Here is a 46006-nt window from a genome sequence, read left to right on the forward strand (position 1 = left end):
GTCGAGCGCGTGCTCGGCGTCGATGAAGGCCGCGATCCCGCCGGCCGCCTGCGCATTGGCGACCGCGTGCAGGGCGACGGTCGTCTTACCCGAGGACTCCGGGCCATAGATCTCGACCACCCGCCCGCGCGGGAGGCCGCCGATGCCGAGCGCGGCGTCGAGGGCGATCGATCCCGTCGGGATGACCTGTATCGGAGCGCGGGTCTCGTCGCCGAGCCGCATCACCGAGCCCCGGCCGAACTGCTTGTCGATCTGGGCGAGCGCGACGTCAAGGGCCTTCTCGCGGTCCAGTCCTGCCATGAGGTCCACCTCTTCGTCGGCGGCCCGCGCTGGGCGGCACCGCGCCGTTTCTGTCATCGGTGACGCTAGAGCCGGCCTCCGACAAAAGGCGCCGGCCGAGCCAACCTGTGGATCACCGTGGTGTCTGGGGACAGCCTAGGCGAACAGGTGTTCGATCGCGGCGGCCGACACGCCGGGTGGCGCGATCCATGCCGGAGCGGATCCGACGACCGCCCGGGGAGAGCGAGCGACTACCGCTCCCGCGCCGGCAGGCCGAACTCGTCGCACACGGCGCGCCAGACCGCCTTGGTGTCGACCCCGGCCTCGAGCGCCTCCGTCGCGGTGCGCCCGCCCAGGCCGGCCATCACATGGTCGCGGGCCAGCGAGTCGGCGTAACTCTCGCCGAAGTGGCTGCGCATCCGCGCCCAGAAGTCGGTCAGCCGCACCGGGCCAGCGTAGTCGGCGCCCGGTGGGTGGGGCGAGGGCAGCAGCACGGCTGCCGGCTGTCGATGCCGGTCCATTCGTCCGCGCGGAAGGCGATACCCCGAAACCGATTTTAATCCCTATCTAACTGGTAGACTTTGAGGATGAACATGGGGGGACAACACGATTCCGGCCGTCCACGGACGGTCGCGATCGTCGGCGGCGGCGCCAGCGGAGCGCTCACGGCCGTCGCGCTGACCCGCCTCGCCGATCGATCGGACCGGGCCATCCGGGTCCAGCTCTTCGATCCGACCACTAGACCAGGCCGGGGGCTCGCCTACGGAACGACCGACCTGCGGCATCTGCTCAACGTCCGGGCCGGCCGGATGAGCGCCTTCCCCGACGAGCCCGACGACTTCGTCCGGTGGGCCGAGTCCGCCGGCATCGACGTACACCACGACACCTTCCTGCCGCGGCGCTACTACGGCGACTACCTCGCCGGACTCGTGGACGACGCCGTGCGCACCGGCGTCTTAGAGGTCCGCCGGGGATGGGTACGGGCAGTCCGGCGGACCGAACACGGCTTCGACCTGCAGACCACCGACGGCGCCGCCCGGGCCGACGCCGTCGTCCTCGCCTACGGCAACCTGCCGCCGGCCACTCCGGGCTCGACCGCCACGCGATGCGACCTGGTCAACGCCTGGGAGAGCGACGCGCTCGAGCGACTTCCCGACGACGGTCCGCTGCTGCTCGTCGGCACCGGGCTGACGGCGGTCGACGCAGCGCTGACCGTGCTCGGCGACCACCCGCAGCGACGGGCGATCGCGGTGAGCCGGCACGGTCTCCTGCCGCGTAGTCACCAGTCGGGACCCGAAGGGGTCTGGTCCACCCCGATCCCCGCGGCCGGCGAGCCGCTCACCGTCGCCGGCCTCCGGGCGCTGCTCCACCGGGAGGTCGCCGCGGCGGCACGGGCCGGCGTGGACTGGCGGGCGGTCATGAACGGCCTCCGCCCGGTGACGCAGGGCATCTGGATCCGCCTGTCGGAGGACGAGCGCCGGATCTTCCTCGCGACCGCGGCCCGCGAGTGGGAGGTCCATCGGCACCGGACGGCGCCGGCAGTCACGGAAGCGCTGGACCGCCTGATGGCCGACGGCCGACTGACCATCCGCCGCGCGGCGCTGGTCGGGGCCAAACCCGATCCCCCGGGCTACCGGGCGTTGCTCGAAGCACCGGACGGGACACGGGACGAGCTCCGAGTGGCGGCGATCCTCAACTGCACCGGTCCGCGCACCGACGTCACCGGCTCCGACGACCCGCTACTGGCCTCGATGCTCGCCGACGGCCTGATCCGGCCCGATCCGCTCCATCTCGGACTCGACACCGACGACCTCGGCGCGCTCGTCGACCGCGACGGAGACAGCGACCCGCGTCTGATCACCGTCGGGCCGCCTCGCCGGGGCGGGCTCTGGGAGTGCAACGCCGTGCCGGAGATCCGCGACCTGGCGGCACAGGCGGCCCGTCATCTGCTCGCCGAGCTCGATGTCGAACCGGAGGCGCTGGCGGACGACCGTGCGGTCGCCGGAGCGGCCCGGCACTGACGGTCGACGCCGAGGTCGCCGTCGACCGGATTGAGCACCCGCGAACCTGTCGTACCCTCGGTGCAGGATGCGATGGTGAGCACAATCGACGACTTCTCGCCGGCCACCCGGGCCTGGTTCGACGGGGCTTTCGCCGCCCCCACCGCCGCTCAGCAGGGTGCTTGGGACGCGATCGGGCGCGGCAGTAACACCCTGGTGGTCGCGCCGACGGGATCGGGCAAGACGCTGGCCGCGTTTCTCGCCGCCCTCGACCGGCTTGCCACCTCACCCAAACCCGACGATCCACGCCGTCGCTGCCGGGTGCTCTACGTCAGCCCGCTGAAGGCGCTCGCCGTCGACATCGAGCGCAACCTGCGTTCTCCGCTGACCGGGATCCGGCAGGCGGCTGCGCGGCTCGGCCTCCCCGAGCCCGACATCGAGGTCGCCCTCCGCTCCGGTGACACGCCGCCCGAGGAGCGCCGTGCCTTCGCCCGGCGTCCGCCGGACATCCTCATCACCACGCCGGAATCGCTCTTCCTGCTGCTCACGAGCGCCGCCCGCGAGGCGCTGCACGGCATCGACACGGTGATCGTCGACGAGGTCCACGCCGTCTGCGCCAGCAAGCGCGGCGCTCATCTGGCCGTCTCGCTCGACCGTCTCGACCTGCTCCTCGACACGCCGGCCCAGCGGATCGGCCTGTCGGCCACGGTCCGGCCGGTCGACGAGGTGAGCCGGTTCCTCGCCGGCGGACGCCCGGTCACGGTCGTGGCGCCACCGGCGCAGAAGTCGGTGCAGTTGGAGGTCGTGGTCCCCGTCGAGGACATGTCCACCCTGGGCGAGCCGACCGGCGACCTGTCCGGGTCCGCGACCGGCGCCGAGCAGCGCTCGTCGATCTGGCCGGCGGTCGACGAGCGGATCCTCGATCTGATCGAGGCCCACCGCAGCACCATCGTGTTCGCGAATTCGCGCCGGCTGGCCGAGCGACTCACCTCACGCCTCAACGAGCTCGCCTATGAGCGGCAGTACGGCGAGGAGCTCGACTCCGGCTCGGGCCGGCTCCCGGCCGAGATGATGGCCCAGGCCGGCTCCGGGCCCGGCGCCCCGCCGGTGGTGGCCAGGGCGCACCACGGTTCGGTGTCGCGTGAACAGCGGGCCGTGGTGGAGGAGGAACTGAAGGCCGGGCGGCTGCCCGCGGTCGTCGCGACCAGCAGTCTGGAGCTCGGCATCGACATGGGCGCGGTCGACCTCGTGGTGCAGGTCGAGGCGCCCCCGTCGGTGGCCTCCGGCCTGCAACGGGTCGGGCGGGCCGGGCACCAGGTCGGTGCGGTCAGCCGCGGCGTCGTCTTCCCCAAGTACCGCGGTGATCTGCTCGCGGCGACGGTCGTCGCCGATCGCATGCAGGCCGGCGCGATCGAAGCGATCCGCTTCCCCCGCAATCCTCTCGACGTACTCGCCCAGCAGATCGTCGCGATGGTCGCGATGGACGACTGGACGGTCGACGAGCTCGCCGCGATGGTCGCCCGGTCGGCCCCGTTCGCCGGGCTGCCGGCCAGCGCGCTCGAGTCGGTCCTCGACATGCTCTCCGGCCGCTACCCGTCCGACGAATTCGCCGAGCTGCGGCCGCGGATCACCTGGGACCGGGTCACCGGCGCTCTCACTGCGCGACCCGGCGCCCAGCGGCTGGCCGTCACCAGCGGCGGCACCATCCCCGACCGCGGGCTGTTCGGGGTGTTCCTGGTCGGGACGGAGGGCGAGCCGGGCCGTCGGGTCGGTGAGCTCGACGAGGAGATGGTCTACGAGTCCCGGGTGGGCGACGTCTTCCTGCTCGGGACGTCGTCATGGCGGATCGAGGACATCACCCACGATCGGGTGCTGGTCACCCCCGCCCCGGGCCAGGCGGGCAAGATGCCCTTCTGGAAGGGCGACGCGATCGGCCGTCCGCTCGAGCTCGGTCGGGCCGTCGGCGCGTTCCTGCGGACGACGGCCGGCGCGGACCGCGCCGTCGCCGAGCGCCGGCTGCGCGAGGGCGGGCTGGATCCGTGGGCGGCGACCAATCTGCTCGACTACCTCGCCGCGCAGCGCGAGGCGACCGGGCAGCTTCCCGACGACCGCACGATCGTGGTCGAGCGGTTCCGCGACGAGCTGGGCGACTGGCGCCTCGTCGTCCACTCCCCGTTCGGCGCACAGGTCAACGCACCCTGGGCGCAGGCGATCGGTGCCCGGCTGCGGGAGCGCTACGGCGTCGACGTGACGTCGATGCACGCCGACGACGGCATCGTGCTCCAGCTGCCGGAGAACGACGCCGAGCCGCCGACGGCGGAGCTGGCGGTCTTCGAGCCGGAGGAGATCGAGTCGCTGGTCACCGCGGAGGTGGGCGGGTCGGCGTTGTTCGCCTCCCGGTTCCGGGAGTGCGCGGGCCGCGCCCTGCTTCTACCCAAGCGGGACCCACGACGGCGTACTCCGCTCTGGCAACAGCGCCGGCGGGCGGCCCAGTTGCTGCAGGTCGCGAGCGACTACGGCTCGTTCCCCGTCGTGCTCGAGACCATGCGCGAGTGCCTGCAGGACGTCTTCGACGTGCCCGGGCTGGTCGAACTGATGGGTGACCTGCGATCGCGCCGGGTGCGCCTCGTCGAGGTCGAGACCCGGCAGGCATCGCCGTTCGCGCAGTCGCTGCTCTTCGGCTACGTCGGGATGTTCATCTACGAAGGCGACGCGCCGCTGGCCGAGCGACGGGCCCAGGCCCTGTCGCTGGACAACGCGCTGCTCGCCGAGCTGCTCGGCCAGGCCGAGCTGCGCGAATTGCTCGATCCCGACGCCCTCGCCGAGGTCGAGGCCGAGCTGCAGCGGCTCGCCGACTCCCGCAAGGCCTACGACGTCGAGTCGACGGCCGATCTGCTCCGCCTCGTCGGCGACCTCACCACCGCCGAAGCCGTCGCCCGCGGAGCGCAGCCCCGGTGGCTGGCCGAGCTCGAGGAGTCGCGGCGGGCACTGCGGATCCGGATCGCCGGCGAGGAGCGGTGGATCGGGATCGAGGACGCCGGACGGGTCCGCGACGCGCTCGGCGCGCCGCTGCCGGTCGGGGTTCCGGAGACCTTCACCGAGCCGGTACGCGACCCGCTGGGCGATCTCGTCGGGCGTTTCGCCCGCACCCACGGGCCGTTCCACGTCAGCGACTGCGCGACCCGCCTCGGTATGGGCACCGCCGTGATCACCGAGGTGCTGCACCGGCTGGCCGGCGCCGGCCGGGTGGTCAGCGGCGAGTTCCGGCCCGGCGGCACCGGTCAGGAATGGTGCGACGCCGAGGTGCTGCGCACCTTGCGGCGGCGGTCGCTGGCCCGGCTGCGGGGTGAGGTCGAGCCGGTGCCGGCCGAAGCCCTGGCCCGGTTCCTGCCCGCCTGGCAGCGGGTCGGCGTCTCCTCGGCGCGCGGTCAGGAGGCCCTCACCCACGCCCTCGACCAACTCGCCGGCGTCGCCGTACCGGCGTCCGCGCTCGAGACACTGGTACTGCCCGCGCGGGTCGCCGGATACACCCCGGCGATGCTCGACGAGCTGACCGCCGCCGGTGAGGTGCGCTGGTCCGGCGCGGGTGCGCTGCCCGGCGGCGACGGCTGGATCGCCCTGGCCCCCACCGAGATCGCTGATCTCGTGCTCCCGCCGATCGACACGACACTGACGCTGACCCCGTTGCACGACGCGGTAATCGAGGCGTTGTCCGGCGACGCGGCGTTGTTCTTCCGGGCACTCGCCGATCGGGTGTTCGCCGACGGGCAGCTCGGACCCGCTGACGACGCCGCACTCGTCGCCGCGGTATGGGACCTGGTGTGGGCCGGCCGCCTGACCAACGACACCCTCGCGCCGTTGCGGACGCTGCTCGGTGCCGGAAAGGTCGCCCATCCCCGGCGACCCGCGGCGCCCCGGTCCCGATACGGCCGGGTCGGCCGCGCACCGATGCCCAGCCGGACCGGCCCCCCGACGGTCGCCGGGCGATGGTCCCGGCTCCCGGACCGGGTGGTCGATCCGACGCCGCGCGCGCACGCCCTCGTCGAGACCCTGCTCGAACGCCACGGTGTGGTGACGCGCGGTGCGGTGGCGGCCGAACACGTGGCGGGTGGTTTCGCGGCCGCCTATCGCGTGCTCCGCGCCTTCGAGGAGGCGGGCCGGGTGCGTCGTGGCTATTTCGTCGCGGGACTCGGCGCGGCCCAGTTCGCCTCCACCGGCGCGGTCGACCGGCTCCGCACCTTCGCGAGCGAGCGATCCGACACGCAACGCGCCCAGGTGCTTGCCGCGACCGACCCGGCCAACGCCTACGGCGCAGCGCTTTCCTGGCCGGAGCGACCGGAACAGTCCGGCCACCGCCCGGGCCGCAAGGCCGGTGCGCTGGTCGTCCTCGTCGACGGGCAACTCGTGCTCTACGTCGAACGCGGCGGGCGCTCACTGCTGTCCTGGTCCGACGACCCGGCCCTGCTGCAACCTGCGGCCGACGCCCTGGCCCTCGCCGTCCGCGACGGCGGACTCGGCCGGATGGCCGTCGAGCGGGCCGACGGCGTCGGCGTCCACGACTCCCCGCTCGCCCAGGCACTCGCCGCGGCGGGGTTCCGACCCACCCCACGCGGGCTGCGGTTGCGCTCCGGATAGGTTCGACCCTCAGCCGATCCGAGGGGAGCAGCGTGCATATCGTCCGGTTTGCGCAGCATGACAGCAACGGGAGTGCGGTCGGCGTCCTCACCGACGGCAAGGTCACCGGCTTCGCCGGCGTCGCGACGCTCGCCGAGCTCCTGCAGCTCCCGGCCGGGGCGCTGCGCGAGCGGTGCCTGGACCCCGGCGGGCCGACGTACCCGGTCGGCGACGTGCGCCTGCTCCCGCCCGCGGACGGTCGCACCGAGGTGTGGGCGGCCGGCGTCACCTACCAGCAGTCCCGCGCCGCCCGGGTCGAAGAGAGCGAGCGGTCGGCCACGGTCTACGAGCAGGTCTACGACGCCGACCGTCCCGAACTGTTCTTCAAGTCCGTCGCCTGGCGGGTGGTCGGCGACGGCGAACCGATCGCCGTCCGCGACGACTCGAAGGTCGATGTCCCGGAGCCCGAGCTCGCCGTCGTGGTCAACGCCGCCGGGGAGATCGTCGGTTACACCGTCTGCGACGACGTCAGCTCCCGGACCCTGGAGGGCGAGAACCCGCTCTACCTCCCCCAGGCCAAGATCTATCTCGGTGGCTGCTCCGTGGGCCCGGGTATCCGCCCGGCCTGGGAGGTCACCGACCCCTACGACCTCACGATCCGGCTCACCATCCGCCGCGGCGGCGCCGTGCACTGGTCCGGCGAGGCCAGCACGAGCCAGCTCCGCCGACGGCTCGACGAGCTGGTCGACTACCTGACCCGCGCCGACGCCTTCCCCGACGGCGTGATCCTCTCGACCGGCACCTGCCTGGTGCCCGGGACGCCGTTCACCCTCACCGCGGGCGACGAGGTGCAGATCGAGATCGACGAGGTGGGTAGCCTCACGAACCCCGTCGTCCGGGGCCGGACCGACATGCAGTGGCTGGTCGCCGGGTATGACGACACCCGTCAACGACCCCGAACCACCCAGGAGGTGACCCGATGACCGCCGGAGTGGACACCGTGGTGAGCATCGACCCGCGTACGGGCGACGCCGTCGAGAAGGTGACCGAGCAGACATCCCCCGCCGACCTCGATGCCGCCTGCGAGGCGGCGCGGGCGGCGTATCCGGGCCTGGAGGCGATGGGTCGCGACGGCCGCGCGCGGCTGCTCCGGGCGATGGCCGACGGGCTGGAAGGCGACCGGGAGGCGATCGTTGCGCTGGCCGATCGCGAGAGCGCACTCGGCCCGACCCGCCTGGGCGGCGAGCTGACCCGGACCTGCTATCAGCTCCGGCTGTTCGCCGAGGCGCTCGAGGACGGCGGCTACGTCGAAGCGACCATCGACCACCCCGGCGACACCGCCATGGGCCCGCGCCCCGACCTGCGCCGCATGCTGACCCCGATGGGTCCGGTCGCGGTGTTCGCGGTGAGCAACTTCCCGCTCGCCTTCTCCGTACCCGGTGGCGACACCGCCTCGGCACTGGCCGCCGGGTGCCCCGTCGTGGTCAAGGCGCACCCCGCCCATCCGGCGACGTCGGCGCGCTGCGCCGAGCGGATGGTCGCGGCCGCGCGCGACTGCGGGGCGCCGGAGGGCACCATCGCCGTCGTCTACGGCCAGGACGCCGGCACCCGGCTGGTGACCCACCCGGCGATCCGGGCCGTCGGCTTCACCGGCTCGCTGCGCGGCGGACGGGCGCTCTTCGACCTCGCCAACTCCCGGCCCGACCCGATCCCCTTCTACGGCGAGTTGGGCAGCCTCAACCCGATGGTGGTGACCCCGGCCGCGGCGGCGGAGCGGGCGGAGAAGATCGCCGAGGGCTTCCTCACGTCGTTCACGATGGGCGTGGGCCAGTTCTGCACCAAGCCCGGCCTGCTGTTCGTCCCGGCCGGCGCCGACGGTGACCTGCTGCGCGCGAAGCTGGCCGACGGAGCCGCGCAGGCCCCGTCCGGCTGGATGCTCAGCGAGGGGATCCGCGACGCGTTCGAGGCCGGCACCGCCCGGCTGCGGACCCAGTCCGGCGTCGATGACCTCGCGTCCTCGACCGCGGACCTCGCAGCGGGCTACTCAGCCCGGCCGCAGCTGTTCGCCGTCGCCGCGGCGGACCTCACCGGGCCACTGCTCGAGGAGTGCTTCGGCCCCGCCGCCGTCGTGGCCACCTACCGCGACGAGCGGGACCTCATCGCGGCGCTCGCCCGGGTGGAGGGTTCGCTGACCGCGACCGTGCACACCGGCGACGGCGAGTCGGAGCTGCCCCGTCGCCTCACCGACGTTCTCGGGCACAAGGCCGGCCGGGTCATCTTCAACGGGTTCCCCACCGGGGTGGCCGTCGCCTGGGCGATGAACCACGGCGGCCCCTATCCCGCGTCGACCGCGGAGGCCCACACGTCGGTCGGCATCACCGCCATCCGGCGCTTCCTGCGGCCGGTCTGCTTCCAGGACTCACCGGACGCCCTGCTCCCCGCGGAGCTGCGGGACGACAACCCCGGTGGCATTCCCCAGCGGGTCGACGGCAGGCTGATCGCCCCGGCCTGACAGCGAACCTCAGCCACGGTCGGTGCGGGCGGCGAGCCGGCGATGCACGTCGTCGGCCGCCCGCGCCGGGCCCAGCCGCCGGGTGGCGAGCCAGGCGGCCCCCGCGGCACCGTCGCGTCCGTCGCCGACCTCGAGTCCGAAGCGTTCGGTCAGTCCCCGTCGGACGGCGTCCCGCACCGGCCCGGGCGTCACCAGCACGCTGCCGGCGACCACGGCCGACCGCGCCCACGGTGCGTCGCGGAGCAGCACTCCGGCCTCGTCGAGCAGCGCCTCGGCCGCCCGCCGGGCGAGCGCCGCGGCCACGGGATCACCGTCGACCGCGGCCCGCGACACCAGCGGAGCGAGCTCGGACAGGGCGATCGGCGGACGGCGGTACGCCGCAGCCACGAGGTCGCGCACCGTGCGGTCCGACCCGGGCAGCTCGCCGGCCGGGCGGGTCGGCAGGGCGACTCCCAGTTGCGCGGCGACCAGCGGGGTCAGGGTCGTCGCGCTGCCGCGGCCCTCGAGGTCGGACAGCACGGCACGCAGCGCCCGCAGTCCCAGCCACGAGCCCGAACCGACGTCGCCGATGAGCCAGCCCAGGGCGTCGAGGTAGCGGGACATCGCGCCGGCCCGGATTTCTGCCACGACGGCGCCGGTCCCGGCCAGGACGACAAGCCCGTCCGGATCGGCGGTGCCCGCGGCGAACGCCACCTCGACGTCGGAGACCAGCAGGCGCGGACAGTGCAGCCCCAACCGCGTCCAGACGGCATCCAGCGCCTCGCCGAGACCTTCGCCGCCGTGGGTGTTGCCCCCGGCGATCCCCAACGCCACCAGCGCGACGCGGCTCACGTCCACAGTGGACAGTGCGCCTTCGAGTGCCCGGGCGACCTCGGTCATCGCCGCGTCCAGCCCGCGGGAGATCGGATTGGCGCCGCCGGCCGTGCCGGTGCCCCGCCGGTCGCCGGTCAGATCGGCGACCAGCGCGCGGACGCTGGTCGCGCCGGCATCCACCCCGGCCACCAGACGGTCGTCGCGGTCCACCGGCGCAGCGTATCCGGCAACCGTGCGGTCACCGGCAGGTGATGAGATGGGCCCCGCACGCGTCGCCGAGGTGAGGACACGACACGCATGAGCATCGATCAGGCCGGCTGCGCCGCCGCGATCCAGGACGTCATCGACCAGGTGCTCCACACGCAGCGGGACAACATCAGCGCCGCGGCCGGGCTCGTCGCCGACTCCCTCGCCGCCGGTGGAGTCGTCCAGGCTTTCGGCACCGGCCACTCGCAGGGCCTGTCGATGGAGATCGCCGGACGAGCCGGCGGTTTCGTGCCGACCAACATGCTCGCCATCCGCGACATCGTGATCTACGGCGGCGTGAAACCGGCGGACGTGGACCGCCTGGTCGAACGCGACCCGGCCGTCGCCCACCAGATCTACGACCTCGCGACGATCACCCCGGAGGACATCTTCGTCATCGGCTCCAACTCCGGCGGCAACGGCTCGGTCGTCGAGATGGCGCAGCTCGTCCGGGAGCGCGGCCATCGCCTCATCGCGATCACGTCACTCGCGCACTCGACCCGCATCGAATCCCGGCACCCGTCGGGCAAGCGGCTCTTCGAGTTGGCCGACGTCGTGATCGACAACTGCGCGCCGTACGGCGACAGCCTGATGTCGCTCGCGGGTGGTGGTTCGGTCTGCGCCGTCTCGTCGATCACGTCGGCGCTGGCCGCGCAGCTGATGGTGGCCGAGGTCGTCGCCCGGCAGCTCGCGGCCGGACTCACGCCGCCGGTGTATCTGTCCGCCAACGTGCCGGGCGGGGACGAGCACAACGACGAGCTCGAGGCGCGCTACGCCGGGCGGATCCGGCGCGGTATCAGCTGAGTACGGGGCCGGGCGCACAATCGCACCGTGCCCGAGGGTGACACGGTGTGGCTCGCCGCCAAGCGCATGAACACTGCCTTGGCCGGTCGTCAGCTGACCGCTGCCGAGCTGCGAGTGCCCGCCTACGCGACCGTCGATCTGGTCGGGCGGCGCGTGGTCGAGGTGATCCCGCGCGGCAAGCACATGCTGACCCGCCTCGACGACGGCCGGACGCTGCACACCCACCTGCGCCTGGACGGTGCCTGGCAGCTCGTGCGGGCCGGCGCCCGGTGGCGGGGCGGGGCGGCGCATCAAGTCCGCGTCGTGCTGGCCAACGCCGACTGGCAGGCTGTCGGTTTCCGGATCCACGATATCGCCGTCGTACCCACCGCCGACGAACACCGGCTGGTCGGCCACCTCGGCCCTGACCTGCTCGGTCCGGACTGGGATGCGCCGGAGGCGACCCGCCGGATCGCCGGGCAACCCGATCGGGCGATCGCCGAGGCGCTGCTCGACCAACGCAACCTCGCCGGCATCGGAAACCTCTACAAGTCCGAGACGCTCTTCCTGCGCGGCATTTCTCCGTGGGCGCCGGTGTCCACAGTGGACGATCTGACCGGCGTCGTCATGCTCGCCCAACGCCTCATCGCCGCCAATCGGGAGCACCCCGAGCAGGCGACCACCGGCGACCTGCACCGCGGGCGGCAGCACTGGGTCTACCGGCGCGGTCGCGAGCCGTGCCGCCGCTGCGGTACGCCGATCCGGGGGGCGATGCAGGCCGAACGGATCACCTTCTGGTGTCCGGCGTGCCAGCCCGCCCCAGCGCAGGCGGCCGCTGCCCGGTCGTAGAGTCACCGGCCATGAGCAACCCACAGCAATACGTCGACGGCAGTCGGTCTCCTGATGTGCAGCGCATCCTGGTCGTCACCGCCCACCCCGACGACCTCGACTTCGGCGCGGCCGGCACGATCGCGACCTGGACCAAGTCCGGGATCGAGGTCGCCTACTGCATCGCGACCCGCGGTGACTCCGGCCAGTCCGGGACCCTCCCCCGCGACGAGGTCGCCGCGTCCCGCGAGGCCGAGCAGCGCGCCGCGGCGGCGGCGGTCGGGGTGAGTGACGTGACGTTCCTCGGCTACCCCGACAGCCGGGTGCTTGTGACCCTCGACCTGCGCCGCGACATCGCCCGGCAGATCCGCCGGGTGCGGCCCCAGCGCGTCCTGACCATGACCCCGGAGCGGACGTGGGACCGCGTCGTGCACAACCACCCGGACCACATGGCGGTCGGCGAGGCCACGTTGTGCGCCGTCTACCCCGACGCGGCCAACCCGTACATCCATCCCGAGCTCTTCGCCGACGAGGGCCTCGAGGCATGGCGGGCGAACGACGTGTGGATGATCGCCGCGCCGCAGCCCACGACGTACGTCGACGTCACCGACACCTTCGACATGAAGGTCGCCGCGTTGCGGGCGCACGCCAGCCAGACGTCGCACATGTCCGGCCTCACCGACCGGCTCCGCGCGGAGCTGGCCGAGAACGCCGCAACGGTCGGCCTGCCCGAAGGCCGGCTCGCGGAGGTCTTCCGCGCCTTCCACACCGCCCGGGCCTGAGCCGCAGTGGCGGGTGGGGGCGACGCGTCGGGGTCACCCACGACGCCGATCTGGCTGCTGGACGTCGACGGCGTACTCAACGCCGTGACGCTCGACGTCGACCGGTCGGCGTGGCCGGACTGGACGACGGGGACCGCGCAGACCAGCGGACGGAGCTACCGGATCACCTTCTCGCCCGACGTGATGGCCGGGATCCGTGACCTGCACGACCGCGGTCTGGTCGAGATCCGCTGGCTCACCACGTGGTCCCGCGACGCCAACGCGGATCTGCGGCGGCTGCTCGGGTTACCCGAATTCCCGGTGGTCGGCAGCCCCGGTGGCTCGGCGGTGTGGTGGAAGCTTCCGCTCGCCCAGGAGGTCGCCCGCGAGGGCCGTCCGCTCATCTGGACCGACGACGAACTCGGCTACTCCCCCGACGCGCTGGACTGGCTCAACGGGCTCGACCAGCCCGCGCTGGCGATCGCGCCGGAGCCGACGGTCGGCCTGCGCCGGGAGCACCTGGACCGGATTCTCGCGTTTGCGACCGAGCAGGCCAGCCTCAGCGACCGCTGACCTCGCGGAGGCCGCGGGCAAGTCCGGCGAGTGCGTCGGTGGTCTCCGACAGCCGTTGTGCGGTCAGCGAGTCCGACCGGTCGTCGATGCTCGCCGAGACGACACCGGCCGCCGCAGTGACAAGCCTGTCGTAGGCGTCGACACCGTCTTCGAGTGACACGCACAGGATGCCGAGCGCCTCGTCGAGGTCGCCGACCGCCTGCGGCGGCGCGTCCCGCCGCGCGGCCTCGAGAACGACCACGCGCTCGCCGCGCGCCCGCAGCGCCGTCGCAGCCGCAGCGGCTTCGCCTGCGGCGTCGCGCCCGGACGGGCCGAGCAACACGAACAGGTTCGCGAGGGTGCGCTCCCGCGCCGAGAGCCGTTCCATCGGCACCCGGGCGGCCGACCCGTGCGGCGGAGGGGGCGGTGGCGGGGCCGGCAGCGGAGTGCGCTCGAGCACCCAGACCCGGCGTACGGCCGGGACGACGGAGTAGATCGCGAAGGCGCCGACGACGGCCAGGAACGCTCCGCCGACCACGTCGCCCTGGATGATGGCCCAGCCGGCCACGATCGAGATGCCGATGGCGAACGCCGTCCGCAGACCGAGCCCCCAGCGGGCCCGCCGACGGCGGCGGAGCAACCGGGCGACCGGGTCACGCCATGCCGCGGCGGCCTGTCGGGCGGTGTCCGCCATCTGCCCGGCACGCCGGGCCGCGGCGGCCGCGCGCGCCGCGCGGGCGGTCAGATCGGCGGCCATCGGTGACCCGGGGCTCCTAGCTCGGCTCGGAGGTCTGCTGCTGGGGTGTGTTCTGCGGCTCCGCGGTGTCGCCACCGGATGGCGCAGCCTCCACCGCCGGGGTCTCGGCGGTCGGACCGATCTCGCCCATGCTCGCGCGGATCTGATCCAGCCGCGCCGATCCGGCCATGTCGATGGTCGACTTCTCGACCTCGAGCATCCGCCCCTGCACGCTGTTGTTGGCCAGCTCGGACTGGCCGAGAGCGGTCGCATAGCGCCGCTCGATCTTCTCCTGCACCTCGGCCAGGGACGGCACGTTGCCCGGAGCGGCGAGCTCGGACATCGACTGCAGCGAGCTGGACACCTGCTCCTGCATCTTGGCCTGCTCGAGCTGGCTGAGCAGCTTGGTGCGCTCGGCGAGCTTCTGCTGCAGCATCATCGCGTTGGACTCGACGGCCTTCTTCGCCTGCGCGGCGGCCTGCAGCGACTGATCGTGCAGACCCTTGAGGTCCTCGACGGACTGCTCGGTGGAGACCAGCTGGTTGGCGAAGGCCTGCGCCGTCTGCGTGTATTCGGCCGCCTTCGTCGCGTCGCCCTTCTTCGTCGACTGGTCGGCGAGCACGAGGGCCTGCCGCGCCGAACCCTGCAGCCGCTCGATGTCGCCGAGCTGACGCGAGAGCTTCATCTCGAGCTGGCGCTGGTTGCCGATGACCTGCGCAGCCTGCTGGCACAGCGACTGGTGCTGACGCTGGGCATCCTCGATCGCCTGCTGGATCTGGATCTTCGGATCGGCCTTTTCGTCCACCTTCGCACCGAACCAGGACATGAAGTACTTCCATGACTTCACGAAGGGGTTGGCCATGATCGAGCATCCTCCTGTCAGCAGCGCACTCCCACGGTACGCCGACGTCCATCGTGGCAGGTTGCCACGCGTCGGTGCGACCCAACTGACCAGGACCGCCCCCCATCCGCGGCAGAACCGCGAATTGTTGACCAGACTAGGCGCCACCACGACGATCAGATCCCCGGCCTCGTTGCCGGCCTCGATCGGCGCACGCTCAAAACGCACTCGTAGTGCGTTTTGATCCGCGACACGCCGTGCCAGGCGCCCAAAACGCACTAGGAGTGCGTTTTGGTCGGCGGCGTCGACGGGTGCCGAGCGTGGAGCGAGCGGGAGGATCAGGCGGCGGCGGTGACCCGACGGTCCTGGGAGTCGTGCATCGGGCCGATGATGACCTTGTCCAGCCGGTCCATCGTGTCGGTACGGGGCAGAGCGGCTCCGACGGAGGCGTGCACCCGCTCCGCGGCCTGACCGGTGCTGGCCGGGATCTCGGCTCCGCGCATGGTCTCGCTGACCTCGCCGAGTACGTCGGCGAGTTGGACTTCGAGGGCCTCGCAGATCGAGGCGAGCAACTCGGAGGAGGCTTCCTTCTGGCCGCGTTCGACCTCGGACAGATACCCCAGGCTCACCCGGGCGGCGGAGGACACCTCTCGCAACGTGCGTTGCTGGCGCAGCCGCTGGCCGCGCAGTGTGTCGCCGAGAACTCGACGGAGCAGAGCCATCCGCTGCACCCCTCTCTCTCTTTGCGCTGTCTTTGTCACGGTACCCCTGGGTCTCGCGGCCTACCCGACCCGAATGGGCGTGTCAGCCGTGAGCGTAACGCCCGCGTCACTGCGCCGATTCCACCCGACCGACCCCCAGAGCGCCGGCCAGGACCTCGAGGGCGCCCAGGACGGCCTGGCGCCGGATCTCGGCCCGGTCACCGGCCAGGTGCAGCGCGCGCACCGCCCCCGACCCGGCTCCGGCCGGCTGGTCCGGGCCGGCGATTCCGACGAAGACCGTCCCCACGGCGACGCCGTCCTGCTCGTCGGGCCCGGCCACGCCGGTGACGGCGAGCCCCCAGGTCGCACCCAGCCGCGTCCGGGTCCCGGCGGCGAGGGCGGCGGCGACGTCCGGGCTGACGGGCCCCTGCGCGTCGAGCAACGGGCCGGGTACGCCGGCCAGCGACGCCTTGAGGTCGGTGGCGTAGACCACCAGGCCGCCGCGGAAGGTGCTGCTGGCGCCCGGGGTGTCGGTGAGCGCGGCCGAGAGCAGGCCGGCGGTGAGCGACTCGGCGACGGCCACGGTCTGGTCGCGGGCCCGCAGGACGACGTGCACCTGATCGGCCAGGGTCACGAGTGCTGTTCCCGGCCCGCCGCGGGCGAGCGGCCGGATCCCGTCGACAGCCGCGAGCGGCGACGCATGCTCACCGCCCGGGCCACGTAGTCCGCGCCCGTCACCAGGGTGAGGGCGACCGCGACCGCCATCACGATCACGGCCACCATGTGGGCCGGCCCGGACAGCGGGAGCACGTAGAGACCGATCGCCACCGCCTGCACGAAGGTCTTCAGCTTGCCGCCCCTGCTGGCCGGCATCACGCCGTGCCGGATCACCCAGAACCGCAGCATGGTGACGCCGACCTCGCGGACGACGACGACCACCGTGACCCACCAGGCCAGCAGCCCCAGCGTGGACAGGCCGACCAGCGCCGTACCGATGAGGGCCTTGTCGGCGATCGGGTCGGCCAGCTTGCCGAACTCGGTGACCAGGCCCCGGCGGCGCGCCAGGTCGCCGTCGATGCGGTCGGTCAGCGACGCGACCGCGAAGATGGCGCAGGCCACGATCCGCCAGCCGGTGTTGGTGCCGCCGTCGTGCACGAGGGCGAGCGCGAAGACCGGTACCAGCAGCAGTCGAAGCACGGTGAGACCGTTGGCGATGTTGAGCAGCCGGGCCGTCTGGGGCGCGGTCGCGGCGGGGTCGGGAACGAGGTTGCTCACCCCGACGCCCGCAGTGCGTCCGCCGCCACCACCTCCATGGGGTCGGCCACCAGGTCGACACCGTCGGCAGCGACGACGCGAGCGCGGACCATGTCGCCCGGCCGCAGGCCGGAGCCTCCGGCCAGGACCGTCACCCCGTCCACCTCGGGCCCCTGATGGGCGGCCCGGCCTTCGATGACGTCCCCGTCGCTCGCCTCGTCGATCCCGTCATCGTCCACCCGCTCCACCAGCACGTCGACGATCGAGCCGATCCGCTCCTCGGCGCGCTGGGCGCAGAGCTCGTCGACGAGTTCGCTGACCTGCTCGACCCGCGCCGCGATGACCTCGGCGGGGAGCTTCCCGTCGTAGCCGGCCGCTTCGGTGTTGTCCTCGTCGGAGTAGCCGAAGACCCCGACGGCGTCCAGCCGGGCGCCGGTGAGGAACCGCTGCAGTTCGTCGACGTCGGCGTCGGTCTCCCCGGGGAACCCGACGATCACGTTGGTCCGGATACCGGCGTCCGGGGTGATGGAGCGGATCTGGTCGATCAGGCCGAGGAACGCCTCCCGGCCGCCGAACCTGCGCATCCGGCGCAGCACGGGCTCACTGGCGTGCTGGAACGAGAGGTCGAAGTACGGCGCGACCCCGGGTGTCGCGGCGAGCACGGCGACCAGCGTCGGGCGCATCTCGGCGGGCTGCAGGTAGGACACCCGGACCCGGTCCAGGCCGTCGACCATGGCGAGCTCGGGGAGCAGCGACTCGAGCAGCCGCATGTCGCCGAGGTCCTTGCCGTAGGACGTGGAGTTCTCGCTGACCAGGAACACCTCGCGTACGCCGTCCCCGGCCAGCCACCGGGCTTCGTCGAGCACGTCGGTGGGGCGGCGGGAGACGAACGCGCCACGGAACCGCGGGATCGCGCAGAACGCGCACCGGCGGTCGCATCCGCTGGCCAGCTTCAGCGGAGCCATCACCGCGTGGTCCAGCCGGCGGCGCAGCACCGGGGGGCCGGAGGGCGGCGCCACCCCGGCCGGCAGGTCGAGCGGCGCGCCGTGACCGGGGACGGCGCGGTCGCTGGCGGCACGATCGACCGGGCTGATCGGGAGCAGCGAGCGCCGGTCGCGCGGGACGTGGGGGGTGATGGTCTGCCCGGCGACCACCTCGTCGAGCCGGGCGCCGATCTGCGGGTAGTGGTCGAAGCCGAGTACCGCGTCGGCCTCAGGCAGGTCCTTCGCGAGCTCCGCGCCGTAGCGCTCGGCCAGGCAGCCGACGGCGACGACCTTGGCCCCGGACTCGGCCGCCTCGAGCACGGTGTCGATCGAGTCCTTCTTCGCCGCGTCGACGAAGCCGCAGGTGTTGATCATTACGGCGTCCGGGGCGTCGGCACCGGGCTCCTCGCCGGTGAGCACCTCCCAGCCGTCGGCGGCGAGCCGACCGGCCAGCTCCTCGGAGTCGACGTCGTTACGAGCGCAGCCCAGCGTGATCAGGGCGACGCGGCGGGAGGGGGTCGACGTACGGGGCACCCCCCGAGACTACCGGCGCCCGCCACCTGCTCATCGCCACCGACGCCCGGGGCGGCCGGGACGGCTAGCCAGCCTGGTTGCTGCTGTCGGAGAACTGGACCGTGCAGACGCTCTGCGTGCACGGCCGGCCGACCTGTTTGCCGTTGACGGTGACGTTGACCGCAGGCGGATTGCCGAACCGCACGGTGAGCTTCTCGGGATCGCTGAACTTCATCTGCGCGCCGCTGTCCAGCACGCCCTCGTAGACGGAGGTGCCATCGCTCGAGGTGACCTGGAGCCAACTGCGGTCACCGGTGATCTGCACCTTCAGCGCGACACCCGAGGGAGGTGGCGCCGGGGGCTTGGTGTGGGTCGGCCGGGCGGTCGGGTGGTGGCTCGTGGGGTGCGGGGACGGGGTGTGCGACGCCGCGCCGCCGGCAGCGCCCTGCGACGCGGAGTTCGGCCCGGACCGGGTCATCAGCCAGCCGCCGACCACAACCGCGGCGAGTACGACGACGACGGCTGCTGCGGCCGCCGCCCACCGTGGCGTGAATCGGGCCGAGAAGCGGGGTGTGAACCGGCGCGGCGGGGCCGCGGGAGGTTCCGGGGAAACGCCGGAGGCGTCGATCGACACCTCTGCAGCGTCCGGCGGCTCGTCGCTGCGCTCGTCGAAGGCGGTCAGCACCGCCTGCTCGTCGGCCCCGACAACCCGGGCGATGGTGCGCAGGTGGCCGCGGGCGTAGAACGTGCCGCCACAGCCGGAGAAGTCGTCCCGCTCGATCGCGCGAATCAGCCCTACCCGGATCCGGGTGGCCGCGGCGACGTCCTCGACCGACATTCCGCGGGCTTCGCGGGCGGCCGCAACGACCGAGCCCAACGGCGAGCCCTCGCCTGACCGGCCGTCGATCGCTCTGGCATCCGGCTGATCGGATGGTGCCCCCCGGGGGTCCGGGCGGCCTGCGTCGTCACTCACGGCACCCCCCCTCCCGGACGGCTGACTGCCTTGCCCCCGCGGTGCTGTGCTCTCGAGTTCAGAGTCTAGGCGCCTGCCGTATGGATCGATAGACAACCATCAGGTACCGAACCCGGTTGCGTCCCGTTTATCCTTCGCCGCGGAGCGTAACGAGAAGACCGTCCAACTCGTCGGATTTCACCAAAACATCGCGGGCCTTTGAGCCTTCGGAGGGCCCGACGACGCCTCGAGTTTCCATCAGGTCCATCAGCCGGCCAGCCTTGGCGAACCCGACCCGGAGCTTGCGCTGCAGCATCGAGGTCGATCCGAACTGAGTGTTCACGACAAGTTCCACCGCCTGACACAGAAGATCGAGGTCGTCCCCGATGTCCTCGTCGATCTCCTTGCTGCTGGTGACCGGCGCAGTGACGTCCTCGCGGTAGGACGGGGTGGCCTGGGCGGTGCAGTGCGCGACGATCGCCGCGACCTCGGACTCGGGGACGTAGGCGCCCTGGATGCGCTGGGCCTTGCTCGCCCCCATCGGCAGGAACAGCGCGTCACCCTGGCCGATCAGTTTCTCCGCGCCGGGCTGGTCGAGGATGACCCGCGAGTCGGCCAGGCTCGCGGTGGAGAAGGCCAGCCGGCTAGGCACGTTGGCCTTGATCAGGCCGGTCACCACGTCCACCGACGGACGCTGGGTGGCCAGCACGAGGTGGATTCCGGCGGCCCGCGCCAACTGGGTGATCCGGACGACGGCGTCCTCGACGTCGCGCGGGGCCACCATCATCAGGTCGGCGAGTTCGTCGACGATGACGATGAGATACGGGTACGGCGTATAGACCCGCTCGCTGCCGGGCGGCGCCGTGATCTGCCCGGACCGCACCTTGCGGTTGAAGTCGTCGATGTGCCGGACGCCCGAGGCGGCCAGGTCCTCGTAGCGCAGGTCCATCTCCCGGACCACCCATTGCAGGGCGTCGGCGGCCTTCTTCGGGTTGGTGATGATCGGGGTGACCAGGTGCGGGATCCCCTGGTAGCCGGTCAGCTCGACCCGCTTCGGGTCGATCAGCACCATCCGGACCTCGTCGGGGGTCGCCCGGCTGAGGATCGAGGCGATCAGCGAGTTGATGCAGCTGGACTTTCCGGCACCGGTCGCCCCGGCGATGAGGATGTGCGGCATCGTCGTCAGCTTGGTGACGACGTAACCGCCCTCGATGTCCTTGCCGAGCGCCACCAGGGTCGGGTTGTGGTCGCTGGTCGCCGCGTGCGAACGCAGGACGTCGCCGAGCATCACCCACTCGCGGTCGGCGTTGGGGATCTCCACCCCGACCGCGCTCTTGCCCGGGATCGGGCTGATGATGCGGATGTCGCCGCTGCGGACGGCGTAGGCGATGTTGCGGGACAGCGCCGTGATCCGCTCCACCTTGACCCGCGGACCCAGCTCGATCTCGTACCGCGTCACGGTCGGCCCGCGGCTGAAGCCGGTGACCGCGGCGTCGACCTCGAACTCCTCGAAGACCTGGGCGAGAGCGGCGATCACCTGGTCGTTGGCCCTGCTGCGCGCCTTGGCCGGAGCACCGGCCGACAGCAGCTGGGGCGGCGGCAGGATGTAGTCGCCTTCCGTCGCGGTCAGCGCGAGCTGCTCGGCGCGGGTGGGCGCCGGGGCGGGCGTGGGCTTGCGGGGTTTCGGCCCGGCCGACCCGGCCGCCGGGTCGCCGGCGTGGGCCGGCATCGGCTCGGTCGCCGCCGGGTCGCCCGCGTCGGTCTCGGCGGTCATCGATCCCTGCCGGCGCCGGGAGGGCCGCCGGAGCCGCACCGGCCCGGGCTGTTCGCCGGCCGGCTCCTCGTCCGGCTCCGGGCTCCCCTGCCGGTGACGGAGGCGGTCGGCGAGTGCCTTCAGGCGGGCCGGGACCTGGTTGACCGGGGTCCCGGTCAGCACCAGCAGTCCGAAGAGCCCGAGCAGGCCGAGCAGCAGCGCCGCGACGTAGACCGTGAGCCCGCTCTCCAGCGGACCGGCGGCCAGCGCACCCACGGCTCCCCCGGCCAGCCTCCGGCCGGGCCAGGTGTACGGCGACCCGTGCGCGACGTGACACAGGCCGGTGACCGACAGGGTGAGGGCGACCCAGCCGACGAGCATCCGACCGCGGATCTCCGGCCGCGGAGCCTGCCGCATCAGCCGGACGGCGGCGACGACCAGCACCACCGGCAGCGCGGCCGCCGGCGCACCGAGAACGGTATGGGCCGCGTCGGCGATCCAGCGGCCGGCCGGACCGGCGCCGTGCCACCACACACCGATCGACAGCACCACCGCGAAACCGATGAGCCCCAGGCCGGCGCCGTCGCGCCGGTGCGCCTGGTCGAGATCGCGGGCGGTCGCGGCGTGCCGGCCGATCGCGCGGACGGTGCCCCCGACGCCACGGGCGGTCAACGTCCAGATGCCGACCACCATCCGCCACAGCGCGGTGCCGAACCGCTGACCCACTCCGGGTCGCCGGGCCGGCCGACGCCGCCGGGCGGGCGGCCGGGCACCGCCGCGCGGACGCGGCCGGGTGCTCGTGCGGGCCGGCATGCTTTCACCGTACCTCCGCAGGCCACGCCAGCCTCACGAGTCACAGCCGCGACACGCAGCGGCCCGGGCATCGTCAGGCAGGATCCTCAGACAGGATCCTCAGACAGGATCCTCAGACAGGGATCACCGTCGGCACGATCATCGGGCGGCGCCGGTAGTTGTCGGAGACCCAGCGGCCGACCACCCGGCGTACCCGCTGGGCAAGCAGGTGTGTGTCGGTCACGCCGTCGACGGCGGCCCGGTCGAGTTCGGCTTCGATCAGCGGCAGGACCGCCTGGATGGCGTCCGGCGCGTCGCTGAACCCGGACGCGGAGACGTGCGGGGTGCCGCTGACCTTCCCGGTGACCGAGTCCACGACGATCGTGATGGCGATGAAGCCCTCCTCGCCGAGGATCCGACGGTCCTTGAGGGTCTCCTCGCCGACGTCGCCGACCTCGAGGCCGTCGACATAGACGTAGCCGCAGTCCACGATCCCGCTGATCCGGGCGGCCCCGTCGACGAGGTCGACCACCATCCCGTCGTCGGCGAGCATGATCCGCTCGGTCGGTACGCCGGTGGCGTGCGCCAGGCGCGCATGCGCCCGAAGGTGCCGCCACTCGCCGTGGATCGGCATCACGTTGCTCGGCCGGGTCGCGTTGAGGACGTAGAGGAGCTCGCCGGCGGGTGCGTGTCCGGAGACATGCACCATCGCGACCTCCTTGTGTACGACGGTCGCGCCCCAGCGGGACAGGCCGTTGATCACGCTGTAGACCGCGGTCTCGTTACCCGGCACGAGGCTCGAGGCGAGGATCACGGTGTCGCCGGGGTCGACCCGGATCTGGCGGTGCTCGCGGTTGGCCATCCGCGCCAGCGCGGACAGCGGCTCGCCCTGCGAACCGGTGGAGACCAGCACGATGCGCTCGGGCGGGAGCTCGGCCGCCTCGTCCATGGTCACGACCAGGCCGGGCGGGATGACGAGCAGCCCGAGGTCGCGGGCCACCCCCATGTTGCGCACCATCGACCGGCCGACGAAGGCCACCTTCCGGCCGTGCGCGGCCGCCGTATCGAGTACCTGCTGCACGCGGTGCACGTGCGAGGAGAAGCAGGCCACGATCACCTTGCTCGGGGCGGCCCGGATGACCGTGTCGAGCACCGGCCCGATCTGGCGCTCGGGGGTGACGAAGCCCGGCACCTCGGCGTTGGTGGAGTCCGACATCAGCAGGTCGACGCCCTCCGCGCCGAGCCGGGCGAAGCCGCCGAGGTCGGTCAGCCGGCCGTCGAGCGGGAGCTGGTCCATCTTGAAGTCGCCGGTGTGCAGCACGACGCCCGCGCCGGTGCGGATCGCCACCGCGAGCGCATCCGGGATGGAGTGGTTGACCGAGAAGAACTCGCACTCGAACGGCCCGAGCCGTTCCCGGCCCCCCTCGCTGACCGCGAGCGTGTAGGGGGTGATGCGGTGCTCCCGCAGCTTGGCCTCGAGCAGCGCCAGGGTGAACGTCGACCCGACGATCGGCAGGTCGGGACGCTCCCGGAGCAGGTAGGGCACCGCGCCGATGTGGTCTTCGTGGCCGTGCGTGAGCACCACCGCGACGACGTCGTCGTAGCGGTCCTGCAGATAGCTGAAGTCGGGCAGGACGAGGTCGACGCCGGGCTGGTTCTCCTCCGGGAAGAGCACGCCGCAGTCGACGACCAGCAGCTTGCCGTCGTACTCGAAGACGGTCATGTTGCGGCCGACCTCGCCGAGACCGCCCAGCGCCACGATCCGCAGGCCGCCGGGCGCAAGCGCGGGGGGCGGCCCGAGTTCGCGGTGAGCATGGGTCATGAGACGGCCTTTCGGGTGTGGAGCGGGCTCACGCGGCCGGCAGTTCGACGCCGGCGGCGACCAGATCGAGGCGCAACTGGGTGACTTCGGCCTCGGTGGCATCGACCAGCGGCGGCCGGACCGGACCCGCGGGCAGGCCCACGAGCCGCAGCGCCGCCTTGGTCAGGATGACCCCCTGGGTGCGGAAGAACCCGGTGAACGCCGGGAGCAGCGACCGGTGGATGGCCAGCGCCCGCGCCACGTCGCCATTCTCGTAGGCGAGCACCATCTCCGTGGTCCGCACCCCGACCAGGTGGGTCGGGACGCCGACCACCCCGACCGCGCCGATCGACAGCAGCGGCAGGGTGACCTTGTCGTCGCCGGAATAGTAGGCCAGGTCGGTGCCGGCCAGTACCTGGGCGCTCGCGTCGAGGTCGCCCTTGGCGTCCTTGACCGCGACGATGCGCGGGTGCTCGCCGAGGCGCTGCAGCGTCTCGGTGTTGATGGGTACGCCGGTCCGTCCGGGGATGTCGTAGAGCATGCAGGACAGGTCGGTGGCATCGGCCACGGTCTGAAAGTGCGCGAGCAGACCTGCCTGCGGGGGCTTGGAGTAGTACGGCGCGACGACCAGGGCGCCGTGCGCGCCGGCCTTCTCCGCGGCTCGGGCCAGGTGCACCGTGTGGGCGGTGTCGTTGGTGCCCACCCCGGCGATCACCGTGGCGCGCGCTCCGACGGCGTCGAGCACGGCCCGCAGCAGGCGGTCCTTCTCCTCATCGCTCGTGGTGGGCGACTCGCCGGTCGTGCCGCTGATGACGAGACCGTCATTGCCCCCTTCGTCCACCAGATGCGACGCGAGGCGCTGCGCGCCGTCGATATCGACGGAGCCGTCGTCGGCGAACGGCGTGACCATCGCGGTGAGCACACGGCCGAACGGCCGTCGAGGGTCGACTGACATGGGTTCACGCTACCGTCCGCCGACCTGAATGCGACGCGTCACCGGCCGGTCCGCGCGGCGCACATGACGAAGCCCCGCGACGCGCTAGTCGGGGGTCCAGAGCGTCGCGGGGCTTCGATCTAACATATCGACCTCAGCGCCCCTGGTGTTACGCCAATGGCCGAGATTTCTTGACTCGTGACGCGCGTCACGTAAACAACGCATGCGAGGTTGCCTTTGCGGGGTTGCCTCTGCGGGGTTGCCTCTGCGGGATTGTCAGCCTTCGCTGACGAACTGACTCGATGCGACATCGCTGCCGTCGGCGAGCTGGAAGATCTCGAAGTCGGCGAAGACGTTGGGTGCCACGCGTTGCAGTTCGCGCAGGCAGGCGACGGCGCAGTCACGGATCTCGACGTCGGCGTGCTCCGACGCGCGCATCGCGATGAAGTGCCGCCACGCGCGGTAGTTGCCGGTGACGACGATCCGCGTCTCGGTCGCATTCGGCAGGACCGAGCGGGCCGCCTGGCGCGCCTGCTTGCGACGCTGCGTCGCGTTGTCGATTCCGGCGAACTTCTTCTGCAGTCCCTCGAGCAGATCGGTGTACGCCGCGAGCGAGGCCTCGGTCGCGGCGAGGAACCGGGCGTGCAGCTCCGGGTCGGCGGCGATCACGTCCGGCTCGACCATCTCCGCGTCGCGTTCGGGGACGTAGCGCTGGGAGAGCTGGCTGTAGGAGAAGTGGCGGTGGCGGATCAGCTCGTGGGTGAGCGAGCGGGACACCCCGGTGAGATACATCGTGACCGTGCCGTGCTCGAGAACCGACAGGTGGCCGACCTCGAGGATGTGCCGCAGATAGCCGGCGTTGGTCGCGGTCGCCGGGTTGGGCTTCTTCCACGACTGGTAGCAGGCCCGGCCGGCGAACTCGGCGAGCGCCTGACCGCCGTCGGCGTCGGTCTCCCAGGGGATGTCCGGCGGCGGCTGGAACGCGGTGTAGGCGATCACGGCAACGCTCAGGGGGGCGATCTCAGGCACGGGGCGACTCCTTTTCAGCGACCGGATCGACTCTATCCGGGTGTCCCGACCGGGCGCGGACAGCGCGCCGGGAGGGCCGGATCCAGCCTGACGCTTGACTGACGGCACCGATGACGTCATAGTGACGTCATGGAGTTGTCAAGCTATGTCGCCGCCCTTCGCGCCGATCTGGCCGCCGCCGCCGCGGCGGGCGGGGAGGCGAGCCGGCAGGCCGCTGACCTGCTGGCCACGGCCCTCGAGCCCGCCGTCCGGCTGGTGCTGATGGATGCGATCGCCGACGCCGCGGCGGAGGTCACGACCGCGCTCGACGACGTCACTGTCGACGTCAGGCTGCGCGGGCGCGAGCCCGAACTCGTCGTTGCGGTCGCCGATCGACCGCCGTCCGAACCCCCTCCTTCGCCCGATGCGGAGGAAGGGACCGCCCGGGTGACCCTGCGGCTGCCCGAGACGGTCAAGACCAATGTCGAGGCGGCCGCTGCGTCGCACGGGATCTCGGTGAACACCTGGGTGCTGCGCGCCGTCACCCGCGAACTCGACCCACCCACCACCCGCCGTGCCGGCCGCCGGACTCTCACCGGCTACGCCCGCGGCTGACCGAAAGAGGACATCGATGCCCGAACGTCGCTTCGCCACGCCCAAACCCATCCAGCTGAGCGTCAACAACGGCGCGGGGACGATTGAGATCGTCGCCACCGACACCGCCGAGTCCACCGTCGTGGTCCAAGGACGAGACGGTGACGGTGCTCAGGCCGCCGAGGAGACCGAGATCAGCTTCTCCGAGCAGACCTCGCGGCTGACCGTGCAGCCTCCGGACAAGCGGTTCGGCAACACGCCGCCGCTCGACATCCGCATCGTCCTGCCCGCGGGTTCGACGGCGAAGGCCAACTCCGGGTCGGCCGACATCTCCGTCCAGGGCCGGCTCGCCGGGATCGCGATGAACACCGGGAGCGGCAACCTCGAGGCCGGCCAGGTCGACGGCGACGCCGAACTCAAGGCCGGCAGCGGCGACATCCGGCTCGGCCCGGTCGCCGGAGAAGTCGACGCCAAGACCGGGTCGGGCAACATCCAGGTCGACCGGGCGGCTGGTTTCTCCGCGTCCTCGGGCAGCGGCAACGTCCGGATCGGAGCCGTCGACGGGTCGACGGACATCAAGGGCGCCTCCGGCAACATCTCGATCGGAGCCGTCGACGGGCCGACGAACATCAAGGGCGCCTCCGGCAACGTCTCGATCGGATCGGCCCGGCGCGGCGCCATCGTCGTCACCACCGCGTCGGGCGACGTCGAGGTCGGCGTGGCCGCTGGTGCGGTAGCCCGACTGGCTGTGTCCAGCATCAGTGGCGAGGTCTCCTCCGACCTGCCGGTCGAGGATCGGGCACCCGAAGGCGACTCGGCCGTGGATCTCCGGCTGAACACCGTCAGCGGAAACGTCAGCGTCATCCGGGCCGCGCGCCCCGAGACCGGCTGATCCGATGAAGCGCGCTCTGGCTATCCGTGACTTCCGGCTGTTGTTCGCCGGCATGGTCCTGTCGATGTTCGGCGACTCCGCGCTGGTCATCGTCATGGGGATCTGGGTCAAGACCATCACGGGCAGCAACGCCGCCGCCGGACTCGCCTTCCTGGTCCTGGCGCTGGCGGCGCCGCTCGCGCCGGTCGGCGGGTACCTCGTCGACCGGGTCCGCCGCCGGCCCTTCCTCATCGCCGCCAACCTGGTGAGCGCGCTCGCCGTTCTGCCCCTGCTGGCCGTCGGGAAGACGGGGCCGGTCTGGGTCATCTACGCCGTCGGTCTCGGCTACGGGATCTCCGGGATGGTGATGTCGGCGGCCATGAACGGGCTGCTGAAGGACATCGTCCCCGACGCGCTGCTCGCCGACGCGAACGGCACCACACAGACCGTCCGCGAAGGCCTGCGGCTGGTCGGTCCCCTCGTGGGGGCGGGGCTGTTCACCGCGCTCGGCGGCGGCGCGGTGGCGATCCTGGACGCGGCGACGTTCGTCGTCGCGGCCGCGACCCTCACCCGCCTGCGGGTGCGCGAAGCCCGCCCGGAGCCTCCGCAGCATCAGTTCCGCGCCGAGGTGACAGCCGGCGCCCGCCACCTGCTGCACACCGAGCCGCTGCGCCGGGTCACGATCTCGGCCGCCGTCGCCTTCCTGGTGATCGGCTTCACGGAGACGTTCATCTTCGCCGTCGTCGACGAGGGGCTGCACCGGCCGCCGTCCTTCCTCGGCGTGCTGGGTTCCATGCAGGGTGTGGGCGCGATCCTCGGCGGTCTCACCGCCGCCCGGATCGTGCGCCGGATCGGGGAGCAAGCCGCGGTCGCGGCCGGGTTGATGCTCTTCGCCGCCGGCGACGTGGTCCTGGCCTTCGGCAACCTCGGGTTCGCGGTCGCCGGCGTCATCGTCGCCGGGATCGGCCTGCCCTGGGCGCTGGTCGGTTACTACACCCTGCTGCAGCGCAGCACGCCGAACCGGCTGATGGGCCGGGTGTCCACCGCGAGCGACGTCCTGCTCGGCGTACCGCAGACCATCTCCATCGGCCTCGGCGCCCTGCTCATCGGGGTCGTCGGCTACCAGGTGCTCATCGTGACCATGGCCGTGGTGATCGCCGCGGCCGGAGCGCCGCTGCTCCGTCGCCCGGAACCCGCCCGGGTGCCGGTCGACGTCACCTGACCTCACCGCCGCACGTCTTTTCCCCACCGCAGCGCATCCCGGGCTGAAACACGCCCATCCACCGAAAGAGGAGCTGACATGACCGACAGCCCAGCCACCACCTACGGCTACGTCGACATCCTGCGGATCGAGGTCGACCAGCACCGTCAAGGGCTCCTGGCCGACGCCAGAGCGAACCGCCTCGCGCACGCCGCCGCCCGACCGCGACGCCGGGTCCTGTCCACCCCGCTCGTCCACACCTACCTGACCCTGTGGTGGGCGATCCGACCCCGCGGTCGTCAGCTGGGGCGTCTCCTCCGCAGCGAGACCGCGCCGGCGGTGCCGCGCCCAGGGGCAGGCGTCTAGCGCCCGGCTCCCCCCAGCGCGGCGCGCAGCGGAGCGGCGAGATCGCCGCGGTCCGCCACCGCGACGCCGTCGAGCGCCAGCCACCCGGCGAGCGACCGCAGCTCGTCGGCGAGCGGCCCGACGGTGTCGCCGGCCGGATGTCCGTCCTCGGCGTACGCCGCCTGCACCCGCAGCACGCCCGCCGCCCGGTCGGCCTTCAGGTCGACCCGGGCCACCAGTCGGTCGCCGAGCAGGAACGGCAGCACGTAGTAGCCGTGCACCCGCTTCGTCGCCGGCGTGTAGATCTCCAGCCGGTAGCGGAAGCCGAAGAGCCGCTCGGTGCGGCTCCGCTCCCAGATCAGGGAGTCGAACGGCGAGAGCAACGCCCGGGCCCGGATCCGCCGCGGCAGCCGGGCGCCGGGCCACAGATAGCCGGTGGCCCGCCACCCCTCGACGGCGACCGGGACGAGTTCACCGGCCTCGACCAGCTCGTCCACCCGCGTCCGCGACTCATCCAGTCGGAGTCGGAAGTAGTCGCGCAGGTCGCTCTCGGTCGCGACCCCGAGGCTCCGCGCGGCGATCCGGACCAATGCCCGCTGGGCGTCCTCGCGACTCGGCGTCGGAGCGTCGAGCACCGCCGCCGGCAGCACCCGCTCGGTCAGGTCATAGACGCGGGCGAAGTTGGGACGGGCGGCGGTCGTCACGACCCCGGTGTAGAACAGCCACTCGAGCGCCGTCTTGCCGTCATGCCAGTCCCACATCGTGCTCGGCCGTTTGCGGGGCACGTCCACCGCCCCGGCAGACATCGGCCCCTGCTCGGCGACCATCTCGCGGACCCGGCTGATCAGCCCGGGGCGGTCGCGGGCCAGCTGCTGTACGCCGTCCCAGGCCTCCTCGGCGGCGCGCTGCATGCGCCACCGCAACAGCGGGTGACAGGCCAGTGGCAGCAGGGACGCCTCGTGCCCCCAGTATTCGAACAACTCCCGCCGGCGCCCGCCCCAGCTCAGCCGGTCGAGCAGGGGGCGCGGGTAGGGGCCGAGCCGGGAGAACATCGGGAGGTAGTGCGACCGGGTCAGCACGTTGACCGAGTCGATCTGCAACAGGCCCGTGCGGTCGAGCACCCGACGCAGATGCCGGGCGTCGACCCGCCCCACCGGCCGGGGATCGGCGAAGCCCTGCGCGGCGAGCGCGATCCGGCGGGCCAGCGCGGCCGAGATCCGTTCGGTGGGGACGCGCGCGGCGGGGACGGAGACGGCGGACACGCACAAAGCGTCTCAGCACCCACCGACAACCGCCTGGGCGCGACGCCGCTCCCAACCGCGCTCGATCATGGGCGGGCCTCGGGCACTATGGGTGCGTGGTCTCGTTCGAGCATTACCTCCAGGTCATCGGCGACGCCGTGGGCGTGTGGCTCTACGTCATCGCCGGCGCGCTGGCCTTCGGCGAGGCCGCGATCCTGATCGGACTGGTACTCCCGGGCGAGACCGCCCTGCTGGTCGCCGGCTACTTCGCCCACCAGGGCGTGCTGAGCCTGCCTGTCATGATCGTGATCGCGGTGGTCTGTGCCATCGTCGGTGACTCGGTCGGCTACGAATTCGGCCGCTGGTTCGGCCCCTCCCTGCGCAGCTCGCGGATCGGCCGGTTCGTCGGAGAGGACCGGTGGAACAACACCGACGCCTTCATCCGCCGGCACGGCGGCAAGGCCGTCCTGCTCGGCAGAACGGTCGCCATCCTGCGCGCGCTGGTGCCGAGCATGGCCGGCATGGCCCGCATGCCGTACCGGACTTTCCTCCCCTGGAACGCCCTGGGCGGGCTGATCTGGGGCACCGCCTGCGTCACGCTCGGCTACGCGTTCGCCGCGTCCCTGAGCACGGTGTCGCGCTATCTCACGTGGGGACCCATCCCGATCTTCGTGATCCTCATCGCAATCCTCGTCTACCGCAGGATCCGGCGGCGGCGCCGGGAGCGGCGCGAAGAGGCGGCGAAAGACTCCACCGAGCAGAGCACGTCGAGATGAGTTCGCGGCCACGGACGTAGGGTGTGCGCCGTGTCCTCCCCGACCCTGCACCGACGAGGTCCGCGCACCGCGGCCATCCTGCTCGCCGGCCTGGTGACGACGATCGCCGGCTGCGCCGCCCGGCCGGCGGCGCACACCACCCATGCCGCGGCCGCACCGACCAGCAGGACGGCCACCGCGACCCCCCGCCCGACGGCCACCCGGCACCGGCCGGCGGCCCGCCGCCCGTCGGCGACACCGAGCCGGGCACACCGCCGACCGCACCCGGTGGCGACGACGAAGCCGCCGGCGCCGACCCACCCGCCGCGTCCGCGCCGGACCGCCGTCCATCGGGCGGTCGCCACCACGCCGCCGCCCAAGCCCAAGCCGAAGCCGACCCACCGGCCCGCGCCGCCGCCCGCGCCCAAGCTGCTGCCCGACCTGATGGCCGACACCCACGGCGCCGGCCAGATCGTCGCCGTGACCAACGACGGCGGGGCGGACACCTCCGCCACCGTCACGGCGTACCAGCGCAGCGGCGGGGCGTGGCACCAGGTGCTGGGGCCCTACCCGGCGCTGATCGGCGCCTCAGGATTCAGCCGGCAGGTCAGCGAGCAGACGGTCGCGTCGCCGATCGGCTTCTTCACCCTCTCCCAGGCCTTCGGCAACCAGCCCGATCCCGGCAGCGGTCTGCCCTATCGACACGTCCAGTACGGCGACGTGTGGGTCGACCAGTCGTCGTCGCCGAACTACAACACCATGCAGACCGGCGACTCCGGCGGAGCGGCGGGCACCGGCGAGAAGCTGTGGGAGGTCGTGCCCAGCTACAACTACGCCGCGGTGATCGACTACAACCGGTGGCCGAGCACTCCGGGTGCGGGCTCCGCCTTCTTCCTGCACGTCACCAACGGCCGGCCGACCGCGGGCTGCGTCGCGTTGGCTTCCGAGCACGTGACCGCCCTGCTGCGCTGGCTCGATCCGGGCCAGCACCCGCGCATCGCGATGGGCCCGCACGCCGACGTCCTCGGAATGTAGGCCCGTAGGCTCTGCGCGTGGCTGATGTGAGCGTGCGGGTCGCCCGCCCCGATGACGTCGACGAGATCGCCCGGATTCAGCGGGAGACCTGGCAGACGGCGTACGCGCGGTTCATCCCGGAGACCGTCCTCGCCGAGGTGACCCCGGAGCTGGGACGACAACAGTGGGGTGCGGCGGTCAATTCGCCGCCGTCGCCGGAGCACCGGGTGCTGGTCGCGCTCGAACAGGACACGATCGTCGGCTTCGTCGCCTTCGGGCCGTCGTCCGACGACGACGCGCCGCCGCACACGGGCACCATCTCGACGATGCTGGTCGAGCCCCGGTGGGGACGGCGCGGGCACGGCAGCAGGCTGCTCGCGGCGTCCGTCGATCACCTGCGGGCCGATCACGCACAGAGCGCGACGGCGTGGATCCTCGACCGGGACCGCGCGTCGAACGCGTTCTACACGTCGGCCGGCTGGAGTCCGGACCGGACGGCCCGCGCGCTCGACGCGCCCGGCGGCGAGCTGCGCGAGATCCGGCTGCACACCTCGCTGGTGGACGACGACGGCTGACGACGTTCAGCGACCGGTCCCGGGCAGCAGCAGGTGGACGTCGCCGAACTCGTGCCAGAGGTAACCGCGGTCGAGGGCGGCCCGGTAGGACTCGCACAGCAGCGCCCGGCCGGCGACGGCTTCGAGCATCGCCAGGTGCGAGGCTTCGGGCTCGTGCCAGCCGGTCAGGATCCCGTCGACGGTGTCGACTCCGCGCTCAGGGGTCACCACGAGGTCCGTCCAGCCCTGCGCCGGACGCACGCCGCCGCGGCCGTTGCCGGTCGACTCGAGGGCCCGCACGACCGTCGTGCCCACCGCGATGACCCGGCGACCGTCCCGTCGGGCCTGCGACACCGCCTCCGCGGTCCGCTCCGGCACCGAGAGCCACTCCGCGTACGGCGGTTCCCCGGCCTCACCGGATGAGACCCCGCAGTGCAGGGTGATCCGCTCGACCTGCACCCCCTTCTCGGCCAACCTCCGCAGCAGCCGCCCGGTCAGCGGCCGCCCGGCGCTGGGCATCTCGGCGCTGCCCGGCACGACACCGAGGGCGGTGCGGTACGCCGCGATCGGCCACGGCGCAGCCACGTACCCGTAGCGGATCGGCTCCCCGAAGGCCTCGAGATGCTCGAGCAGCGGCCGCGGTGTGCACACGGTCGCCTCCCACAGCCGCAACGGCGCGGCCGCACCCGACGCCGGACCCGCGGCGTGCGGCCCACCGACCTGCAGCTGCGCCCCGCCGGACACCGTCACCACGGCGCCGGCATGGTTCGCCGGCGACGGGCGGCTGCCGCCCGGCGCCGGACGGCGGAGCTCCACGAGCCAGCGCGACCGGGTGGCCGACAGCGCGGCGGCCGGCGTGTCCCCGGACGCCGGCAGCACCGTGGAGAAGTGCACCTCGACCGCCTGCCCGTCCGCCGTGCGTCCCGGCAAGCTCGCCGGCAGGGTCTGAGAATCGTTCACGACCACGACGTCGCCGACCCGCAGCACGTCGGGCAGGTCGGCGGCGCGGCGGTCCTCGATGCCGTCCGCCGACGCGATGAGCATCCGGACCTGATCGCGCGCGACGCGCCGGTACTCGGGGGGTGTGGTCGCGATCAGCTCCGGACCGAGGTCGAAGCGGAGCGCCGGCTCACAGGTGAGACAGGCCGTCACCGGGCGCCGCCCACCGCGACGAGGTCGGCGGCGACGTACCGGCCGCCCGGCAGGTCACCGTCGACCAGCCGGCGCAGGCCCGGCACCACCGTCACCGGTTCGGGCCGATCGCTGATGTCCTCGCCGGGAAACGCCGCGGCGTGCATCCCGGTACGCATGTCGCCGGGATCGACGGCGTAGACGCGCACCGCCTGCTCCTCGGCGCCGAGGACCCGCGCCAGTTGGTCGAGTGCGGCCTTGCTGGCGCCGTACCCGCCCCACCCGGGGTAGCCCTCGACCGCGGCGTCGCTGCTGAGGGCGAGGATGCGGCCGCGGGCCGCCCGCAGGGCGGGGAGAGCCTGCTGGACCAGCGCGAGCGGGGCGACGGTGTTGACCTCGAGCACCCGGCGGAAGGCGTCGAGGTCGTAGTCGGCGAGCGGCGGCAGCGGCAGCGGCGTCGGCCCGAGGCTGGAGGCGTTGAGGACCAGGAGGTCGAGCCGGCTCCCCGCCGCGGCGACGAGCGCCCGGCGGTGCCCGTCGTCGGCGACGTCGCCCGGGATCGCGGTGACCTCCCCCGGGCCGAGTGACCCGACCGCCCGGTGCAGGTCGGTCGCCGTACGGGCATCGCCGACGACGTGCCAGCCGTCGGCGGCGAGGTCGGTGGCCAGGGCGAGGCCCAGGCCCTGCGAGGCTCCGGTGATCAGTGCTGTTCTCATGATCCGAGCGTGTCAGCGCAGCAGCGTTACGGCATCGGGCCGGCGGCGGCCCGCGCCTAGGACGAGGGTCCTAGGTCGTCGGCCGACGACGCTGGACCTAGGTCGTCGACCAGCCCGGACCGTACGGCGTACAGGGCGGCCTGGGTGCGGTCGGCCACGCCGAGCTTGCCGAGGATCGAGCTCACATGCGTCTTGACCGTCTTCTCCGCGAGCGTCAGTTCCCGGGCGATCAGCCGGTTGGACAGGCCGCGGGCGATCAGCCGGAGCACCTCGCGCTCCCGCGGGGTGAGCGACGGCTGCCGACCGTCGTGCGGGCCCACACTGGCCATCACCGTGGCCGCCACCTGCGGATGCAGCGGCGACCCGCCGGCGTGCACGGTCCGCAGCGCGTCGGCGAGCTCGGCCGGCCCGACATCCTTCAGCAGGTAGCCGGACACCCCGGCGCGTACCGCCGGCAGCACCAGGTCCTGGCCGGCGTAACTGGTGAGGGCCACGATCTTCACCGCCGGGTGGCTGGCGCGCAGCCGCCGTATCGCCTCGACACCGGACATGCCGGGAAGTACGAGGTCGAGGACCACGATGTCCGGCTCGACGCTCGGCACCAGAGCCAGCGCCTGCTCTGCCGACGCGGCCTCGCCCACCACCTGCATGTCGTCCTGAAGCTCGAGAAAGGTCTGCAGCCCCGATCGCACGACCTCGTGGTCGTCGACGAGCAACAAGCGGATCGGCGGCTCAGCCACGCGTCACCTCGGCGCAGACGCGGGTGCCCGCGCCGGGCGCGGTGCGGATCACCAGCGTGCCGCCGACCGCCTCGGCCCGTTCGCGCATGGACGTGAGGCCCAGTCGGCGCGACGACCGTTCGGTGGCACCGAGGTCGAAGCCCCGGCCGTCGTCGGCGACGCAGAGGGCGATCCGGTCGTCCCGCTCGGAGAGGGTGATCTCGATCCGAGCAGCCTGCGCGTGCTGGAGCGCGTTGGTCAGCGCCTCGTTGGCGACGTAGAACAGCTCGCGGGCCACCGCCGGCGGCAGCTGCGGGTCGCCGCTGATCTCGACGGTGACCGCGACGTCGTGCACCCGGCCGACCAGGTCGACCCGCTTGCGCAGCGCCTCGCCGAGTCCTTCGTGGTCGACGTCGACGGGACGCAATGTCTCGATCAGGATCCGCATGTCGTCACGGGCGGCCGCCGCGAGGGTCCGCAGCCGGCCGATCTGGGTGGCCAGCCGCGGGTCGACGCCCTCGGCGAGGTGGGTCGCGCTCTCCGCGGTCAGGGTCAGGCCGAACAGGGTCTGGGTCACCGAGTCGTGCAGGTCGCGGGCGAGCCGGGTGCGTTCCTGCGCCACGGCCAGCTCCCGGGTGCGCTCGACCCGCTGCGCGTTGGCCAGCGCCAACGCGGCGTGCGCCGCGAGGGTCTCGACCAGACGCCGGTCCTCGATGGTGAAGGACGACCCGTCGGCGCGGTCGGTGAGGTAGAGCTCGGCGAGGATCTCTCCGCCCGCGGCGATCGGTACGCCGAGGAACGCGGCCATGTCGGGATGGGCGGACGGCCAGCCGGCGAAGCGCGGGTCGGTGCGGATGTCCTCGATCATCACGGTGGCCGGTTCACGGAGCAGGACGCCGAGCAGTCCGTGCTGGCGCGGCAGTGCGCCGATCGCCTTCCAGGTCGCCCCGTCGATCCCCGCGGTCAGGAAAGTCGCGAAACCGCCGGCGCCGTCGGGCACCCCGATCGCGGCGTAGTGCGCGCCGACCAGGTCGCGGGCGGCGTCGACGACGAGCCGCAGCACCCGGTCCGAGCGGGGTTCGCCCGCCGCGGCGAGCGCGACGTCGAGCAGCCGCCGGAGTACGGCGTTGTCGTCGGCACCCACGCCATCATCCTGTCACCGACGGAGGCTGGGCTCAGTCGGGTCGGGCTCAGTCGGGTCGGGCTCAGTCGGGCAGGCCGAGCAGGGGTTCGATGCCGACGGTGAGCCCGGGCCGGGACAGTACGGCGCGGACGGCGAGCAGCACACCGGGCATGAACGACGACCGGTCCAGCGAGTCGTGCCGGATGGTGAGGGTCTCCCCGGCCGTGCCGAAGAGCACCTCGTGGTGGGCGACGAGGCCGGACAGCCGGACCGAGTGCACCGCCACCCCGCCGACGTCCGCGCCGCGCGCCCCGGCCAGACCCTGCGAGGTCGCGTCCGGCGCCGCGCCCAGACCGGATGCGGCCCGGGCCTCGGAGATGATCCCGGCGATCCGGGCCGCCGTACCGCTGGGGGCGTCGACCTTCTTGGGATGGTGCAGCTCGACGATCTCCGCCGATTCGAAGAACCGGGCCGCCTCCCGGGCGAACCGCATGCTCAGCACCGCGCCGACCGCGAAGTTGGGGGCGATGATGATCCCGAGCCCCGGTGCCTTGGACAGCCAGCCGCGGACGGTTTCGAGGCGCGCCTCGTCGAAGCCGGTCGTGCCGACGACGACGCTGATGCCCTCGTCGACGCACCACCGGATGTTGTCCATCACGACGTCGGGATGGGTGAAGTCGACGACGACCTGCGCGCCCGCGTCGGCGACGCTGAACAGCCACTCGCCGGCGTCGACCATCGCGACCAGGTCGAGGTCCGGTGCCGCGTCGACCGCCCGGCAGGTCTCCGCGCCCATGCGTCCACGGGCCCCGAGTACGCCCACCCGCACCGGCTCAGTCATCTGCGCTCCGTCCTTCACCGTTGCCGTCCACGTAGTGGTCGAAGCCATGATCGTCGAAAGGTCCGACGGCGCATAGGCACATCGGGCGATTGAGCACGTCGGCGGCGATCTCGCGCACCGAGTCCGGGGTGACCGCGTCGACGTGGCCGAGCAGGTCGTCGACCTCGAGGATCGCGCCGTAGGAGAGCTCGCCCTTGCCGACCCGGATCATCCGGGACTCGACGTCCTCCAGGCCGAGGACCAATGCGCCCCGCAGCTGCCCCTTCCCGCGGGCCACTTCCTCGTCGGTGAGTCCGTGCGCGGCGATGTCTTCGAGTTGCTCGCGCACGATCGCGAGCACGTCATGGATCTTGCCCGGCGCACACCCGGCGTAGACCCCGAAGCTGCCGGCGTCGGCGTACTGGCCGGCGTAGGAGTAGATCGAGTAGACCAGCCCGCGCTTCTCCCGGACCTCCTGGAAGAGCCGGGAGCTGGCGCTGCCGCCGAGCGCGGCGTTGAGGACACCGAGGGAGAACCGGCGCTCGTCGCGACGGGCCAGACCGAAGGTGCCGAGCATCACGTTGGCCTGCTCGGTCTCCTTGTGCACCACCGATACCGCCGTCGCGGGACGGCGGCGGGCCGGCCCGGCGCCCGCGCGGTAGGGAACCGGTACGTCGTCGCCGTCGGCAAGCGGTCCGAACGCCTTGCGCACCAACCGGACCACGGCGCGGTGATCGACCCGGCCGGCGGCCGCGACCACCATCGTCGGCGGACGGTAGCGGCGCCGGTAGTAGCCGGCGATCTGGTCCCGCCGCAGAGCCGCGACGCTGTCGACCGTCCCGATCACCGGCCGGCCCAGCGGAGTGTCGCCGAACAGCGCCCCGGTGAAGCCGTCGTGCACGACGTCGGCCGGGTCGTCGTCGCGCATGGCGATCTCCTCGAGGATCACCCCACGCTCGCCCTCCACGTCGCGCGGGGCGATCAACGCCCGGGTGACGACGTCGCAGACGACGTCCACCGCCAGCGGCAGGTCGTCGGCCAGGACGTGGGCGTAGTAGCAGGTGTGCTCCTTCGCGGTGAACGCGTTCAGCTCACCGCCCACCGCGTCGAGGGCCGACGAGATCTCCAGCGGACCGCGCCGCTTTGTGCCCTTGAAGAGCAGGTGCTCGAGGTAGTGGGACGTGCCGGCGAGGCTCGGCGTCTCGTCCCGCGACCCCACGCCGACCCACACCCCGAGCGACGCCGACCGCGCGCCCGGCATCGACTCGGTCACCACCCGCAGCCCGCCGGGCAGGACGGTACGGCGCACCGCGCCACCGTCCGGCCCGTGCTCGAGCGTGCGGGTGGTGCCCGGGCGCTGCACGAGCGCGGGGGTGTCCGGCACGGAGAAGGTCAGCTCGCCGAAGCGGAAGCCGGCTCCTGCGTGGCGTCGGCGTCGGCGGGCACGAGGCTGATCTTGCCGCGGCCGTCGATCTCGGCGATCTCCACCCGCAGCTTGTCACCGACGTTGACGACGTCCTCGACCTTGCCGATGCGCTTGCCGCGGCCCAACTTGCTGATGTGCACCAGACCGTCGCGGCCCGGCAGCAGCGAGACGAAGGCGCCGAACGCGGTGGTCTTGACCACCGTGCCGAGGAAGCGCTCCCCCACCTGCGGCATGTGCGGGTTGGCGATGGCGTTGATCCGGTCGATCGCGGCCTGGGCGGAGTCGCCGTCCGCGGCGCCGACGTAGATCGTGCCGTCGTCCTCGATCGTGATGCTGGCGCCCGTCTCGTCCTGGATGCCGTTGATCATCTTGCCCTTGGGCCCGATCAGCTCACCGATCTTGTCGACCGGGATCTTCAGCGTGGTGATCCGCGGCGCGTACGGCGACATCTCGTCGGGCTCGTCGATCGCCTCGAGCATCACGTCGAGGATGTGCAGCCGGGCGTCCCGGGCCTGCGTCAGGGCACCGGCCAGCACGTCGGACGGGATGCCGTCGAGCTTGGTGTCCAACTGCAGCGCGGTGACGAACTGCTTGGTGCCCGCGACCTTGAAGTCCATGTCGCCGTAGGCGTCCTCGGCACCGAGGATGTCGGTCAGCGCGAGGTATTCGGTCTTGCCGTCCACCTCGTCGGAGACCAGTCCCATCGCGATCCCGGCGACCGGCGCCTTCAGGGGCACGCCGGCGTTCCACAGCGACATCGTGGACGCGCAGACCGAGCCCATCGAGGTCGACCCGTTGGAGCTGAGTGCCTCCGACACCTGCCGGATCGCGTAGGGGAACTCCTCCTTGCCCGGCAGCACCGGGAGCAGGGCCCGCTCGGCGAGCGCGCCGTGCCCGATCTCGCGCCGCTTCGGCTGGCCGACCCGGCCGGTCTCACCGGTGGAGTACGGCGGGAAGTTGTAGTTGTGCATGTAGCGCTTGGTGGTGTCCTCGGCGAGGGTCAGGCCGACGCGCTGCTCCATGGAGAGCATGGCCAGCGTGGTCACTCCGAGGATCTGGGTCTCCCCGCGCTCGAACAGTGCCGAGCCGTGGGTCCGCGGCAGCACCTCGACCTCGGCGGCGAGCCGCCGGATGTCGGTCGCGCCGCGCCCGTCGATCCGCACCTTGTCGCGCAGGATGCGCTGCCGCACGAGCTTCTTGGTGAGGGCGCGGTAGGCCCCGCTGATCTCCTTCTCCCGGCCGGGGAACCGCTCGGCCAGCCGCTCCTTGGCGACCGCCTTGATCCGGTCCATCTCGGCCTCGCGCTCCTGCTTGCCGGCGATGGTCAGCGCGGCGGTGAGCTCGTCGGTCACGGTGTCGGCGACCGCGGCGTAGGAGTCGTCGGCGTACTCCGGGTAGACCGGGAAGTCGGCGGTCGGCTTGGCCGCCTTGGCCGCGAGCTCAGCCTGCGCGTCGCAGAGCGCCTTGATGAACGGCTTGGCCGACTCCAGGCCCTCCGCGACGACCTGCTCGGTCGGCGCGGTCGCCCCGCCGGCCACCAGCGCCACCGTGGCCTCGGTCGCCTCCGCCTCGACCATCATGATCGCGACGTCGCCGTCGGCGAGCGTCTTGCCCGCGACGACCATGTTGAAGGTCGCCCGCTCGAGCTGCTCGGCGTTGGGGAAGGCGATCCACTGGCCGTCGATCAGGGCCACGCGGGTACCCCCCACCGGGCCGTTGAACGGCAGGCCGGCGAGCTGGGTCGACAGACCGGCCGCGTTGATCGCGAGGACGTCGTAGAACTCCCCGGGGCGCAGCGACATGACGGTCTCGACGACCTGGACCTCGTTACGCAGGCCCTTGACGAACGACGGGCGCAGCGGGCGGTCGATGAGCCGGCAGGTGAGGATCGCGTCCTGGCTGGGCCGGCCCTCGCGGCGGAACACGCCACCGGGGATCTTGCCGGCGGCGTAGCCCCGCTCCTCGACGTCGACCGTCAGCGGGAAGAAGTCGAACTGCTCCTTGGGAGCCTTCGACGCGGTCGTGGTGGACAGGACCATGGTGTCGTCGTCGAGGTAGGCGACGGCGGAGCCGCCGGCCTGCCGGGCCAGTCGGCCGGTCTCGAATCGGACGGTACGGGTGCCGAAGCTCCCGTTGTCGATCGTGGCGGTGCTTTCGTGAACGGTGATTTCCGACACGGGTAAAACGTCCCTTCAGCTGTCCCTCACCGGAGGTGACGTCGGGACTTCCCTCGTGCGCCGGTCTTCGATCGAAGCGCTCGGATGTGTCTCCGAGCGCCACTACCGAGGACCGGTCGACACAGGGTGCTCCGCGTCGAGCACTCCGGCTCGGGTCGGTCACCCGTCCGGCGGGTCGCCGTACGGGCGAGGGGAGCGACAAAGGCCGCTCCCCTCCTGGTCATCGCCGCAGACCGAGGCGCTCGATGAGCGCGCGGTAGCGGCCGATGTCGGTCTTCTGCAGGTATTTCAGCAGCCGGCGGCGGCGGCCGACGAGCAGCAGCAGGCCGCGGCGACTGTGGTGGTCGTGCTTGTGCAGCTTGAGATGCTCGGTGAGGTCGGCGATCCGCCGGGTGAGCAGGGCCACCTGTACTTCGGGTGAGCCGGTATCGGCGTCGCCGGTGGCGTGGTCGGTGATGATCTGCTTCTTGGTATCGCTGGCGAGCGGCACGGGTCTCCTCGTGGGTACTGGTGTGGCCCGCGGTCTTCATCACACGGGCAGCTGGCACACACCGAGCATCTCGGCGCTACCGCAGGGTAGCAAGCCCGCGGCCGGTCGGGCGAATCACCGCAGGATCGTGCGGGTCGCCGCCACGTCGCGGTCGATCGCGGCGATGAGGTCGTCGACCCGGTCGAAGCGCTCCATCGGCCGCAGCCGGGCGGTGAACTCCACCGCCATCGGTTCGCCGTAGATGTCCTCGTCGAAGTCCAGGATGTGCGGTTCGACGGTGCGGACCCGCCCCTCGAAGGTCGGGTTGGTGCCGACCGAGATGGCGGCTTTCAACCGGCGGCCGTCAAGGATCACCCAGCCGGCGTAGACGCCGTCCGCAGGCACCGCGGTGTACTGCTCGAGCCGCAGGTTGGCGGTGGGATAGCCGAGCTTGCGCCCGCGACCCGCCCCGCGCACGACGATGCCCTCGATCCGGTGGTCGCGGCCGAGCGCCCTGGCCGCGGCCGCGACGTCGCCGGCGTCGATGCAGGACCGGACATAGGTGGAGGAGAACGCCATGTCGTCATCGGTGATGAGCGGGACGGCCTCGGTGGCGAACCCGAAGCTGGCGCCCAGCGCCCGCAGGGTCGACACGTCGCCGGACGCCTTGTGGCCGAACCGGAAGTTCTCCCCCACGACGACCGCCGCCGCGTGCAGGTGCTCGACCAGCACCTGGTGCACGAACTCCGCCGGCTGCAGGCGGCTGAACTCCACGGTGAACGGCAGCACGCACATGACGTCGACCCCGAGCTGTTCGAACAGCTCAGCCCGGCGGGCGCGCGACGTGAGCCGCGGCGGATGGCTGCCGGGGCGGACCACCTCGCTCGGGTGCGGGTCGAAGGTGATCACGACCGAGGGCAGGCCGGTGTCGCGGGCCCGGGCGACCGCCCGGCCGATGATCTGCTGGTGGCCGCGGTGAACGCCGTCGAAGACCCCGATGGTCACCACACAGCGGCCCCATCCGCTCGGGGTGCCGTCCACTCCTCGCCACCGCTGCACCGCGTGTCCTCCTCGCCTGACGTCGCCGCCGGGTGTCCGCTGCCAGCCTGCCAGATCAGGCCGGCCGGAGGACGACGACGGGGCGGGCCGCCCCATCGCGTTCGGCCATCAGTGCGATGACCCGGCCGTCCGGACCGAAGACGCCGTACGGGCCGGGCCGGCCCCAGGGTTCGAGCGCGCCACCGTGGCCGAGCACCCGGGCCTGCTCACCGTCGACGTCCCGCCGGTCGAAAGCCATGGCCACCGCCGCGTCGAGCCCGATCCGCACCGGATCCGCATCGCTTGCGCCGGCCTCGGCCAGTGCCTCCAGCGTCGCCGCGTGCCCGAGGTCGAACACGCCGACCCGGGTACGCCGCAGCGCCGTCAGGTGCCCACCCACCTTCAGCTCGGCGCCCAGGTCGCGGGCGATCGCCCGGACGTAGGTGCCCGACGAGCAGTCGAGGTCGACGTCGACGTCGAGCAGACCGGCCGCGGGCCGCCGTACCGCGAGCAGATCGAGTCGGGCGACGGACACCCGCCGGGCGGCCAGCTCCACCGTCTCGCCGGCCCGGACCCGGGCGTAGGCCCGCCGGCCGTCGACCTTCACCGCACTCACCGAGGACGGCACCTGGTCGAACTCCCCGACGACGCCGTTCAGCAGCGCACGGATCCGTGCGTCGTCGACGTCGTCGGCCGATGCGCCCCCGGCTTCGTCGGCCCCAAGTTCGTCGGCCCCGAGTACGTCGCCTTCGGCGTCGTCGGTGGTCGTGGCCTGGCCAAGCCGGATCGTCGCCCGGTAGGACTTGTCCCCGCCGGCGAGGTGACCGAGCAGCTTGGTGCCGCGGTCGATCCCCGCGACCAGCACGCCGGTGGCCATCGGGTCAAGCGTGCCGGCGTGACCGACCCGGCGGGTGCCGATCAGCCGGCGGAGCCGGGCGACGACGTCGTGGGAGGTGAGCCCGGCCGGCTTGTCCACGACGACCAGGCCTGCGGTAGCCACCGTCGTCACCCCGGGAGGTGGGGCGCGTGCCGCAGTGCCGTCCGCAGCTCGTCGACCACCTTGTCGATCGGGCCGTGCCCGGTGTAGCCGGCCGCGAACCGGTGCCCGCCGCCGCCGAGACCGACGCACACCGCGCCGACGTCGACCCGCCCGGCGGAACGGGTCGACACCGCCCACGATCCGTCCGACAGCTCCTTGCACACCACGGCGACCTCGGCCTCCCGGACGGTGCGGACCACGTCGATGACGCTCTCCGCCTGGTCGAGCCCGAGGCCCCGGTCGAGCAGGTCGGCGAGCAGGACGGAGGTCCACACCAGGCCGAGACCATCGACCTCCGCCGGCTCGACCCGGGCGCGGCCGATCGTGTCGGCGAGCATCGCGAGCCACTGCGCCGGGTGCGAGTCGAACAGCGACCGGCTGATGACATCCGGCCGGATCCCGGTGGCGAGCAACCGGGCCGCGAGAAGGTGCACCTCGGGCGTCGTCCCGGCGTGCCGGAAGGACCCCGTGTCGCTGGAGAGCCCGACGTAGAGACACGCCGCGATCTCCGCATCGAGGGGGACGCCGAGCCGTTCGACAAGATCGGCGATGAGGACCGCGGTCGCCGCGGCCGTGACGTCGACCAGGTGCAGCGAGCCGTAGCCGGTGTTGGTGCGGTGATGGTCGATGACGATGACCTCGCCGGCAGCGGCCACCCGGTCGGCGAGCATGCCGAGCCGGTCGACGCTCCCGGTGTCGAGGGTGACGAGGACGTCGGGTTCGACCGGCACCTGGTCGGGCGGGACGAGCAGGTTCCGCCCGGGCACGACCTGCAGCGAGTCGGGTACGACGAACGGCTCGGAGAAGCTCGGGATGACCGCGACCCCGCGTCGGCGCAACGCGAGCGCCAACCCGAGCATGCTGCCGAGGGCATCACCGTCCGGCGTCACGTGACAGGCGAGGACGACGCTGCGTGCTCCCGTCAGGGCGCCGACCGCCGCGGTCCAGTCCTGCTCGAGCGGCGGCCGCGGCGATTCCGCGGCGTCGGTCACCCCCGGTCGCCGCTCGCGGCGTCCAGGGAGGCGTCGTCGGTGTCGTCCTGCTCCGGGTGGCGGTACGGGTCGGCGTCGCCGGCCGGCCGTGCGCCGGCCCGCACCCGTTGCAGATCCGCGTCGGCGGACCGGGCGACTGCGAGCAACTCGTCGATGTGCCGGGCGTTGTCCGGCACCTCGTCGGCGACGAACGTCAAGGTGGGCGTGAAGCGCACGCCGATCTGGCGGCCGACCTCCGAACGGAGGACACCCTTGGCGCTCTCGAGTGCCGCCGCGCATTCCGCGCGCGCCGTGTCGTCGCCGTAGACCGTGTAGAAGAGCGTGGCGTCGTGCAGGTCACCGGTGAGCTTTGCGTCGGTGACCGTGACCATTCCCAGGCGCGGGTCCTTGACCCGGTTCTCCAGCAACGTCGCGACGATCTCCCGGATTCGGACGGCAAGCCTCCGGGCCCGCTGGTGATCAACCATGTCGGTCACTCCTTCCGTCGTCGCCACGCACTGCGCGCGTCACCTCAGTCGCCATCGGCCAACAGCCGCCGATGGAGCCCGCCTAATCGCCATCGGCCAACAGCCGGCGATGGACCGACAGCACCTCCACTTCCGGACGCCCGGCCACGAGCCGCTCGCAGCCGTCGAGGACGTCTCGCACATGCTCGGCGTCCGCGGCGACCACGGCAACTCCGACGACGGCGCGTCGGTGCAGATCGAGCCCGCCGACTTCGGCGACGGCTACGGAGAACCGCCGCCGAAGTTCGGCGAGCAAGGGTCGGACGATGCTGCGCTTGCCCTTCAGCGAGTGCACATCACCGAGCAGCAGGTCAGCGACCAGCGTCCCGGTAAACACAGCACCGTCCAGTCACTGCTAGGTGCGCGGCTTCTCGCGCAGCTCGAAGGTCTCGATGATGTCGCCGACCTTGATGTCGTTGTACGACCCGAGACCGATACCGCACTCGTACCCTTCGCGGACCTCGGTCGCGTCATCCTTGAACCGCTTCAGCGAGTCGACCGTCAGGTTGTCCGCGACGACGGTGCCGTCCCGGACCAGACGCGCCTTGCTGTTGCGCCTGATCTCGCCGGAGCGGACCAGGGAACCGGCGACGTTGCCGGCCCGCGGGACCCGGAAGACCTCCCGGACCTCGGCGGTGCCGAGCTGCGCCTCCTCGTACTCGGGCTTGAGCATGCCCTTGAGGGCGGCCTCGACCTCGTCGATCGCCTGGTAGATGACCGAGTAATAGCGCACGTCGACGCCCTCGCGGTCGGCCGCCTCCCGCGCCTTGCCCTCGGGCCGGACGTTGAAGCCGATGATGACCGCATCGGAGGCGATCGCCAGGTTGACGTCGTTCTCCGTGATCGCGCCGACGCCCCGTCCGATGATCCGGAGTTGGACCTCGTCCTCGCTCACGTCGATCTTGAGCAGCGCGTCCTCGAGGGCCTCCACCGAGCCGGAGCCATCACCCTTGAGGATGAGGTTCAGCTCCTGTATGGCGCCCTGCTTCAGCGCCCGCTCGAGGTCGTCGAGCGACACCCGCCGGCGGTTGGCCGCCAGCTGCGCGTTGCGCTCCCGTGCGGACCGCCGTTCGGCGATCTGCCGGGCCACCCGGTCCTCGTCGACGACCAGGAACGAGTCGCCGGCGCCGGGCACCGAGGTGAAACCGAGCACCTGGACCGGGGCCGCCGGAGTGGCCTCCTGTACCGAGACGCCGGCATCGTTGAACATCGCCCGCACCCGGCCGAACGCGTCGCCGGCCACCACCGAGTCGCCGACGTGGAGCGTGCCGCGCTGCACGAGCAGCGTCGCCACGGCACCACGGCCACGGTCGAGGTGCGCCTCGATCGCGACACCCTGAGCGTCCTGCTCGGGGTTGGCGCGCAGGTCCAGGGCCGCGTCCGCGGTGAGCAGTACGGCCTCCAGCAACCCGTCCAGGTTGATCCGCTGCTTGGCCGATACGTCGACGAACATCGTGTCGCCGCCGAAGTCCTCGGCAACGAGGCCGTATTCGGTCAGCTGGGCCCGGATCTTGCCGGGATCGGCGCCCTCCTTGTCGATCTTGTTCACGGCCACCACGATTGGAACGTCAGCCGCTTGCGCGTGGTTGATGGCCTCCACCGTCTGCGGCATTACGCCG

General features: G+C 72.4%; 44 protein-coding genes (1 of these 44 running past the window's edge). 15 read left to right on the plus strand and 29 right to left on the minus strand.

Annotated features, from left to right (window positions below; translation table 11 throughout):
- Positions 1-300, minus strand: the 5' portion of a protein-coding gene (gene recA, locus VGH85_12755) for a recombinase RecA (GenBank protein ID HEY2174669.1). The gene continues 750 nt to the left of window position 1, outside the view; only the first 300 of its 1050 coding nucleotides appear in the window; its start codon is at positions 298-300; the stop codon falls past the left edge of the window.
- Positions 301-530: 230 nt separating this feature from the next.
- Positions 531-725, minus strand: coding sequence for a DUF3046 domain-containing protein (locus VGH85_12760; protein HEY2174670.1), 195 nt, complete (start codon positions 723-725; stop codon positions 531-533).
- Positions 726-866: 141 nt separating this feature from the next.
- On the opposite strand from VGH85_12760, the gene VGH85_12765 reads away from it, so the two are divergent.
- The 4 genes from VGH85_12765 (at position 867) to VGH85_12780 (ending at position 9405) form a co-directional block, all read left to right on the plus strand.
- Positions 867-2300 carry an FAD/NAD(P)-binding protein gene (locus VGH85_12765; GenBank protein HEY2174671.1) on the plus strand — a complete coding sequence of 478 codons (1434 nt, stop codon included), beginning with the start codon at positions 867-869 and terminating at the stop codon, positions 2298-2300.
- A gap of 72 nt (positions 2301-2372) precedes the next feature.
- Positions 2373-6914 carry an ATP-dependent helicase gene (locus VGH85_12770; GenBank protein HEY2174672.1) on the plus strand — a complete coding sequence of 1514 codons (4542 nt, stop codon included), beginning with the start codon at positions 2373-2375 and terminating at the stop codon, positions 6912-6914.
- A gap of 32 nt (positions 6915-6946) precedes the next feature.
- Entirely contained in the window at positions 6947-7876 is a 930-nt protein-coding gene (locus VGH85_12775; protein HEY2174673.1) for a fumarylacetoacetate hydrolase family protein, read from the plus strand.
- The gene (locus VGH85_12780) at positions 7873-9405 is read left to right on the plus strand and encodes an aldehyde dehydrogenase (NADP(+)) (protein ID HEY2174674.1); all 1533 of its coding nucleotides are present in this window, start codon (positions 7873-7875) and stop codon (positions 9403-9405) included. The genes VGH85_12775 and VGH85_12780 overlap by 4 nt, the downstream gene beginning before the upstream one ends.
- 9 nt (positions 9406-9414) lie before the next feature.
- Here the strand turns inward: VGH85_12780 and VGH85_12785 are convergent, their stop codons facing one another.
- A complete protein-coding gene (locus VGH85_12785; GenBank protein ID HEY2174675.1) occupies positions 9415-10428 on the minus strand; it encodes a BadF/BadG/BcrA/BcrD ATPase family protein in 1014 nt (337 codons plus the stop codon).
- A gap of 87 nt (positions 10429-10515) precedes the next feature.
- Between VGH85_12785 and VGH85_12790 the strand changes: the two genes are divergently transcribed.
- The 4 genes from VGH85_12790 to VGH85_12805 are packed head-to-tail and all read left to right on the plus strand — an operon-like array spanning position 10516 to position 13409.
- A complete protein-coding gene (locus tag VGH85_12790; protein HEY2174676.1) occupies positions 10516-11268 on the plus strand; it encodes an SIS domain-containing protein in 753 nt (250 codons plus the stop codon).
- 27 nt (positions 11269-11295) lie between these two features.
- Positions 11296-12096, plus strand: a complete 801-nt coding sequence (locus VGH85_12795) for a DNA-formamidopyrimidine glycosylase family protein (GenBank protein ID HEY2174677.1) — start codon at positions 11296-11298, stop codon at positions 12094-12096.
- A gap of 11 nt (positions 12097-12107) precedes the next feature.
- On the plus strand, positions 12108-12857 hold the full coding sequence (locus VGH85_12800) for a PIG-L deacetylase family protein (GenBank protein ID HEY2174678.1): 750 nt from the start codon (positions 12108-12110) through the stop codon (positions 12855-12857).
- A 6-nt stretch (positions 12858-12863) separates the two neighbouring features.
- A complete protein-coding gene (locus VGH85_12805; protein ID HEY2174679.1) occupies positions 12864-13409 on the plus strand; it encodes a hypothetical protein in 546 nt (181 codons plus the stop codon).
- Here the strand turns inward: VGH85_12805 and VGH85_12810 are convergent.
- The 11 genes from VGH85_12810 to thyX form a co-directional block, all read right to left on the minus strand.
- Positions 13396-14145, minus strand: a complete 750-nt coding sequence (locus tag VGH85_12810) for a hypothetical protein (protein ID HEY2174680.1) — start codon at positions 14143-14145, stop codon at positions 13396-13398. The two genes, VGH85_12805 and VGH85_12810, sit on opposite strands and share 14 nt — an antisense overlap.
- A gap of 16 nt (positions 14146-14161) precedes the next feature.
- A complete protein-coding gene (locus VGH85_12815) occupies positions 14162-14986 on the minus strand; it encodes a PspA/IM30 family protein (GenBank protein HEY2174681.1) in 825 nt (274 codons plus the stop codon).
- 317 nt (positions 14987-15303) lie between these two features.
- Positions 15304-15687, minus strand: a complete 384-nt coding sequence (locus tag VGH85_12820) for a helix-turn-helix transcriptional regulator (GenBank protein ID HEY2174682.1) — start codon at positions 15685-15687, stop codon at positions 15304-15306.
- 106 nt (positions 15688-15793) lie between these two features.
- Positions 15794-16300 (minus strand): CinA family protein, encoded by a 507-nt coding sequence (locus tag VGH85_12825; GenBank protein ID HEY2174683.1) that lies wholly within the window; start codon positions 16298-16300, stop codon positions 15794-15796.
- Positions 16297-16941 (minus strand): CDP-diacylglycerol--glycerol-3-phosphate 3-phosphatidyltransferase, encoded by a 645-nt coding sequence (pgsA, locus tag VGH85_12830; protein ID HEY2174684.1) that lies wholly within the window; start codon positions 16939-16941, stop codon positions 16297-16299. The genes VGH85_12825 and pgsA overlap by 4 nt, the downstream gene beginning before the upstream one ends.
- Positions 16938-18437 carry a 30S ribosomal protein S12 methylthiotransferase RimO gene (gene rimO / locus VGH85_12835; GenBank protein ID HEY2174685.1) on the minus strand — a complete coding sequence of 500 codons (1500 nt, stop codon included), beginning with the start codon at positions 18435-18437 and terminating at the stop codon, positions 16938-16940. Before rimO ends, pgsA begins: the two co-directional genes overlap by 4 nt.
- A gap of 64 nt (positions 18438-18501) precedes the next feature.
- A complete protein-coding gene (locus VGH85_12840) occupies positions 18502-19389 on the minus strand; it encodes a helix-turn-helix domain-containing protein (GenBank protein ID HEY2174686.1) in 888 nt (295 codons plus the stop codon).
- Positions 19390-19516: 127 nt separating this feature from the next.
- Complete coding sequence (locus tag VGH85_12845; GenBank protein HEY2174687.1) at positions 19517-21934, minus strand: DNA translocase FtsK; 2418 nt, start codon at positions 21932-21934, stop codon at positions 19517-19519.
- 112 nt (positions 21935-22046) lie between these two features.
- Complete coding sequence (locus VGH85_12850; GenBank protein ID HEY2174688.1) at positions 22047-23735, minus strand: ribonuclease J; 1689 nt, start codon at positions 23733-23735, stop codon at positions 22047-22049.
- A gap of 28 nt (positions 23736-23763) precedes the next feature.
- Entirely contained in the window at positions 23764-24669 is a 906-nt protein-coding gene (gene dapA / locus VGH85_12855) for a 4-hydroxy-tetrahydrodipicolinate synthase (protein ID HEY2174689.1), read from the minus strand.
- Positions 24670-24924: 255 nt separating this feature from the next.
- Positions 24925-25677 carry an FAD-dependent thymidylate synthase gene (gene thyX / locus VGH85_12860; protein ID HEY2174690.1) on the minus strand — a complete coding sequence of 251 codons (753 nt, stop codon included), beginning with the start codon at positions 25675-25677 and terminating at the stop codon, positions 24925-24927.
- A 129-nt stretch (positions 25678-25806) separates the two neighbouring features.
- Here thyX and VGH85_12865 point away from each other — a divergent pair, with 129 nt between their 5' ends.
- The 4 genes from VGH85_12865 to VGH85_12880 all read left to right on the plus strand — a co-directional run bounded on the left by VGH85_12865 (position 25807) and on the right by VGH85_12880 (position 28688).
- Positions 25807-26271: a toxin-antitoxin system HicB family antitoxin gene (locus VGH85_12865; protein HEY2174691.1), complete on the plus strand. Its 465-nt coding sequence runs from the start codon at positions 25807-25809 to the stop codon at positions 26269-26271.
- A 16-nt stretch (positions 26272-26287) separates the two neighbouring features.
- Positions 26288-27142: a DUF4097 family beta strand repeat-containing protein gene (locus tag VGH85_12870; protein ID HEY2174692.1), complete on the plus strand. Its 855-nt coding sequence runs from the start codon at positions 26288-26290 to the stop codon at positions 27140-27142.
- A 4-nt stretch (positions 27143-27146) separates the two neighbouring features.
- Positions 27147-28343 (plus strand): MFS transporter, encoded by a 1197-nt coding sequence (locus tag VGH85_12875; protein HEY2174693.1) that lies wholly within the window; start codon positions 27147-27149, stop codon positions 28341-28343.
- A 78-nt stretch (positions 28344-28421) separates the two neighbouring features.
- Positions 28422-28688 (plus strand): hypothetical protein, encoded by a 267-nt coding sequence (locus tag VGH85_12880; protein ID HEY2174694.1) that lies wholly within the window; start codon positions 28422-28424, stop codon positions 28686-28688.
- On the opposite strand, the gene VGH85_12885 is transcribed toward VGH85_12880, so the two are convergent.
- Complete coding sequence (locus tag VGH85_12885) at positions 28685-29929, minus strand: crosslink repair DNA glycosylase YcaQ family protein (GenBank protein HEY2174695.1); 1245 nt, start codon at positions 29927-29929, stop codon at positions 28685-28687. The genes VGH85_12880 and VGH85_12885 overlap by 4 nt on opposite strands.
- A 95-nt stretch (positions 29930-30024) precedes the next feature.
- Between VGH85_12885 and VGH85_12890 the strand changes: the two genes are divergently transcribed.
- From VGH85_12890 to VGH85_12900, 3 genes are read left to right on the plus strand one after another with little or no spacing between them, the layout of a single operon-like run.
- On the plus strand, positions 30025-30684 hold the full coding sequence (locus VGH85_12890; protein HEY2174696.1) for a DedA family protein: 660 nt from the start codon (positions 30025-30027) through the stop codon (positions 30682-30684).
- 30 nt (positions 30685-30714) lie between these two features.
- On the plus strand, positions 30715-31698 hold the full coding sequence (locus VGH85_12895) for a L,D-transpeptidase family protein (GenBank protein HEY2174697.1): 984 nt from the start codon (positions 30715-30717) through the stop codon (positions 31696-31698).
- A 17-nt stretch (positions 31699-31715) separates the two neighbouring features.
- Positions 31716-32252 carry a GNAT family N-acetyltransferase gene (locus VGH85_12900; protein HEY2174698.1) on the plus strand — a complete coding sequence of 179 codons (537 nt, stop codon included), beginning with the start codon at positions 31716-31718 and terminating at the stop codon, positions 32250-32252.
- 6 nt (positions 32253-32258) lie between these two features.
- Here the strand turns inward: VGH85_12900 and VGH85_12905 are convergent, their stop codons facing one another.
- The 14 genes from VGH85_12905 to infB form a co-directional block, all read right to left on the minus strand.
- Positions 32259-33383 carry an S-adenosylmethionine:tRNA ribosyltransferase-isomerase gene (locus tag VGH85_12905; GenBank protein HEY2174699.1) on the minus strand — a complete coding sequence of 375 codons (1125 nt, stop codon included), beginning with the start codon at positions 33381-33383 and terminating at the stop codon, positions 32259-32261.
- A complete protein-coding gene (locus VGH85_12910; GenBank protein HEY2174700.1) occupies positions 33380-34078 on the minus strand; it encodes an SDR family oxidoreductase in 699 nt (232 codons plus the stop codon). The genes VGH85_12905 and VGH85_12910 overlap by 4 nt, the downstream gene beginning before the upstream one ends.
- Positions 34079-34134: 56 nt before the next feature.
- The gene (locus VGH85_12915) at positions 34135-34818 is read right to left on the minus strand and encodes a response regulator transcription factor (GenBank protein HEY2174701.1); all 684 of its coding nucleotides are present in this window, start codon (positions 34816-34818) and stop codon (positions 34135-34137) included.
- Positions 34811-35941, minus strand: coding sequence for a GAF domain-containing sensor histidine kinase (locus VGH85_12920; GenBank protein ID HEY2174702.1), 1131 nt, complete (start codon positions 35939-35941; stop codon positions 34811-34813). The genes VGH85_12915 and VGH85_12920 overlap by 8 nt, the downstream gene beginning before the upstream one ends.
- 61 nt (positions 35942-36002) lie before the next feature.
- Positions 36003-36761, minus strand: coding sequence for a 4-hydroxy-tetrahydrodipicolinate reductase (gene dapB, locus VGH85_12925; protein ID HEY2174703.1), 759 nt, complete (start codon positions 36759-36761; stop codon positions 36003-36005).
- The gene (locus VGH85_12930) at positions 36754-38124 is read right to left on the minus strand and encodes a pitrilysin family protein (GenBank protein HEY2174704.1); all 1371 of its coding nucleotides are present in this window, start codon (positions 38122-38124) and stop codon (positions 36754-36756) included. The genes dapB and VGH85_12930 overlap by 8 nt, the downstream gene beginning before the upstream one ends.
- 8 nt (positions 38125-38132) lie before the next feature.
- The gene (locus VGH85_12935) at positions 38133-40343 is read right to left on the minus strand and encodes a polyribonucleotide nucleotidyltransferase (protein ID HEY2174705.1); all 2211 of its coding nucleotides are present in this window, start codon (positions 40341-40343) and stop codon (positions 38133-38135) included.
- A 220-nt stretch (positions 40344-40563) separates the two neighbouring features.
- Positions 40564-40833 (minus strand): 30S ribosomal protein S15, encoded by a 270-nt coding sequence (gene rpsO / locus VGH85_12940; protein HEY2174706.1) that lies wholly within the window; start codon positions 40831-40833, stop codon positions 40564-40566.
- Between the two features lie 114 nt (positions 40834-40947).
- Positions 40948-41871 carry a bifunctional riboflavin kinase/FAD synthetase gene (locus tag VGH85_12945; GenBank protein ID HEY2174707.1) on the minus strand — a complete coding sequence of 308 codons (924 nt, stop codon included), beginning with the start codon at positions 41869-41871 and terminating at the stop codon, positions 40948-40950.
- Between the two features lie 55 nt (positions 41872-41926).
- A complete protein-coding gene (truB, locus tag VGH85_12950) occupies positions 41927-42850 on the minus strand; it encodes a tRNA pseudouridine(55) synthase TruB (protein HEY2174708.1) in 924 nt (307 codons plus the stop codon).
- Positions 42851-42855: 5 nt separating this feature from the next.
- Complete coding sequence (locus tag VGH85_12955) at positions 42856-43881, minus strand: bifunctional oligoribonuclease/PAP phosphatase NrnA (GenBank protein HEY2174709.1); 1026 nt, start codon at positions 43879-43881, stop codon at positions 42856-42858.
- Positions 43878-44348 carry a 30S ribosome-binding factor RbfA gene (gene rbfA, locus VGH85_12960; GenBank protein ID HEY2174710.1) on the minus strand — a complete coding sequence of 157 codons (471 nt, stop codon included), beginning with the start codon at positions 44346-44348 and terminating at the stop codon, positions 43878-43880. The genes VGH85_12955 and rbfA overlap by 4 nt, the downstream gene beginning before the upstream one ends.
- 82 nt (positions 44349-44430) lie before the next feature.
- Positions 44431-44724, minus strand: coding sequence for a DUF503 domain-containing protein (locus VGH85_12965; protein ID HEY2174711.1), 294 nt, complete (start codon positions 44722-44724; stop codon positions 44431-44433).
- An 18-nt stretch (positions 44725-44742) separates the two neighbouring features.
- Positions 44743-46006 (minus strand): translation initiation factor IF-2 (gene infB / locus VGH85_12970; GenBank protein HEY2174712.1); only part of this gene is annotated, 1264 nt, incomplete at its 5' end.

Source organism: Mycobacteriales bacterium (genome assembly GCA_036497565.1).
Taxonomy (GTDB): domain Bacteria; phylum Actinomycetota; class Actinomycetes; order Mycobacteriales; family QHCD01; genus DASXJE01.

Coding starts and splice junctions, on each gene's coding strand:
- dapA (HEY2174689.1), bottom strand. CDS start 24,669: ATGTCAGTCGACCCTCGACGGCCGTTCGGCCGTGTGCTCACCGCGATG.
- VGH85_12875 (HEY2174693.1), top strand. CDS start 27,147: ATGAAGCGCGCTCTGGCTATCCGTGACTTCCGGCTGTTGTTCGCCGGC.
- VGH85_12870 (HEY2174692.1), top strand. CDS start 26,288: ATGCCCGAACGTCGCTTCGCCACGCCCAAACCCATCCAGCTGAGCGTC.
- VGH85_12770 (HEY2174672.1), top strand. CDS start 2,373: ATGGTGAGCACAATCGACGACTTCTCGCCGGCCACCCGGGCCTGGTTC.
- VGH85_12910 (HEY2174700.1), bottom strand. CDS start 34,078: ATGAGAACAGCACTGATCACCGGAGCCTCGCAGGGCCTGGGCCTCGCC.
- VGH85_12815 (HEY2174681.1), bottom strand. CDS start 14,986: ATGGCCAACCCCTTCGTGAAGTCATGGAAGTACTTCATGTCCTGGTTC.
- dapB (HEY2174703.1), bottom strand. CDS start 36,761: ATGACTGAGCCGGTGCGGGTGGGCGTACTCGGGGCCCGTGGACGCATG.
- VGH85_12845 (HEY2174687.1), bottom strand. CDS start 21,934: ATGCCGGCCCGCACGAGCACCCGGCCGCGTCCGCGCGGCGGTGCCCGG.
- VGH85_12780 (HEY2174674.1), top strand. CDS start 7,873: ATGACCGCCGGAGTGGACACCGTGGTGAGCATCGACCCGCGTACGGGC.
- VGH85_12865 (HEY2174691.1), top strand. CDS start 25,807: ATGGAGTTGTCAAGCTATGTCGCCGCCCTTCGCGCCGATCTGGCCGCC.
- VGH85_12765 (HEY2174671.1), top strand. CDS start 867: ATGAACATGGGGGGACAACACGATTCCGGCCGTCCACGGACGGTCGCG.
- VGH85_12880 (HEY2174694.1), top strand. CDS start 28,422: ATGACCGACAGCCCAGCCACCACCTACGGCTACGTCGACATCCTGCGG.
- VGH85_12810 (HEY2174680.1), bottom strand. CDS start 14,145: ATGGCCGCCGATCTGACCGCCCGCGCGGCGCGCGCGGCCGCCGCGGCC.
- VGH85_12800 (HEY2174678.1), top strand. CDS start 12,108: ATGAGCAACCCACAGCAATACGTCGACGGCAGTCGGTCTCCTGATGTG.
- VGH85_12790 (HEY2174676.1), top strand. CDS start 10,516: ATGAGCATCGATCAGGCCGGCTGCGCCGCCGCGATCCAGGACGTCATC.
- rbfA (HEY2174710.1), bottom strand. CDS start 44,348: ATGGTTGATCACCAGCGGGCCCGGAGGCTTGCCGTCCGAATCCGGGAG.
- VGH85_12820 (HEY2174682.1), bottom strand. CDS start 15,687: ATGGCTCTGCTCCGTCGAGTTCTCGGCGACACACTGCGCGGCCAGCGG.
- VGH85_12850 (HEY2174688.1), bottom strand. CDS start 23,735: ATGACCCATGCTCACCGCGAACTCGGGCCGCCCCCCGCGCTTGCGCCC.